Genomic DNA, 57,671 nt, shown 5'->3' on the forward strand with positions numbered 1-57,671 from the left:
GCACCGGCGTGGCCTTTCATTTCCCGCACTTCGCCATCCTCACCTCGACGGCGATCCTCGCGGGGCAAGGGGCCCGCGGTGGCCAGGGCGGATCCGGGTTGCCCATGCCGCCGGCGCCCAAGGACTCGGCCCCATGACCGATACGCCGGAACGCCTCACCACCGCCCTTGGCCGCAGCTACCGCCTCGAGCGTGAGCTCGGCGCCGGCGGTATGGCCACCGTGTACCTCGCGCACGACATCAAGCACGAGCGCGATGTCGCCATCAAGGTGCTGCGTGCCGACGTCGCCCAATCGCTCGGCGCCGAGCGATTCCTGCGCGAGATCCGCATGGCTGCCCGGCTCAGTCATCCGCACATCCTGCCACTGTTCGACTCGGGGCAGGTGGAGGACACCCTGTACTACGTGATGCCGGTGGTGCGCGGGGAGTCGCTGCGCGACCGCTTGGATCGTGAACGCATGCTGCCCGTGGAGGACGCCGTGCGCATCGCCGCCGAAGTCGCTGGCGCGCTGGAGCACGCGCACCGGAGCGGGGTGGTGCACCGCGACATCAAGCCCGACAACATCTTGCTGCAAGACGGGCATGCGCTCGTCGCCGACTTCGGCATCGGCAAGGCGCTTGGCGCCGTCGATCCCGCGACGGCCACACAAACCGGCATGAGTGTCGGGACCCCCGCCTACATGAGTCCCGAGCAGGCGTCAGGCGAAGCCGTCGACGGCCGCAGCGATCTGTATTCGCTGGGGTGCGTGCTGTACGAGATGCTGGTGGGCGAGCAGCCGTTCACCGGGGCCACGGTGCAGGCGGTGATCGCCAAGCGCTTCGTGCAAACGCCGGCCGACGTGACCGGGCTGCGTGAAGGAATTTCGCGGACGGTGGCGAACGCGGTGCAGAAGGCGTTGGCGAGGGCGCCCATGGATCGCTACGCCACCGCCGCCCTGTTCGTCACGGCGCTGCAGGAAGTGGACAGCGTGACCGCCAAACCCGCACCGCCGGCGCAGTCGCTGGCCGTGATGGCGTTCGTCAATCGCAGCGGCGACGCCGACAATCAGTTCTTCTCCGATGGCCTCAGTGAAGATCTCATCAACGCACTCACCGCGCTGCCCGGGCTGCACGTGGCATCGCGGACCTCGGCCTTCCGCTTTCGCGGCAGCGAGTTGGACATCCGCGAGATCGGCGACCAGCTCAACGTCGCCTGCGTGCTGGAAGGGAGCGTGCGACGCGTGGGCTCCAAACTCCGCGTCACCGCGCAACTGGTGAGTGTAGAGACCGGCTTTCAGCTCTGGTCGGAGCGGTACGATCGCGAGATGGCCGACGTGTTCGAGATCCAGGACGAGATCGTCGCGTCGATCGTGAGTGCGTTGATGCCGACGCTGCTGGCCGGGGGCGTGGTGCCGCCAGCAGTACCCGCGGTGCGTCGCTCGACCGAAAACCTCGAGGCCTACGAGTTGTACCTCAAGGGGCGGCACTACTGGCACCAGCGGTCGCCGGCCACGGTGCGCATCGCGATCCAGCAGTTCGAGCAGGCCATCGCCCTCGATGCCGACTATGCCTTGGCGTACTGCGGCCTCGCCGACTGCTATGGCATCCTGCGCGTGTACGGATGGGTGGCACCCCACGCCATCCGGGACAAGGCGAAGGCTGCCGTGGATCGCGCAATGACCATCGATGCGTCGCTGGCCGAGGCGAACTTCTCGAAGGCGTTCTACACGTTCTACTTCGAACGGAAGTGGCGCGAGGCGCGGCCCTATTTCGCCCGATCCATCGAGATCAATCCGCGCGCGTCGTTGCATCTGATGTACTTCGCGCTGTTCGCGTCGATGGAGTACCGCGCCGACGAGGTCGAGCAGTTGCTCGCGCGCAGCGTGGCGCTTGATCCGTTGTCGCCCTTCCTGCATGGCCTCCGGTCCACGGCCTACTACACGATGGGCATGCACGAGCCAGCGCTGGCGGCGGCGCAACGGGCGATCGAGTTGCAGCCCGACTACCTGCTCGGGGTCTGGACGCACGGGCTCGCGTTGTGCGCGCTCGGGCGGTATACCGAGGGTATCGCGCAGCTCGAGCGTGCGGTGGCGATGTCACGGGCGCCGTTCTTCGTGTGCGTACTGGGACTGGGGTTGGGGCTGGCTGGTCGCGCGGAAGACGCGCGGCTCTTGCTCGCCGAGCTCGACGATCGGGCCTCGCGCGGCGAGTACGTGCCCCCGTTCACACGGCTGGCCCTCCATGTGGGGCTCGGCGACCTGGTGCACGTCCGCCGCGAGCTCGCCGCCGCGCTGGAGGAGGTCACGCCGCCGTTCAGCTTTCGGGTCACGAGTGGGGTGTTCCTCGACCGCTATCGCAGCGACCCCGAGGTCGCGCGGCTGCTCGATGCCTGGTTTGCCGGGGAGCGCATGGACCGGGAGAGTTGAGGGGCGTCGACGTCGGGGGACATGCACCGTTCGACGCGCGACGCGCGACGGGAGGAGTGAGTGAACTCTCAGACGTCGATGCTGCTCCCGAAAGATATAATTCACAACGGTTTAGCTTCTGTGCGCGAATTGGCAATCGAATTGACACACAGCGTGTGTACACGTATTATGTGTAATGAAGAACATCACCCTCGCGCTCGATGAGGAAACGCTCGCGGCCGGCCGCGCCTACGCGGAGCGTCATCACACCACGCTGAATGCGCTGGTGCGCGATCTGCTGGCACGCACCGTTCATGTGGATCGCGCGGCCGCCGTTGAGGAGCTGTTTCGGTTGATGGACCAGGCGCCGGGCCGCTCGGGCGGCACACGGTGGACGCGAGACGAGCTGTATGAGCGGCGGTAAGGTCTTTTTCGATACGAACGTGTTGGTGTACGCGCAGGATCTTGATGCGCCGCACAAGCGTGAACGCAGTCGCCAGCTGATGGCGGAGGTGGCGGCGGCGGGCGGCGGTGTGATCTCGACCCAGGTGCTGCAGGAGTACTACGTCACCGCCACGCGCAAACTGGGTGTCACACCGCTGGCCGCGAAGTCTGTCGTGCAATCGTTCCGCATGTTCGAGATTGTGCAGCTCTCGCCCGATCTGATCGAGCAGGCCATCGATCGGTCGGTGCTGAGCCAGCTCTCGTTTTGGGATGCCCTCATCGTGGCCGCATCGGCCGCCAGCGGGTGCACGACGATCTACAGTGAAGACTTGAATGCTGGACAGGTGATTGGCGGTGTGAGGGTGGTGAATCCGTTCGGATAAGCGACGTGCTGGCCGCGTCGTGCGCCCACGGGTATCTTCGCCACGCGCCGGTTGGCGCGTGCCAATCGGCGCCACTTCTACAATGCCGTCGTTCGTGACTCCCCCTTCCGACCGCCTCACCGCCGCCCTTAGCCGCAGCTACCGCATTGACCGCGAGCTCGGCGCCGGCGGCATGGCCACCGTGTATCTCGCGCACGACCTCAAGCACGAGCGCGACGTGGCCATCAAGGTGCTGCACCCCGATCTCGGGGCGGCGCTCGGCGCCGAGCGGTTCCTGAGCGAAATCAAGACCACCGCCAAGCTGCAGCATCCGCACATTCTGCCGCTGCTGGATTCCGGCGCGGCGGATGGGTTGCTGTACTACGTGATGCCGCTGGTGAAGGGCGAAACGCTGCGCACGCGCCTCGAGCGCGAGTCGCAGCTGCCGGTGGCCGACGCGCTGCTCATTGCCCGCGAAGTGGCCGACGCGCTCAGCGAGGCGCACGGACAGGGGATCGTGCACCGCGACATCAAGCCCGAGAACATTCTCCTGCAGGGCGGCCACGCCCTCGTGGCCGACTTCGGCATCGCGCTGGCGGTGCAGCAGGCGGGCGGGCAGCGCATGACGCAAACCGGCCTCTCGTTGGGCACGCCGCAGTACATGGCCCCCGAGCAGGCCATGGGCGACAGGGCGGTGGATCACCGCGCCGACCAGTATGCGCTGGCCGCCGTGACCTACGAGATGCTCACCAGCGAACCGCCGCACACGGGTACCAACCCGCAGGCGATCGTGGCCAAGCTGCTCACCGAGGCGGTGCGCCCGGCGACCGTGCTGCGCCCGTCGGTGCCGGCGCATGTAGACGCGGCCATCCGCCGCGCACTGGAGAAGCTGCCGGCCGACCGCTTCGCGTCCACGAAGGGCTTTGCCGATGCCCTCGAACGGCCGGGGCTCACGGGCGACACCGGGTTCGCCGCCGCCGCGCGGCCGCAGCCGCGGTGGCGGAGGCTGCTCTCCTCTCCGCTGTGGGCCGCGGCCGGCGTCGCGGCGCTGGCGGCGGCAGTCGGCATCACACAGCGAACGGCCGCCCCCACGCTGCCCGTGGTCCGCTTCTCGCTGCCGCTGGCCGACGCCCAGGCCGGGAGCATCCTTGGCACCGGCGAGATGCTCGCCATCGCCCCCGACGGCAGCGCCATCGCCTACATCGCCGCCACGGCCAGCAACGGCTTGCTGTATGTGCGCCGGCTCGACGAGCTCACCCCGCGGGCGCTGCCGGGCACCGAGGGCTCGCGCGCGCCCTTCTTCTCCCCCGACGGCAAGTGGGTCGCCTTTGTGGCGCGCGGCAAGCTGCGGAAGGTGTCGGTGGAGGGGGGCCCCGTGACCGAGCTCACCGATGGCAGCATCCTCCCCGACAACACGGGCGGCGTGTGGACCCCCGCCGGCGACGTCATCTTCTCGCGCACCAACGATACCAAGTTCGCCGAAGCGATCCTGCTGCGCGTCCCGGCAACCGGCGGCCCGATCAGCCCCTTCGGGCGTCGTGACAGCACGCTGGGGGAGGTGTCGAGTCCGATCATGGCGCCCGATGGCAAGACGATGGTCGGTATCTGGGTCCAGTCGCGCATCAAGGCGGGGTCGGTCACCCCGCTCTGTCTGCTCGGCCCCGATGGCGAGCTCACGCGCCTCGAGGTCGGGGCCGAGCGACCACTCGGCTTCGTGGATGATCGGCTCATCTACCTGCGCAACGACGGCACCATCATGGCCGTCCCCATCGACCTGAGCGCGCGCAAGCTCACCGGGCCGCCCACCGCACTCCTCGAGGCGGTGAGCAGTCCGGTCATGTCCGCCTCCGGTACGCTCATGTACTCGCCGGGGCAGCCGGCCACGACGGCTGTGCTCGTCGACGAGGCCGGCGCCGCCACGCCTCTGGTTGGCGAGCCGCGCCAGTTCGGCAACCCGCGTTATTCCCCCGATGGCCGGCGGGTGGCCTTCGATATCGGCAGCCCGCAGGGGCGTGACATCTGGATCTTCGAGATCGCCTCGGCCACCCTCACCCGGCTCACCTCCGCCGGCAGCAACGTGCGGCCGGAGTGGAGCCCCGACGGTCAGCGCGTGCTCTATCGGCAGGTCACGCCGCGCAAAGGCATCTGGTGGCAGCCCGCCAATGGCAGTGGCGCGCCAGAGTTGCTCGTGGAGGTGCCGGGCGGACCGAACGAAGGGGTGATCTCCCCCGACGGGCGCACGCTCATGTATCGCACCGACGAGGGGACCGGCGACCAGCACATCATCACCATGCCGATGGACAAGTCGGCGCCGCCCACGCCGCTGGTCACAAGGGCGGTCAACTGGGCCCCCCGGTTCTCCCCGAACGGCCAGTGGATTGCCTACAGCTCCGACGAGTCGGGAACGGCGGAGATCTACGTGCGCCCCTTCCCCGGCCCGGGCGGGCGCATTCAGGTCTCGAACGAGGGCGGAAGCGAACCGGTGTGGTCGCGTGACGGGCGCACGTTGTACTACCGGCAGGGCGATGCCCTGATCGCCGCGGCGGTATCGGCGACACCGACCTTTACCGTGCAGTCACGCCGGCAGCTGTTCGTGGGCCCCTATGAGGCCTCGGGCCCCCACGCCACCTACGACGTAGCGCCCGATGGCAAGCACCTGCTCATGCTCAAGGCCAGGGAGGATCGGGCGCCGGTCGTGATGGTGCTGAACTGGGCGGCCGAAGTGCGGGCCCGGCTCCAGGCGCCGTGAGGCACCCGCCATACCTGAGATTTTCGCTCGTACACCGTGTGGGATGGCGTGTGCTTTGTGCTCGAACGCACCCGCTGATCTTCGGTAGGCGCATCCGCTCGCGACCCCTGGCGATTGCCGCAAGCACGCCTTTGGAGCGCTCTATATGTGCCAGCTATACGCCAGCAAAACGCCAGCATTAGGCTACGGCTTGTAGTGAGCCCCCCGTGTACACCGCCACGCCGGCGGTGCGACCACGGTAACGGTTCTGTGCGCTTGACGGAAAGCCTATATGCCTCCACTTTGGAGGAAAAAGGAGGCGTTTCGTGGCTATTCTCAACATCAAGAATCTTCCCGACGCCCTGTACGAGCGACTCAAGGCTCGCGCCGAGCAGCAGCATCGGTCGGTGGCGCAGGAAGTCACGCACATCCTCGATCAGGTGCTGGGGGGCGCTGAGCCGCTCTCCATTCTCGACCTGCAGGGTCTTGGCAAGTCGGCGTGGGCCGGAACCGATGCGGTCGCGCACGTGGACGCCGAGCGCCGCGCGTGGGATTGACCGAGGCGGCGGGGTCGGGCCCGATCGCCGTCGATACGGCGCTCTTCATCTACTTCATCGAGGAGCACCCGCGATTTCTTGCGCCGGTCCGTGCACTCTTCGCCAGGGCAGATGCGGGCGATCAGGAGATTGTCACCTCGGCGTTGACCCTGCTCGAAGTGCTGGTGGTGCCGTATCGCGCCGGCGACCGGGCGCTCGCCGCGAGGTATGACGCGCTGCTGACCCGATCGCGCGGGGTGAAGGTGGTGGACCTGACGCGGGATCAGTTGCGGACCGCAGCGCGGCTCCGGGCGCAGTACCCCACCCTCCGCACCCCTGATGCCATGCAGCTGGCGGCGGCCATTGGCGCGGGGTGCACCACGTTTGTCACCAACGACCGGCGTCTGCCGTCACCGGACGGAGTGCGCGTGCTGCAACTCTCGGAGTGCGAATGACGACCATGTCGCGTCTCACCACCGCCCTGCATAACCGCTACCGTGTTGAGCGTGAACTCGGGCAGGGCGGCATGGCTACCGTGTACCTCGCGCACGACCTGCGCCATGAGCGCGATGTGGCCATCAAGGTGCTGCATCCGGATCTTGGCGCCGCCCTCGGCGCCGAGCGGTTCCTGAGCGAAATCAAGACCACCGCCAGGCTGCAGCACCCGCACATTCTGCCGCTGCTCGACAGTGGTGCCGCGGATGGCCTGCTGTACTACGTCATGCCCTACGTGCGCGGCGAAACGCTGCGCGCGCGGCTCGAGCGGGAAACCCAGCTGCCGATTGCCGACGCTGTGCGCATCGCCACCGAGGTGGCCGAGGCGCTGCAGGCGGCGCATGCCCTCGGCATCGTGCACCGCGACATCAAGCCCGAGAATATCCTGCTGCAGGACGGGCACGCCCTGGTGGCCGATTTCGGCATCGCGCTCGCGGTGCAGCAGGCGGGCGGGCAGCGCATCACGCAGACGGGGCTGTCGCTGGGCACCCCCGCCTACATGAGCCCCGAGCAGGCCGGCGCCGAGAAGACGCTGGATGGCCGCAGCGACCAATACGCGCTGGCAGCGGTGCTGTACGAGATGCTCGCTGGGGCGCCGCCCTTCACCGGCCCGTCCGTGGCGGCGGTGATGGCGCGACTCATGACCGAGCGTCCGAGGCCGGTGCATGAGCAGCGTGCGTCGGTGCCGCCCGCCGTCTCCGCTGCGGTGGGCCGCGCGCTGGAAAAGCTCCCGGCCGACCGGTTCGCCAGCTGCGCCGAGTTCGCGCGGGCACTGGGGGACTCCCACACCGCGCGGGCTGATGCGGTTGGCGCACCGGCGAGCGCTCGCAGCCGGTGGCGGCCAGCCGTGGGCATCGCCGCCGCCGCCCTGCTGGCCGCCGGCGCCTGGTGGATGGGGCAGCAGAGGCGCCGCGACGACGATCGCGTGGCGGTGCAGGGGGCCCTGTTGGTGCCCCCGCGCCTGAGCTTCGCCCGCTCGCTGGGCGACCGGGCCATCGGTGTCACCGACGATGGGCGCGAGGTGATCTACAGCGCCCGCGCCGGGAACGATGACCCGGTCTCGCGCCTCTACATCCAGCGCATCGATGAGGACAGCGCCACGCTCATCCCCGGCTCGGAAGACCTGACGGCGCCTACGCCGTCCCCCGACGGTCGCTGGCTGGCGGCCAACAATGCGAGTGGCCGGCTGGTGGTCATCCCCTTGCGCGGCGGCGCCGCCGACCTGCGCCCTTTGGTGGACGGGACCTTCAACTTCCTGGCGTGGGCCGACGACGGTACGCTGGTGCTTTCCCGAGGGGACTTCCTTAGTGTCGAGCGGCTCGACCCCGCGACGCGCACCCTCACCACGCTGGTCAGGGTGCCCGATCCGGGGGTCTGGGTGCAGGCGGTGCTGGCGGGTGGAGACCGCGCGCTGGTCGTGCGGGGGGGGAACTCAGCCAAGACCGGGACGCTGGCCGTGCTCGACCTGGCCACCGGGACCCTGGCGACCGTCCTCGACGCACAGGTCGCGGCGGCGCGCCTCACCCCCGGGTTTCTCGCCGTGCAAGTCGCCGGTGGCGATGTGCAGCTGGTGCCGTTCGACGAGCGGCGCGGCACGGTGACCGGGGCGCCCGTCACCGTGGCGCGCGGCGTCTTCCAGGTGGGCGGCAACGGCTCCACGCAACTCGCGGCGGCGCGTCGCCATCCCATGATCGTCTATGGCGGCCGCGATCTGACCCGCCTCGTGCTGGTGGATAACGACGGGGGCGCCACGCCGGTGACCACCCGCTCCGGAGAGTGGCACCGGCCCACCTTCTCCCCCGACGGCCGTCGCCTGCTGGCCGACCTCTCCGGCGAAGACGGTCGCAACGTCTGGGCCATCGACCTCGCGAGCGGGGTCCCCACCCGTGCAACGACCGCCCGCAACGGCCACGATGCCATCTGGGCCCCCGACGGACGGAGCTTCGTGTTCCTGTCCGACGAGTCGGGGCCGCTTGGCCTGCGCCGAGGCACCCTCGACGCCGCCGCGCGCCCCGAGTCGCTGTACACCGGTCCGCTCGCCGGGGCACCGACCGGCTGGCACCCGGGAAGCGGTGATCTTCTCGTGTCGGCCGTCCCCGCCGGGCGCAGCAACATGGACGTGCTGCGCATCGGCGCGGCGGGGCGCGGCCCGGTCTCCACTCTGTACGGCGAGGCCACCTCCGACGAGATCTCCGGCGCCATTTCCCCGGATGGTCGTTGGCTGGCCTACGGGTCCGATGTCGGCGGTCGCTCGCGCGTCTACGTCCGCCCAGCCAATGGCGCCGGGCCCGCCGTGACCGTCACCCCCGATGGCGGCAGTGAGCCACTCTGGTCGCGCGACGGCCGTACGCTGTACTTCCGGATGATCGACGGACGCGGCGAGCGCATGGGCGTCGCGCGGGTCGAGCCCGGGGCGGAGCTGCGCATTACCCCCGCGACCACGCGCTTTCCAATCGATCGCTACTCTCCCGCCACCCCGCACACGAACTTCGACGTGGCCCCCGACGGCAGCCGCTTCGTGTTCGTCGAGGCTGGCGAAATCAGCCGGATCGTGCTGGTGCACGAGTTGGAGGCGCTCTATCGCCAGCGCCAGGGGGCGCGATGAGCGGGGCGCCCATCAGCAGCTGCGACGCGATCTCCATCACTACCGCGACGCGGCCGGTCTGGAGGTGGCTCTGGTGTCGACCGACGGCCGCAGCGTGACGCTCATCGAGGCGAAGTCGGGGGCCACCATCGCCAGTGATTACACCGATGGGGTCGATCGGCTTGCGCGCGTCCTGCGTGCCCGCGCCCACGACCGCCCGATCGCCACGCGGGTCATCCATGGCGGCATGACGCGACAGACACGCGGCCCCACCCAACTCGTGCCCTGGTACGAGATCGATCAGCACACCTGGATCGACACGGACGCCCCCGCATGACCGCAGCACACGCCCGCCTCGCCGCCGCGATGCATGCACGCAGGCGGCGCCGGCGCCGGAGCGCGACACCGGCGAGCCCCGCAAGGCCGGCGGGCATGAGCGCGAAGGTATTCGGTGCGGGCACGACATCCGGTACCGTGACCGAGCTGGTGATGCGCACGGCGAGTCCATGTGGAACGAGCACTGCAGGCCCAGCCTGAGTTGGTCGCCGGCGTCGAGCGAGCACGTCGTGCGCAGGAGGTACGGAACCGCCGGCGCGAACGTACAGACCCCTGCCGCCGCCAGAGCAGGAACGTCGTATCACGTCACTACCGCGCCCCCGTTCCCCTGGCTTCCACGAACGCATAGTTTCCCGATTCACCCGGCGCGGCCTCCAGCCGCGCCGTCTGCTTTTCCCACCGGGGAGCCGCCCGAGCGCTCCCCAGCCTGGGTCGCATATCCATGCACGCACCGTCCGGGGCCGCGCGCCCGCACCGCGACTTTCTGAACATCGCCGACTTCACGCCGGCGGAGACGTTCGCCCTGCTCGACCTCGCCGAGCGCATGCGAGCCGGGACGTACGACGCCAGGCCACTCGCCGGGAAGGCGCTGGCCATGCTGTTCATGAAGTCCTCCACCCGCACGCGCATGTCGTTCGAGGTGGGCGCCATTCAGCTGGGCGGCACGGCGCACTTCCTTTCTCCGCGCGACGTGCAGATCGGCCGGGGGGAGCCCATCGCCGACACCGCGCGGGTGCTGTCACGCTATGTGCAGGGCATCATGATCCGCACCTTCGCGCATCAGGATGTCGTCGAACTCGCCGAGTACGCGAGCGTGCCGGTCATCAATGGCCTCACCGATCTGTCGCACCCCTGTCAGATCCTCGCCGATGTCCTCACGGTGCAGCAGCATCTGGGCGACATCCGCGGCAAGACCGTGGCGTGGATCGGCGACGGCAACAACATGGCCAACTCCTGGATCGAGGCGGCTGCGCATCTTGGCTTCGCGTTGCGCGTGGCGTGTCCCGAGGGGTATGAGCCCGATGCCCAGTTCCTCGCCCAGGCCGAGGCCACGGGCGGCGATGTGCGACTGCTGCGCGATCCGCGCGAGGCAGTGGAGGCCGCCGATGTCGTGACCACCGATGTCTGGGCCTCCATGGGGCAGGAGGAGGAACAGGGCAGGCGGGCGATGGCATTCGCACTATATCAGGTGGATGCCGACCTCATGGCCCGCGCCCGACGTCACGCGATCTTCCTGCACTGTCTGCCGGCGCACCGCGGCGAAGAAGTCACCGCCGACGTGATCGACGGCCCCCAGAGCGTGGTGTGGGACGAAGCCGAAAACCGTCTGCACATCCAGAAGGCCATCATGGCCGCGCTCATGGGCAACGTGCCCCTCTGAACTTTCGTCTCTCCCTTATGCCCATCGCTGCCGGTCAGCCCGCCCCCGACTTCACGCTCCCCACCGACTCCGGCGAGTCGCTCACGCTCTCCTCGCTGCGCGGCCAGTGGGTGGTGCTGTACGCCTATCCCAAGGACGACACCTCCGGCTGCACCACCGAGGCGTGCGAGTTCCGCGATCTCTTCCCGAAGTTCAAGAAGGGCAAGCACCAGGCTGTCGTGCTTGGCATCAGCCCCGATTCCGTCAAGAGCCACCAGAAGTTCAAGACCAAGTACGCGCTCCCCTTCACGCTGCTCGCCGATGAGGACAAGGTCGCACTGCAGGCCTATGACATCTGGAAGGAGAAGAGCATGTACGGACGCAAGTACATGGGCGTCGAGCGCACCACCTTCGTCATCAACCCCGAGGGCGTCATTGCCCACGTGTTCGAAAAGGTGAAGCCCGCCGGCCACGCCGAAGCGGTCATGGCCGTCATCGGCTGATCTGCGGCCTCGGGGCTGCCGCAATGGCTGGCACACGACTGCCAGAACGGGCATCTTTCCGGGGTGCGGCCAATCACGGCCGCACCCCGCTTCTTTCCAGCCCATGACTGCCATCGATTCCGGCGCGCTCAAGCGCACGCCGCTTCACGATATTCACGGTGCCCTCGGCGCCAAGCTCGTCCCCTTCGCGGGCTACGAAATGCCGGTGCAGTACCCCACCGGCATTACCGTCGAACACAAGGCCGTGCGAGAGACCTGCGGCATGTTCGATGTGTCGCACATGGGCGAGGTGCTCGTGCAGGGGCCCGACGCCATCCGCTTCGTGAACAGCGTGACCAGCAACGACGTGGCCGCGCTGGCGGTGGGGCAGGTGCAGTACAGCACGCTCCTGCGCGCCGATGGTACCATTGTCGACGACCTGCTCGTGTACCGCTTCGCCGATCACCTCATGCTGGTCATCAACGCCAGCAATCGCGACAAGGATCTGGCGCATCTGCGCGCGCATCAGGCGGCGTTCGACTGCACGCTCACCGACGTCAGCGACGACACCGCGCTGCTGGCGGTGCAGGGGCCGCAGGCGCCCGCCATTGTGGCGTCGCTCGCCAGTGTACCGCTGGATGGCATCAAGTACTACTGGTTCACCGAAGGCCGCATTGCCGGCGTGCCCGCCATCATTTCGCGCACCGGCTACACCGGCGAGCTGGGTTTCGAGCTGTACTTCGACCAGGCGCAGGCGGCGCACGTGTGGAACGCCGTGATGAACGCCGGCGCCGTGACCCCCGCGGGGCTGGGCTGTCGCGACTCGCTGCGGCTGGAAGCGGGCATGGCGCTGTACGGCCATGAACTCGACGACCACACCACGCCGCTGGAAGCGGGGCTCAACTGGCTCGTCAAGCTCGGCAAGAGCGAGCCGTTCCTCGGCAAGGATGTGCTCGTGCGCCAGCACCAGGAAGGCACTGACCGCAAGCTGGTGGGCTTCACGTTCGACGAGCGCGCCATTCCGCGTCACGGCTACGGCGTGTACTACGGCGGCGTGAAGGTGGGCGACGTGTGCAGCGGCACCATGAGTCCCACCCTCGGCATCCCGGTGGGCACCTGCTACCTCCCCACCGCGGCGGCGGTGGAGGGCACCACCTTCGACGTGGAGATTCGTGGCAAGATGATCCCCGCTCGCGTGGTGAAGCTCCCGTTCTACAAGCGTCCGGGGAAGGCGTGAGCACCCGCGCGCGCCCCACGGGGCGGCGCACCGGCAGCGACGACGGCAGCGCGCCGGTCGTCGCCATTCTCATGACCGATGTGGAGCTGGCCGTGCGGCTCAACGCAGCGCTCGAGGCGCTGGGAATGGCCACGGTCACCATCTCCCCCATGGACGACGTGCGCGGCGACCTGCGCCGCGCACGTCCCACCGTGCTGGTGCTCACCGGCGCACTGCTGGACACGGCCACCGTGGCGCTGGTGCGCCAGCTGCTGTGGGATAACGTGGCGGTGATCGGCTTCACCGATGTGAGCGACCCGCTGCTGCTGGAGCGGCTGCGTGACATCGGCTACGTCGAAACGTGGCCCAAGCCGGTGCCGATCGACGACGTGGTGGACAGCATCCGCCGCCGTCTGGAGCGGTTGCGCCTGGCCAGCGACACGGGGCTGGTCGGCGAGTCGGCGGCCATTCGCGAGGTGCTGGTGAAGGTGGAGCAGATCGCGCCGGTCACCAGTACGGTGCTCATCGAAGGGGAAAGCGGCACGGGCAAGGAGCTCGTGGCGCGTGCGGTGCACCGGCTCAGTCCTCGGCGCGGCAAACCGTTCATTGCCGTGAATGTGGGCGCGTTGCCCGAAACGCTGCTGGAAAGCGAACTGTTCGGCCACGAAAAGGGCGCGTTCACCGGTGCCGCCGAGCGACGGTTGGGGCGCTTCGAACTGGCTGATGCGGGCACACTGTTTCTCGACGAGATTGGCGAGATCCCCTCGGCCACCCAGGTGAAGCTGCTGCGGGTGCTGGAGGAGCGCGAAGTCACACGGGTGGGCGGCAGTCAGAGCATTCCGGTGGATGTGCGAGTGGTGGCCGCCACCAACCGGCCGCTGCGTGAGCACGTGGAGGAGGGGGGCTTCCGTGCCGACCTGTTCTATCGCCTGAACGTGCTGAGTGTGTACCTGCCGCCGCTGCGCGAGCGACGTGAGGACATTCCGCTGCTGGTGCGCACTTTCGTAACCGAGTTCAGCGCGTTGCACGATCGCGAGTTCCCTGGCATTTCGGGTGAAGCGCTGGAGATGCTCGTGGAGTATCCGTGGCCCGGCAATGTGCGGGAGCTGCGCAATCTGGTGGAGAGCATGGTGGTGCTCGCGCACGGGCGTGTGATTGGCGCCGATGACATCCCGCGTGCCATTCGGGAGCGCGGCGGGCGCCGCTTGCTTCCCGTGCCGGTTGGTCCGCTGGTGCAGGGTAGCGAGCGGGCGCAGGGGCGCGAGCTCGAGTTCATTGTGCGGTCGTTGGTGGAGCTCAAGCTGCAAGTTGAAGAGCTGCGACGTCGCATCGATATCGAGCAACGGCCGGTGGCGCCTGCCGGGTGGGTGGGCGATGCGCGTCCATCAGCGCCAATGGCCGGGCTCACGGAGATTCTTCCCGGCAACGGCTACGGCCTCGTGCGCGGCATCGAGCCACGTGACGAAACGCCTCCGGCGACGGTCATCACGCTGGGTCCGGGGATGACGATGGCGGAAATCGAGCGGGTCGCCATCCAGGCGGCGCTGCGTGACACGGGCGGAAATCGCCGCAAGGCAGCGGATCTGCTGGGTATTGGCGAGCGCACCCTGTACCGCAAACTGCGGGAGTACGAAGGAGAGGAGGGCGTCGAGGGGTTCCTCCCCGAAGACGAAGGTTGAGGTGTGGCGGGTTACCTTCATGCGGGACAAGACGTTGGGCGCTCTGAAGCCTTGCCGGAAAGCAATCCCGACCACATATTGGCCCCGATGACAGCCGGACCCATTCCACCGGTTTGCCCTCGCACCGGAGCCTGATCTGTCTATTCCAGTCAATTTCGGCATAAGCACCCCGTCGGCGGCCCCTGGTGCCATTGCCGGCAGTGTGCTGCCGCTCCGTCGCGCCGAGGAGCTCATTGCGACCCTGCCGGGGGTCATTTCCGTGCGTATCGTGCCTGGCGAGTCGGGTGCTGTGGAGGAGATCCACGTGCTGACCACCGATCAGGTGCCGCCGAAGAACACGGTGCGCAACATCGAGAGCGCACTGATGGCGCAGTTGGGGCTGCGGGTGAACCACCGCAAGGTGTCGGTGGCGACCACGCTCGATGCACCGCGGGCCATGGACGCGGCGCCGGAGCCTTCGGCGGTTGCGGGGTTGAGCGCCATTCCCGGCGGCGCGCCGGCGGCGGCCACCCCCCCCGCGCCCATGCCGTTCGTGGCTGGAAGCCCCACCCCAGGCGGGTCGGCTGCCGCGGGAACGCCGGCGCCACCGCCGGATTTCGTCCCTGTCGAATTCGCGTCCGGTACCTTTGGGCGGGCTCGATCGTCCCTAGGGGTGGCGGCGGCTCCCGACCTGTCGGCTGGTCGTCGGCTGCTGATCTTCGAGGATGTCGAGGTGCGGCGTTCGCGTTCGCGCGGGGTGCTGTGTCGAGTGACGTTGTCGCGGGACGGGCAGGAGTACTTCGGTGAGGCCGAGGGGCAGGATTCTGAGCGATCGCGCATCGAGTTGGCGGCGCGCGCGACGTTGCTGGCCATCGGCACGGCGATGAAGTCCACGGCGGGCGGCGAACGGAGTCTGTCGCTGGAGGGCGCCAAGTTCATCGACGCCTTCGATCGTGAGTTCGTGTTCGTGAGCGTGTCGGCGCGCGTCGGTCGCGAGCCGGTCTGTCTCACGGGTAGCTGCGAGATCCGGGAGAGCGCGGAAACGAGTGCGGTGTTGAGCGTACTCGACGCGACCAACCGGTGGGTGCACCTCGATCGGTAGAGCGCGGACGCACGCGTTCACACACATAACCCTCATTCGTCATCGACACGACGACATCACAAACGTCCCCGTCAGCCGTCTAGAGCGGAGCTGAGCGGGCAGGCCAAGCGGTAGGAGCGGAGCCAACTTTGATCGAGCACGTGCGGTCCCGAGCGGGGCACACGTGACTGACCCGAAGGGAGGTGACGTTCGATGGAATTCATGGCCCAGCTCGTGAATGCGGTCCTGGCGATCTTCTTCGCCGACATGAAGACGTGGGGCTGATTTAATCAGCCGGCTGGCGGGACATTTTTCTCATGAAGACAAGCGTAATCGCCTACGTTTACTCGATCGTTGTCGCCGCGGCGGCAGCGCTTGTCTTGTCGTATTGGTACGATCCGAGTTTTGCCATCGCACTATTTGCTGTCCCAGGATTGCTTGCGTTCGTCGCCTTTTTCGGTGCGATCTCTAGCTACAGGATTCAGGGTAGCACTTTTGGTGAAATCTCATTCATCCCGTACTTGACGGCGGTTGTCCTTTATCCGTCATGGTCGACTCTAGGCGCAATCGGCGTTGGTGCGTTACTAGCTGAGGTTGCGAAGCCCAAGACGGGTATCAAACGGGCGTTCAATGTAGCCCAGACAGTTCTTGCCGGCGCCGCTGCCCTTTTCGCGTATGTACTGCTCGGCGGCGTAGCCTTGCAGGTCGAAAAGGCGTTTCAGCCGCTTCCTCATTCCGCAGCAGTGGTCTCATTCCTGCTCGTCAACACCTTCGCGGTCGCGACTGCGATTGGTCTTGCTGAAGGCAAGAGTATCGTAAAGACGTGGGCAAAGGGAAACGTTGCGGGGCTAGCTTACGACGTGGTTGCCGTACTCGCTGTCTACGCATTTGCACGTGCCGCCGTCGATTGGGGCCTTTGGGGTATCTTGGGCTTCTGTGCAATCCTGGTGGTGCTACGATTTACCTACCAGTCGAAGCACCAGCTTGAGACTACCAACAAGGAACTGCTGGAGCTCTTCGTCCACACCGTCGAATTTCGGGACCCTTACACCTCGGGTCATTCACAGCGGGTGCGTCGATTCTCGCGGATCATTGCGCAGGTGATCGGCCTTTCACCAAAGGAAGTCGAACAGGTATCCAAGGCTGCACTCCTCCACGATGTTGGCAAGATTCACGAGATCTTCGCGCCAGTCCTCATGAAGCCAGGACGGCTTACTCCGGAAGAACGAGCCATCATGGAACTGCACCCAATCAAGAGTGCTGAACTCGTGGCAAAGATCTCCGAGCTCCAGGACATTGTGCCCGCCGTTCGCCACCATCATGAGAACTGGGACGGTACGGGATATCCGGACCGACTGCAGGGCAAGGAAATTCCGCTCGCGTCTCGAATCATCATGTTCGCAGACACGATCGATGCCATGACAACCGACCGGCCATACCGCAAAGCGCTCGGCGAAGCGGATGTGCGAGCCGAGCTTGTGAATTTCAGGGGAAGGCAATTCGACCCGGATATTTGCGACGCCCTCCTCGGTTCAGATAAGTTCTCGCGTATCTTCGATAAGAATGATGATGGCGGTGTCTATTCGCTAACTCAGATGTTCGATTCCATCCGTAGGCGCCGCCCCAAGACGCCGGCCGTCGCTTAGCGACCTGTCCTCGCAAGCTTAAGCTTGTGGAGTACGGGTCGGAGGAACGCATTTGGAGCTGAACGTTCTCTCCGCGTCTTTTGCATGTATTCACCGAGAATGCTCGCTGCATCTTCGTGGCGATTCAGTCTGATCAGCGACTCTCCGATTCTCGACGCCAGGAAGTCAGAGGCGCAGTACCCAGCCGACTGAAAGAAGCGAGAAACTGCGGTCGTAACTTGTGCTGAACTTGGACGCCACTTCCTGTCAATCAGCCCTACGCCAAGCTCCAGGCCTGCGGAATATGCCAATGTCCGTAGTGGGCGAGTGCGCGAGAGCGTTTGCATTACCCTTTCGCACTGCAGCGCGGCCTCCTCGCGATCCTCTTCCGCGATAGCCATGAGACACAGATGCGCGTGGATGTAGTTGTTCGCGGCATCGTCAGCGTTCGCTTCGCCGAGCCGGCGGAGCTCTGTCGTCCAGCGCTTAGCACCCTGTACATCACCAGTCTCGAGCGCCAACTGCGCCAACTGCCAGATTGGATACTCTGCCAAGCGAGGTGAGCCTATCTCCAAGGCGACCTCTCTCGCGCGATGCAGTGCGCTAACGGCCGCATTTGTATTTCCAATGATGCGGTAGACAAAACCAGCTCTTCCGCATTCGACGACGCGTTGCGCCGTGGACCGGGAATCGCTGTTTCTCCGGATAAGCTCGTCGGCAATGCCTACTGCGATGTCGACGGATCCGAATACGGTATGGTAGGTAAGCCCTAGCTTCTGCGTCTTTTCACTAGATCGGACATAATCGTCTGACAACTGAAGGCCAAGGTAGCAGTCTTCTGCCACCTTAGGATCGCACGTGTTAGATGCAATCAAGAGGCCGACATCGGCAGCGCGAATACGATAATCGAGTGACGTAGACTGGCTCTTGGCTACGTTCGCCGCAAAATCAGAAAGCGTGCGAGGGTCGGTCGTCGGTGACGAACGGTATGCTGCCTCCGCGAACGAGAGGCATAAGTCCAGTTCAGTCTCCGGCAATGAATCGATATCGGCAGGTAGTCGCAGCCCCTTGGGGAGCAAAGAGAGGGCACGACTGGATGCTCCATTCTGCGACTCTTGGTTCACCTGAAGCCGCGCAATGCGCTGCTCGGTACGAGTCTTGGGCACCTCCTCATGGAGTATCTCTATCGCTCCGAGCACCGTTGAAGGTCGATCACCCTTAATCAATGCCTCGTCGTGGTTGACGAAGAAGCGGTATAGAACCTCTGGGCGTCCGCTCATTGACGTATGGGTGAGTGCCTCAAGAAGTACGGTAAGGTCCGCGCTTCTCGAGTACTCCGATTCAAGCGCGTCTGCGATAGACGCACGTAGCGCTGCTTCCACCAGCGGCGACATACGTCGAAGGGACACCTGGCGAACCATGTCGTGTGTAATCACGACGGAGGCTAGACCCGTCATCAAGCACCCAGAAAGCTCAAGCTGCTCGATCGAGTGTATGAGCTCATGTACTGGAAGCTCAAGAACAAGCTTGATGCGTTCGAGTGTCGCGAGAGAGGCTAGTAGGCAGACTGTGTGGAGTGTATGCTGCGCGCGCGCATCTAATCGATCGATCCTCTGATCCAACAGTGCGCTCAGTGACGGTGGGACACCACCCGATGTTCCGGTTACGTGCCAGTGCTCAAGAAGCGCCCGCAACATCAGCGGATTCCCCTCGCACCCGCGGATGATCCACCGCTCCACTTCCTCCGGCACCGATACGCCATGTTCGTCCGCCGCGCCGCGCACCAGCGACAGGAGCGCGTCTTCCGCCAACGGCAGCAGGCGACGGTAGGTGAGAGGCGTCGGCAAGCGCGCCGGTCGCTCTTCGCGAATCGTCGCGAAACGCGAGGTCAGCACGATGTACACCCGCATCTCGTTCACCCGCTGGATCACGTCCGCCAGCACCTCCCACGACGCGTCGTCCAGCCAGTTCACATCCTCCGCCAGCAGGAAGATCGGCCGCTCTTCCGACACCGCAGCAAACAGATCCACCACCGCGTGACGGATCGACTGCGCCCGCATCGTACGAATCGCCAACTCCACCCGCTCCGTCACCGAGAGCTCGTGGTTCGACACGGCGTCGGCCTCCGCCGCCTCCTCCTCGCCCACAGCCATGGGGTTGGGCCCCAGCAGCTTGCGCAGCACCGTGAGGCTCTCCGGCGCGCAACCGATGGCCCCCGGGGCACTCAACAGGTCAGGGAGCGCTTCGATCAGCGCCCCCAGCGGCCGCGTCGTAATGCTCTCCCGGCACTCCATCACCACCTCACGGTACCCCTCCACCTGGGCCACCTTGAGGATCTCCAGCATCAGCCGAGTCTTGCCCATCCCCGGCGGACCATGCAGCAGGACGGCGCTGCCGTCGTGCCAGCGCGCGCGCCGCAGCGACATCGTGAGTTCGCTCAACTCCACGTCACGGCCGTGGAAATGCTTGTCCGTCACCAGCGCCACCGAGCGCCGACGCGCGGGCGCCTCCACGAAGCGCCGCCGCAGCAGCGTGGCCGGCAGGCGGATGTCGCCGGCGCCCGGGCCAAGCTCCTGCAGATACCGATCGAGGATGGCCACGGCCTCCGCCTTCGACCCCGACAGCGCCGCGCACTCCGCGAGCGCCAGCGTGGCATCCTCATTCAGCGGATCCAGCTGCAGCAGCCACGCGGCCACCATCTGCGTTCCCTTCCAGTCGGCGCGCTCCCGGCGCTGACGCAGGACGTCCACCAGCACCCGCCGCATCGCCCCGTGCAGCGTCTCGCGCGTTACGTCGAGCCACTCCTGCAGCGGGGCCGTCGGCGGCGTCACACCGGGCAGGAAGCTGCCATACGGTTCCGTCCCGCGCGTGACATCGCGATCGAAGCTGTCGGCGCTCGGCGCCAACGCGAAGTTCCGCTGCACCTGCGTGGTATCGAGGTGCACCACATCCCCTCGCAACGCCGTGCGTACCCCCATCGTGCGCAGCTTATACAACGCCTGCCGCAAGTTCCCGCGCTGACGCGACTCCTCCTGGTCGGGCCAGAACTCCCGCACCAGCGTGTCGCGCGCCACCGCCATGCCAGGGGTGTACGCCATGCGCAGCACCAGCAGGAAGAGCAACGCGTTGTGCATCCCCAGTGCCTGCTCACCCAGCAGCACGCGAGACGCCCCCAAGGTCTGCAGCTGAATGGAGACGGCGTGCAGCGCGTCCTCCTCGGTATCGGGCACGGCGCTCACGATGTCCGTCAGGTCCGGCAGGGTGGAAGGCAGTGACATGGCTACGGCTCAGCGGCCGACGAGAGAGACAGGATGCAGCACGGTGGGATGAGCCGCAACTTCGAGCGTTGCTGTCAGCGCCGCGTCATCTGGAATGGTCGCGTGGTCACGCAGGGCGTCGTTACCGATGATGCCTGAGCACGCGCGCAGCCGTCCGCCGTGCCAGCCGTGAGGCGTGATCCGCCACGACACGACGGGCGACACTCGCCATGAGTGCCGCCCGCGTGATAGTCTCCCGCCACTTCCACTGCCAACCGTACACCGCGTGCCGGGCGGCGGCGCCGAGGTTACGGCAGTTCGATGAGGGACTCGGTGGGAATGCCGTCGGCCTCGGCCTGGAAATTCACCACCAGGCGGTGCCGCAGGACACTCTTGGCCACGCTCTTCACATCGGCAATATCCGGCATCGCGCGGCCGTCCATCGCCGCGCGCGCCTTGGCCCCCAGCACGAGATACTGGGACGCGCGCGGACCGGCCCCCCAGCTCACATACTTCTTTACCTTCGCCGTGGCTTCCGGCGTGTCGGGGCGCGTACTGCGCACGAGCGCCACCGCATAGCTCACCAGGCTCGGCGGCGCCGGCAGCCGCCGCACGAGACGCTGCAGCCGAAGCAGCTCCTCGCCGCCCAACACCGGCGTGATGGTGCCCTGGCTGTCCCCCGTGGTGGAGCGCACGATCTGCTCCTCTTCCTCACGCGTCGGATAGCCGATGTTCAGCTCGAACATGAATCGGTCGAGCTGCGCTTCCGGCAGCGGGTACGTGCCTTCCTGCTCCACCGGATTCTGCGTGGCGAGCACGAAGAACGGGCGCGGCAGTTCGTACGTGCGCCCCGCCACGGTGACGGTACGCTCCTGCATGGCCTGCAACAGCGCGGCCTGCGTTTTTGGCGGGGCGCGATTGATTTCGTCGGCCAGCACCATGTTGCCGAACACCGGACCGGGCGCAAAGCGGAACGCCCGCTTCCCCGTACCCGGCTCCTCTTCCATCAGCTCGGTGCCGGTGATGTCACTCGGCATGAGATCGGGGGTGAACTGCACGCGCGAGAAGCTGAGGTCGAGTGCCTGCGCCACCGTTTGCACGAGCAGCGTCTTGGCGAGCCCGGGCACACCCACGAGCACCGCGTGACCGCCGGCGAGCAAGGCGGTCACGAGGTCATCCACCACGTGCGACTGGCCAACGATCCGTTGAGCGATCTGTGCCGTTAACTGCCGGCGCGCCTGCGCGAGCCGGTCGAGGAGCTGCAGATCCTGGCTGTCCGGCGCTGCGGTCTCGGAGGTCGAGGTCACGGGGGTGGGTTGGAGGGTCTCGCGTGGCCACTGTCGCAAACAGTAACGGACGCCGCGGGGCGTCCGTTGTGGTGACCGGGAATCTAGCCGCCCGGCGGCGGATCTGCGGCACGCCCTTCAGCGCAGCGCGAATTCCACCTGCTGCCGTACCGGATAGTTTTCGCTGTGCAACTGCGCGACCAGCGTGTAGCGCCCGGAACCCGGTGCCTGCCACCGTTCGTCGTACACCGTGCGGTCGCGGGCGTCGAGCAGCCGGTTCTGCATGCCCTGCGTGAACAGGCGCCCTTCGCTCCAACGCCACACTTCGCGTCCCGTGCTGTCGAGGACCACGAAATCGTGTGTGCGCCCGTCGGGGAAGGTGAGCTCCACCCGCTTGGGCGAATCGTTCGCCACTTCGATGGCGAAGCGAACCGTCCCGTTGGCCGTATCCACCATGACGTGGGAGGTCACGCCGTGGTCGGCGCCGGCCTTGGGGCGCGCGCCGGCCAACGGGCTCGGGGTGCGGGGACCGCACGCAAAGACGAGCCCGGCAGCAGCCAGCAGTGGAACGGTGATGCGTGCAAGCATCAGTGAACGGGGCGAAATGTCGGGGGAGCGACGCCACAATGCCAATCCGTAGGTCCTGCATACGGTTGGACGATTCGGCATCACATTTCGATACTCCGCCACGTTATTAACCACCCTTCAGACTGTCAAGAGCGAATTGACACGCCACGGACCTGCTAAGTAACGGTGGTCATTGGCCTTCGGTTCGGTTTGCCGGTTTTCGGTGTATGTTCGTTTTCGGTCAAAAGGTTCGCTTGCGAAAAATTTCACAAGCGTCTAGGTTCCGCCGTCGAATGGCAGAGATCCCGGAAAAGCCGACGCGTGATTCCAGGCCAGCGGACAGAGACGTGTCCCCCTGGGCGTTGGCGGGGTTGGGCACGCAGTTCTTCGGGGCCATCCTGCTCTTCGTCTGGATCGGCGGGTGGCTCGATCGCCGGTTCGACAGTACGCCGCTCTTTCTGCTGGGCGGTGTGCTGCTGGGAGGAGGAGGCAGCTTCTATCTGAGCTATCGGCGACTCACGTCGCCGAAACGTTCGAACTCACGGGACAACGACTCGCCGCCATCATGACGGAGCACGCCATGCCGCCGGCCACCGCCGCTGTACCCATGAGGATGGGCCGGGCACTGCTCGGGTTCACTGCCGCACAGGGCGCCATCATTGTCGTCGCGATGCTGGTAATGCAGCGGTTCATCTGGACCGATGCGGCGGCGGCCGGTGCAGTGCGGGCGAGCGCGTGGGTGGCGTTCTCCGTGCAGAGCTTCACGTTCGTCATCGCGCGGCTGGTGGCGCGCGAGCAGGTCATCGCAGGATGGGGACTCGGCGTGCTGATGCGCTTTGCCTCGCTCCTCCTGTGGGCGTTTCTCGGCATCAAGGCGCTCGGGCTCGTGTCGGGTCCGGCGCTCATCTCACTCGTGGTGTTCTACTTCGTCTCGACCCTGGTCGAGCCGCTCTTCCTGAACTGAACTCTCCGGATGCAGCACATGCTCCGTTCGTTGTCGCGTGTCATTCGTGTCTTCACGCTCGCTGCGGCTACCGTCGCGGCCGCGCCGTTCGTGGCGAGCGCGCAGGAGCATGGCGCCGAGTCTGCCGCGCATACCGCCGCCCCGGCGGGTGAGAAGCCGGTGGATTTCATCACGCCGCACATCACCGACAGTCGCCATCTCGAGATCCCCGCACTCAATTCGCATCTGGCGGCGGAAGTCGAGCTGCCGACGTGGGAGCCAATCCACATCGGCGGCATGTCCATCGATCTCTCGCCCACCAAGCACGTGGTCTTCATGCTGCTGGCGGCGGTCATCGTCTCGCTCCTGCTCATCGTGGCAGGCAACGCCTCCAGGAAGCAGCACGCAACCCACGGACACTCGAAGGGCTTCGCGGGCGCGATTGAAGCCATGGCGCTCTACCTCCGCAACGAGGTGGTGCTGCCGAACGTGGGGCACCATGGTGAAGGCTTCGTGCCCTTCGCCCTCACGCTCTTCTTCTTCATCCTCGTCTGCAACCTGCTGGGCATGCTGCCGTGGGGAGCCACGGCCACCGGCAACATCGCGGTGACGGCGACGCTCGCCATCATCACCGCCGTCATCGTGGAAGTGGCTGGCATCCGCGCCAATGGGCTCGGATATCTCAACACCATCTTCTACTGGAACAAGGATCTGCCGCTCCCCATGCGCATCCTCATGTTCTTCGTCATGACGCCGGTCGAAATCGTGGGTAAGCTCTCCAAGCCGTTCGCCCTCACGATCCGTCTGTTCGCCAACATGACGGCCGGTCACATCGTGCTGCTGGCGCTCATCGGCATCATCTTCACGTTCAAGAGCTGGGCGCTGGCGCCAGTCCCGGTGCTCATGGCCACCGCCATCAGCATGCTCGAACTGTTCGTCGCATTCCTGCAGGCATTCATCTTCACGCTGCTGGCCTCCGTGTTCATCGGCCAGATTCGGGAAGCGCACCACTAAACAACAGTCGAGAGTTTCGAGTCGCGGGTTCCGGGTACTCACAACCCGTTACCCGGACCCGTAACTCGCGACTGATCCGTTCAGCGATTTTCAGTGATCCGACCGCCCCACTCCCGGGCCGAGGATCGCGTAGCCGGTTGAGCGACCGGCGATACCCGTTGAGCCCTTGGGCTCGCCGACGGGGCATGCGGACCTGAGTGTCCGTCGGGAGCGCAGCAACCACACGACTTTCTTCTTGGAGTTATACGATGGAAATCATGGGTTTCCTCCAGGCCGCCGCTCCGGTGGTGCAGGATCCGAAGGGTCTCGCGATGATCGGTGCCGGCATCGCCGCCGGCGGCGCGGTCATCGGTGCCGGCATGGGCATCGGCCGCATCGGCGGCTCGGCCGTGGAAGGCATGGCGCGTCAGCCCGAAGCCGCTGGCAAGATCCAGACGGCCGCCCTCATCCTGGCCGCTCTCGTCGAAGGCGCCGCGCTGTTCGGCGTCGTCGTGGGCTTCCTCATTCAGGGCAAGATCACGTTCTGATGTGTCCGCGTGCGGGGCGTCCTCCCGGGCGCCCCGCCGCACTCTCTCTCTTCGTGGACTTCTCCATGTTCGCTCTTTCTGCCCGCCGCGTCGGTGCACTCGCCGCCGCCCTGATGATCTCCGCCACGCCGGCGCTGGCGTCCGAGTCCGCCGAGGGCGGCCCGCCGAATCTGCTCGATCCGAACGTCGGCGTGATGGCGTGGACGCTCATCATCTTCGTGCTGTTGCTCTTCGTGTTGTCCAAGTTCGCCTTCAAGCCGCTCTTCGCCGCCGTCGAGGCGCGCGAAAAGGCACTCGAAGACGCCATCGAGGGCGCGAAGCGTGATCGTGCCGCCACGGAAGAGGCGCTGGCGCAGCAGCGGGCGCAGCTCGAGGCCGCCCGTAGCGAGGCGCAGCAGATCATCGCCGACAGCCGGGGTACCGCCGAAAAGATGCGTGCCGACCTGCTCGCGCAGACGAAGCAGCAGCAGGAGGAGATGATCGAGCAGGCGCGTCGCGCCATCGAGGGCGAAAAGGCCGCGGCGATCGCCGACCTGCGCAAGGAAGCGGTCGATCTCGCCATCGCCGGCGCCTCGCGCGTCATCGAGCAGAACCTCGACTCCGCCGGGAACCGCAAGATCGTCGAGAGCTTCCTGGCCTCGCTCGATCAGCAGGCGGCCCGCTGATGCCCGCCGGCGTACAGGGCGAGTCGGTTGCCCGCAACTACGCCGAGGCGCTGCTGACGCTGGCGCGCAAGGCCGAGGATCCGGCGGGGTGGGGCGTGATGCTGCGGCAGGTTGCCACGGCCATGACCACCGACATCACCCTGTCGCGCTTCCTCGAGTCCCCGCGCATCGCCGCCGACGCCAAGTCGGCGCTGCTCAGCAAGGCCCTCGGCGATCGGGTGCCCCGGCATTTCCTCCGCTTCCTGCAGCAACTCGTGCGCAACCGACGGCAGATGCTCGTACCCGTCATTGCCGATGAGTACGACACGCTGCTTGACGCGTCCCAGGGCATCGTGCACGCCAAGGTGACGCTCGCGCGCCCGGCCGGGCACGACGAAACGGCCATGATTGGTCAGCGGCTCTCCAAGGTGGTCGGACGCACGGTGGTACCCCACGTGACCGTCGATCCCACCATTCTTGGCGGTGTGGTCGTTCGCATGGGCGACACCGTCATGGACGGCTCGGTGAGCCGCAGGCTGGCCACGCTGCGCGCACGCATGGGTACCGGGCGCCGCTGAGCGGCGCTCGGCGGCCTCCATTATCGCCCCCCCCGGAAACGCTGATGAGTGGTTATGTCGATGTCCGGCACGTGCCGAAACCGTGGGGGCACGAAACGATCTGGGCCCATACCGATCGCTATGTCGGCAAGATCCTGCACATCAAGGCCGGGCACGCGCTCTCCGTACAGTACCATGAGCGCAAGGACGAAACGGTCTACCTGCTGCAGGGCGAGATGAAGTACTGGGTGCAGCGGCCGGGCGAGCCGGAGCTGCAGGATCAGGCCCTCGTGGCCGGACAGTCATTTCACATCACCCCGGGCACCATCCACTACATGGAAGCCGTCACGGATTGTGATGTGCTCGAGGCCAGTACGCCCGAACTCGACGACGTGGTCCGCATCAAGGATCGCTACGGCCGGGAAGGCACCAGCGCCCCCTGAGGCGCGCGTGAACCGGTGCCTGCCTGCACGGGGCCGGGGCGTACAAAGTCGGTACGGCGATACCCTTCCCCCGGGGTGTCGCCGTTCTGCATCTTGGGGCACTGCCTCGGCACCGCCCACGCGGCATGGCGCGCACGGCGGCGCGTGGCGCCGACTCCCACCCACAGACTGCCGTCATGAAAGTGATCATCCCGCTCGCCGGCAAAGGCACCCGATTGCGGCCCCATACGCATGTCGTTCCCAAGCCCATGCTCAAGGTGGCCGGACGCCCCGTCATGAGCTACGTGATGGACGACGTGATGCAGCTCGGCAATGTCGAACAGGTGGTGTACATCACCGGGCACCTCAAGGAAAAGGTCGAGGCCTTTGCTGCGGCCGCCTATGACGTCCCGTCGGTGTTCATCGAGCAGGATGTGCAGGACGGCACCGCCGGCGCGGTCGCGCGCGCGAGGGCGCTCATCGATTCGCCGGTGCTCATCATCTTCGTCGATACCATCTTCGACGCCGATCTCAGCCTGCTCAAGCATTGCACGGACGACGGGATCATCTGGACCAAGGAAGTCGAGGATTATCAGCGCTTCGGCGTCGTGGTGACCGATGCGAATGGCCACATGACCCGCATCGTCGAGAAGCCGAAGGAGCCCATCAGCAAGCGTGCCAACATCGGACTCTACTACATCCGCAACTGGCAGCTCCTGCTCGAAGGCATCGCCCACGTCCTCACCACGCCGCCCAACAAGGGGGAGTGGTATCTCACCGACGCCTTCCAGTACATGATCGATCAGGGTGCGAAGATCCGCGTGGTCGATGTGGACGGTTGGTACGATGCCGGACAGCTCGAGACGTTCCTCGACACGAACCGCGTCATGCTCGAGAAGGGACGCGCCCGTCGTCCCGCTGCGCTGGGCGAGGGCGCCACGATTGTGGAACCCGTGTACATCGAGGATGGCTGCACCATCGAACACGCGACCATTGGCCCCAACGTCTCGCTGGGCAAGGGCAGCGTCGTGCGCCAAAGCACGGTGCGCGATACGGTCGCTGGTGATCAGGTCACCATCACCAACGCGTCCCTCCACGACTGCTTCCTGGGGGATCATGTCCGGGTGGAAGGCGTGGCCGGGAGCCTCAACATCGGTGATCACTCGGAGATCCGGGGCGAAGGATGAGCGAATCGCGTACTCCCCTGTCGCGGCGTGACCTGCTGGCTGGTGCCGCGGCCGCGGCCGCCGCCGCGGTCACGGCCGCCCCGGCGCAGCTGCTTGCCAGTACCGATGCGTGGCGCGCCGACCTCATCCCGCCGTCTCCCGCCGGGAACGGCACCATGCTCGGGATCCCCTTCGAGAAATACGACAAGGTCCGTGTGGCCATCGTGGGCACCGGGCTGCGCGGGCGCAGCGTGCTGGGAGAACTGCTCGCGATCGACGGCGTGGAAATCACCGCGGTGGCCGACATCGTCGCCGAGAAGGCGCAGTTGGCCGTCGCCATGTGCACGAAGGCCGGTCGGCCGGCGCCGGCGGTGTTCACCAACGGCGAGCGCGACTTCGAGCGACTCGTGCAGCGGGCCGACATCGATTTCGTCTACACGGCGACGCCGTGGCCGTGGCACACGCCGGTCATGCGCGCCGCGCTGCAGGCAGGCAAGCACTGCGGCAGCGAAGTCCCCATTGCGCTCACCACCGAACAGGCCTGGGAGCTGGTCGAGCTGTCGGAGAAGACGCGGCGGCATTGTCTCATGATGGAGAACTGCTGCTACGGGGAGAGCGAGCTCACCGTGCTGCGCATGGTGCGCGAAGGGGTCTTCGGCACCCTGCTGCACGCCGAGGCCGCGTACAATCACGACCTGCGCGACATCCTCTTCGAAAATCGGGACGAGGGATTGTGGCGGCGTCAGCCGCACACCGAACGCGACACCAATCTCTATCCCACGCACGGGCTCGGCCCCGTGGCGCAGTATCTGGGCATTCACCGCGGTGACCGCTTCGAGTACGTGGTCTCCATGTCGTCGCCGGAAGCGGGGCTTACCGAATGGCGCGAACGGCATGAGCCACGCGACAGCCCCAAGTGGCGGGAGTCGTACAAGACGGGCGACGTGAACACCTCGCTCATCAAGACGGCCAAGGGACGTACCATCCTGCTGCAGCACAACGTGACGAGCCCGCGCCCCTACTCACGACTCAACAACCTGCAGGGCTCGAAGGCCGCCTTCAACGACTATCCCCCGCGCCTGTACATCGACGGCCAGCCCGGAGGCCATCGGTGGACGCCCTTTGCCGAGTTCCGGCAGAAGTACCAGCATCCGCTCTGGACCGCGATGGGGGAGCTTGCGCGCAAGAACGGGGGGCACGGCGGCATGGACTTCATCATGGCCTATCGGCTGGTCCAGTGCATGCGCGAAGGATTGGCGCCGGATTTCGACGTGTACGACGCCGCGGCGTGGAGTGTGCCGTATGCGCTGTGCGAACAGTCCATCCGGAAGGGGAGTGCGCCGGTGAAGTTCCCCGACTTCACGCGCGGCGCCTGGCGGACGAGCACGGCGCCGCAGGGCCCGGCGATCGTCGCCGGCTGAGTCCTGCGCGTTCTCACCCGCTGCGTTCCGCACCATGATTCGTACCGCCGTCATCATGGCCAGAGGGCTTGGCTCCCGCATGCGCCGCGCCGACGCCACCGCCACGCTAAGCGCGAGCCAATCGGCGGCGGCCGAATCCGGCGTGAAGGGGATGATCCCCATCAGGCGCCCGTTCCTCGAGTACGTCATCTCGGCTCTCGCGGATGCGGGGATCACCGACGTCGTGCTGGTCATTGGCCCCGAGCATGATGGCATGCGTCGCTACTTCGTGGAGGAGGCGCCGCCGGTCCGCACGCGGATCCGCTTTGCCGTTCAACCCGAGCCCATCGGCACCGCGAACGCCGTGACGAGCGCCGCCGATGTCATCGGCGCGGAGCCATTCCTCGTGCTCAATGCCGACAACTACTACCCGGTCGAGGCATTCCGCCTGCTCGCTGCCGAGGCAACCGCTGGCGTGGTGGCGTTCGATCGTGACGTGCTGGTCAGCGCGGGCAATATCGATGCGGAGCGCGTGCGCGCCTTTGCCGTGCTCGAGGTGGGAGACGACGGCTACCTGCACGGCATCGTGGAAAAGCCGGGCGACACACTCGACCTTGGCTCGGAGGCGGCGCGCTGGGTCGGCATGAACCTGTGGGCCGTCACCCCCGCCATCGTGAACGCGTGCCGGCAGGTCCCGCGCTCGGTGCGCGGCGAATACGAGTTGCCGGAGGCCGTCGCCATGGCCGTGCGGGACGGGGTGCCGGTGCGGGCCGTACGCCTCGCGGCTCCCGTGCTCGACCTGTCGCGTCGCGGCGACATTGCCTCGGTTGCGGCGCGGCTGCAGGACATCGAGCCCCGGCCCTGACGTGAACGATCTGTTCGCAGGCAGGTCCCTGGCTGACGCCGCGTTTCCTGTCGCCGCCGCCGAGGCGTATCGTACGCTGCTGCGCGATGCCCACCGGGCCCTCGACGAGGCGGGGGTCTCGCGCGACGGCCGACGCACCTGGATCATCCCCGGTCGCATTGAAGTGCTGGGCAAGCATGTGGACTATGCCGGCGGCCGCTCGCTGCTGTGCACCGTCGAGCGCGGCATCGTGCTGGTGGCGCGCCCGCGCGACGACCGGCACGTCGTGCTGCGCGACGCGCGCCGTCGCGAGGCGATCTCGCTGTCGCTCGACACGCAGGCGCGCGTGGCGGCACCGTGGGCGATCTATCCGCGCACGGTGCTCAATCGGCTCCAGCGCAACTTCGGCGACCGCCTGCGGGGCGCCGACGTCTCCTTGGCCAGCAACCTGCCTCCAGCGGCCGGTGTCTCCAGCTCCAGCGCGTTGACCGTTGGCCTGACGCTGGCGTTCGCCGCGCTCTGCGATCTGCCCTCACACCCGCTATGGCGCGAGGCCATCAGGGACCGCGCGGCGCTTGCCGGCTACGTGGGGGCGCTGGAGAACGGCATGGACTATGGCGTGCTGTCCGGCGAGAAGGGCGTGGGGACCATGGGCGGCGCGCAGGATCAGACGGCCATTCTCTGCTGCGAGCGTGCACGGCTGGACGTCTTCTCGTGGGCACCGGTGCGTTTCGAGCAATCGGTCGGGTGGCCCGACTCACACACCTTCGTGATTGGCGTGAGTGGCGTCGTGGCGGCCAAGACCGGAGCGGCCAAGGAGCGCTACAATCGCGCGGCGCGAACGGCGCACCGACTCGTGGACGCGTGGAACGCGACCGGACAGGCGCCGGTACGTACCCTGCGCGAAGCGTTCCTGGCGGCGGCGGGAGACGCGCCGCTCGACGAGGTGCCACCGACGCTGATTGCGGCGGCCGAAGCCGCTGCCACTGCGGAGTTCTCGGCGGGCCACCTCACGGCACGGCTCGGGCAGTTCTTCGACGAAACGTTCGTCATTGTGCCGCAGGCGACCGAGGCACTCGCCGCCGGGCAGCTGACGCAGTTCGGGCGCCTCGTGGACAAATCGCAGGCGGGCGCCGAGCGCGCGCTCGAGAACCAGATCGCCGAAACCGTGCACCTGCAGCGGTACGCCCGTGATCTCGGCGCCACGGCCGCCAGTGCATTTGGTGCCGGTTTCGGTGGGGCCGTATGGGCCATGGTGCCGACCACCGACGTCGAGCGCTTCGCCGGCCGGTGGCGCGACAAGTATCTGCGTGTACACCCCAACGCCGGGCGCCGATCGATTTTCTTCGCCACGTTACCCAGCCCACCAGCGTTCGAACTGGTGAACGGCTAGGCGCTCGCGGGGGCCGTTCAGCGCCGGGCGCGTGGGCAGCGTTTCTGGCCGTGCTGGGCCCAGGGCTGCTGGCTGGACTGTCGGACGACGACCCGGCCGGCATCACCACCTACTCCATACTCGGCACCGAGTACGGATATCGCCTCCTGTGGATCATCCCGGCGTCCACGGTGTTGCTCATCCAGTTCCACCTCATCGCGGTCCGCCTGGGGGCCGTGAGCGGCAAGGGCTTCGTGGCGCTCGTGCGAAGCCGCTGGGGGCGCGGGTGGGGTTACGCGGCCGTACTCGGCCTGCTGTTCGCCAACTTCGGCACCATTTGCGCGGAGTACGCCGGCATCGCCGCCGCCGGCGCCATGGTGGGGGTTCCCGCCTGGCTCAGCGCACCGATTGCCGGGACGCTCATTGCCCTCATGGTGGTGGTAGGATCATTCCATCGCATCGAACGCGTGTTGCTGCTGGTGTCTTCCACCCTCGTGCTGTACATCGTGGACGGCGTGCTGGCTGCCCCGGACTGGCGGGCCGCGGCAAGTGGCGCGGTGACCCCGCGTCTGCCCCTCGAACCGGCCGGCTGGGTGGCGCTCGCAGCCGCGCTTGGCACTACCCTCGCCCCGTGGGGATTGGCATTCATTCAGTCGTACGCGGTGGACAAGAAGATCACGGTGGCCACCTTGCGCTGGGCGCGTGTGGACGTCGTGATCGGCTCGGTACTCACCGGCGTGGTGGGGCTCGCCATTGCCGTGGCGTGTGCAGCCACGCTGTACCCGGTGCGGGCGCACGTGGAGACCGCTGCCGATGCGGCCATGGCCCTGCGGCCACTGGCCGGCTCGTTCGCCACGACCCTGTTCGGCGCGGCGCTGCTGGGCGCCTCGCTGCTCGCGGCGGCCATCGTACCCATTTCCACGGCGTACTCCATCGCCGAAGCGACGGGAGAACCGGCGTCACTGGGGCTGGATTCGCGGCACTTCCACTGGTTCTACGCGGCGTTCGTTGGGCTTACCGTAGCGGCGGTGAGTGTCGTGGCACTTCCCCGCCTGCCGCTCATTCCCCTCATCTACTCCAGTCAGGTGGTGAATGCCGTGCTGCTGCCACTGCAACTGCTGGCGCTCAACCTGCTCGACGCGGACGTGGCCGTGGTGGGCGACGCGCGACCCGCGCGATGGGTGCGCATGCTGAGCTGGATGAGCCTCGGACTGGTGCTCGCGTGTCTCGCCGGCATGGTGTGGGCCTGGCGCTGAACTCAGCCGCGGCGCGACGACCGCGTCGTCCCTCAGCTGGCCGCGAGCTGCACGACCAGCCGTATCAGGCGATCAAGACCTCGCACGGCGTGCGTGTCGTCGTACCACTCGTCGCGTGTGTGTGCCCCGCCGCCGGCACCGCCGGCTCCCAGGGCGATGGCGGGAATGCCGCGCGAGAGCGCGATGTTGGCGTCGGAGCTGGCGACCGCTGAACGGGGGCAGCGCCCCACCGCTTCGGTGGCCCGTACGGCCGCCTGCACCAGCGGATGCGACGCATCGAGGACGCCGGCCGGCCGGTCGCCCAGCACGGTGAACTCGGCGCGCAGTGACGGCGGCGTGAGTCGTGCTACCAGACGACGCAGTTCCTGCCGCACCCACTCGAGGCGCACCGCCGACGTGCCGCGCACGTCGATTTCCACCCACGCCTGCTGCGGAACGGCGGTGAGCGACTCGCCTCCCTGCATGCGAGTCACGTGCACGACGACATCACGTCGGTGGGCATCCCCGAGGCGCGCGGCGGCCGCAATGAATTCGCCGAGGGCGTGGATGGGATTGGCCGCGTGGGCGTGTACCCAACTGTGCCCACCCGCTCCGCGCAGCGTGACGCGCAGGCGATGCGAGCCGACCGCGTGGTGCACGATGGACTCGTCCCCAGGGCCATCCACGGCAATCACGGCATGCGGTGACACTCCCTGCCGCGCGGCCTCGTTGAACCAGGCGCGCGCGCCGCGCAGGTTGCCGTCTCCCTCCTCGCCCACGGTGGCCACCAGGTGGACCGGGCGCATCAGGCGTGCCGCAAACTGCGGGGCACGCAGCAGCCGCGCCAGCGTGAGCAGTGCGGCCAGCCCGCGTCCGTTGTCGCCAATGCCGGGGGCTCGGACAACGGGGCCGTCGCGGTGCACCGGCACCATGCCAACTGGTGCTCCGGCTTCGTAAACGGCATCGAGATGCGCCATGCATACCAGCGGCGGCACCGTCCCCTTGCCGTGCACATCGCAGACATTCCCGACCGCATCGAGGCGCACGGTCGAGGAGCCTGCCTGCCGCAGCGCCAGTTGCACGAGACGCGCCCGGGCACTTTCGTTGCCGGTGGGAGCGGCAGTCTGCGTCAACAGGATCTGCTGGTCGAGTGTCCAGCTCCGGTGCGCCACCGCAGCGTCGGTGAGCGCTGAGCCCCACGCATCACCGGCAGCCGATATCCCATCGGCGCCTCGAGGTCTCCGTGCCATCAGCTGTCCATCACCACGATCCTGCGGATGCCGCGTGGCGACCACGCGGCAACGTGCTTGCGCTGGCCGTCGTGAGCTTCCTCACCGACGCCTCGAGCGAAATCATCGCCCCGCTCCTGCCGCTCTTTCTGGTGGGCACGCTGGGCTCGTCGGTGCGCATGGTGGGCGTGATCGAGGGCGCCGCGGAGGCGGTGGCGGCGCTGCTCAAGGTGGCCAGCGGATGGTGGTCGGACAGGGTCGCCCGGCGCAAGCCGCTCATTGTGGCCGGGTATGCGCTCGCCTCACTGGCGCGGCCGCTGGTGGCGGTCGCCCAGACGGGAGGGCAGGTGCTGGCCATTCGGCTCACCGACCGGGTGGGGAAGGGTATACGCGGTGCGCCGCGCGATGCGCTGCTGGCCGCATCGGTACCTGCAATCCAACGGGGGCGCGCCTTCGGTTTCCATCGTGCCGCGGACCATGCCGGCGCCGTGGTGGGCCCGCTGGTGGCCCTGACCTGTCTCCAATGGGCGGGGATGCCCGTACGTGACGTGTTCTGGGTGGCCGCCGTGCCGGGCGCACTGGCCGTGATGGTAGCCGCGATCTGGGTCCGCGAACGCCCCGTCGCGCCCCAGCCCCGCCCTGTGGCGCCGCGCTCCGCGGCCGCACCGCTGCCGCGCGACTTCTGGCGCGGCATTGCCCCCATCGTGCTCTTCACCCTGGGCAACTCCACCGACGCGTTCCTCCTGCTGCGCGCCTCGCAGCTCGGGGTATCCACCGCCCTCATCCCGCTGCTGTGGGTCGTGCTGCATCTGGTGAAGAGCGCCGCCTCCACCCCTGGCGGGGCACTCTCCGATCGAATCGGCAGACGACCGCTGCTCGTTGCCGGGTGGATGCTCTATGCCGCGGTCTATGCCGGCTTTGCACTCGCCACTGCCGAGTGGCACGCGTGGGCGCTCTTTGCCACGTACGGCGTGGTGTTCGGACTCACCGAGGGCACCGAGAAGGCGCTGGTCGCCGACCTCGTACCGGCGGCGCAGCGGGGCACCGCGTTCGGCTGGTATCACGGCGTGGTGGGGGTGGCGGCGTTGCCGGCCAGCGTGCTCTTCGGCGCGGTGTGGGATGGCTGGTCGGCCAGCACCGCCTTCGGCATGGGCGCCACCGTGGCGCTGGCGGCCGCGGCGTGGATGGCCGCGACCGGCGGTACCACGCCTCAGCAGCAGCGAGAGCCGGTGGCCTTGTAGCGCGCCGTGAGGCGCTCGCGCTCGAACGTGGCACGGTCGAGCGGCGTGCACCCCGGATAGCGGTGCCGCATGTGCACGAGGTAGGTGTCGTAGTCGGGCACGCCGATCATGCGCCGCACCACCGCCGCGGCCCGCCGCCAGGCGGCGAGCCAACGACGGAACGGCGATGCCGACGGCGATGCACTTGGCGATGGCGCCGTGCCGACGGGGGCGGCGGGCATCAGCGCCGACTCCACGTCGTGTGCATCACGCGCCCGTGAGCTGGGTGCGCACGAACGGCGTCTCGCTCGACACCATGGCCTTGCGGCCGCTCGTCACGGCCAGCCACTCCTTGATGGACGCACCCAGAATGACGATCACCGACACCAGGAAGAAGGCGGCGACACCCGCGTCGAGCTGATCGTTGAAGATCATGCGTTGCGCCGCTTCCACGGTCTTGATGTTGGCCGGCAACGTGCCCGAGGCGATCTGCTGCTTGAGCAGCGCGGCGTGCGAGAGGAAGCCCAGCTTGGGATCGCTGGAGAAGATCTTGGTGAGCCCCGCCGTCATCGTCACGATCACCAGCCACACCATGGGCAGCAGCGTCACGAACGCGTAGCGCGCCTTCCCCATCTTGATGATGACCGTGGTGCCCACGCACAGCGCCACCGTGGCCAGCAGCTGGTTGGAAATGCCGAAGAGCGGCCAGAGCGAGTTGATGCCACCGAGGGGGTCGGTCACGCCCTGATACAGGAAGTAGCCCCACATGCACACGAAGAGCGCGCTGGCGAAGATGCCGGCGGGATACGACGAGACCTTGCCGAGCGGCTTCCAGATGTTGCCCAGCATGTCCTGCAGCATGAACCGACCCACGCGCGTGCCGGCGTCGAGCGTGGTAAGGATGAACAGCGCCTCGAACATGATGGCGAAGTGGTACCAGAGCGCCATCGTGGCTTCACCGCCCAGCGCCTGCGAGAACAGGTGGGCCATGCCCACCGCCAACGACGGCGCCCCACCCGTACGCGACAGCAGCGAGTTCTCGCCGACGGCCTTCGCCAGGGCATCGAGCTCCGCGGCCGTGATGGGCTTGAACAGGGCCCAGTTGTTGATCGTATCGGCCGCGGCCATGGCGGTGGTGCCGATCACCCCCGCTGGCGAGTTGATCGCGAAGTAGATACCCGGAGTGAGCACGCAGGCGGCAATGAGCGCCATCGTGGCCACGAGCGACTCCGTGAGCATGGAGCCGTATCCAATGAGGCGGGCGTCCGACTCGCGCTTGAGAATCTTGGGGGTGGTGCCGCTGGAGATGAGGGCATGGAACCCCGAGATCGCACCGCAGGCAATGGTGACGAACACGAACGGGAAGAGCTTGCCGGAAAACACCGGGCCGGTGCCGTCCACGAACTTGGTGACCGCCGGCATCTCGAGCGGCGGCAACACCCACAGAATGCCGATCGCCAGGGCCACCACCACGCCCACCTTCACGAACGCGGAGAGATAGTCGCGCGGCGCCAGCAGCAGCCACACCGGCAACACCGAGGCCGCGAAGCCATAGATCATGATGGCGATCGACAGCGTCGTGCCGTCGAGCGTGAAGACGGGCGCCCACACCGCCGACTCCGATACCCACTTGCCGGCCCACAGTGACACGCCGAGCAGCACGAGGCCGATGGCCGTGGTCTCGAGCACCGCGCCCGGGCGCACGTAGCGCATGTACAGCCCCATGAGCAGCGCGATGGGAATGGTGAGGCCAATCGTGACGGTGCCCCAGGGGCTGTCGCGCAGCGCATTCACCACCACCAGCGCCAGTACCGAAATGAGGATGATCATGATGCCCAGCACGGCGATGAGCGCCGTGGTACCGGCCACCGTGCCGATCTCCTCCTTCGCCATCTGTCCCAGCGACTTGCCGTCGCGCCGTACCGAGGCCGCCAGGATCACGAAGTCCTGCACGGCCCCTCCCAGCACCACACCCACCAGAATCCAGATCGCCCCCGGAAGGAAGCCGAACTGGGCGGCCAGGGTGGGCCCCACCAGCGGGCCGGGGCCGGCAATGGCGGCGAAGTGGTGCCCGAACACCACCCACTTGTTGGTGGGCACGTAGTCGCGCCCGTCCTCGAGCCGCTCGGCGGGGGTGGCCCGCTCAGGGTCGAGGTTGAAGATGTCGTGCGCAATGATGCGGCTGTAGAACCGGTACCCGATGAGGTACGTGCACACGGCAGCGGTCAGCAGCCACGCCGCGCTGACCTGCTCGCCACGGTTCACGGCCACGAAGGCCAGGGAACCCGCGCCGAGGGCGGCCAGGGCCAGCCAGGGGAGGACTTTCAGCAGTCGAGTCACGCGGAGGGGGGAAAGGTGGGAACCGACGTGCCCATATGCAGCGTGGGGCGGCGGCTTGTCAATGAACGCGCATCCTCGGGGGGGCGTTGTCCGGCGGTCGGACCCACTGTTCCTATCTCCCCGTCCCCCGGAGTGGCTATGCTTCGGGATGCCCACACCTGTCACCCTCATCCCCGGCGACGGCATCGGCCCCTCCATTGCCGACGCCACCGTCCGCATCCTCGGCGCCGCCGGATGCGACATCGCCTGGGACCGGCAGGTGGCCGGCATGGCGGGGGTGGCCCGCTGGAACGACCCCATTCCCGACGCCACGCTCGATTCCATCAAGCAGACCCGGGTGGCGCTCAAGGGGCCGCTCGAAACGCCGGTCGGCGAGGGGTTCCGCTCCATCAACGTGGCGCTGCGCAAGACGTTCGACCTCTACGCCAACGTGCGTCCGGCGCGCACCATCGTGCCCGGCCGCTTCGAGAACATCGACATCACGCTGGTGCGCGAGAACACCGAGGGGCTGTACATCGGCGTCGAGCACTATGTGCGCATTGGCGACGACCCGCGGGCGGCGGCCGAGTCGGTGGCCATCATTACCCGGCAGGGGAGCGAGCGCATCGTGCGCTATGCCTTCGAGTACGCCCTCGCCAACGACCGTCGCAAGGTCACGCTGGTGCACAAGGCCAACATCCTCAAGTACTCGCAGGGGCTCTTCCTCGACGTGGGGCGCATGGTGGCCCGTGAGTACGAAGGACGGGTGCAGTTCGAGGAGCGCATCATCGATGCCATGGCCATGCACCTCGTGATGCGCCCGGAGCAGTTCGACGTGGTGGTCACGACGAACCTCTTCGGGGATATCCTCTCCGACGAAATCTCGGGGCTCGTGGGAGGACTCGGGCTGGCACCCGGCGCCAACATCGGGCGCAACACGGCCATCTTCGAGGCGGTGCACGGCACGGCCCCCGATATTGCCGGCAGGAACATCGCCAACCCGGGCGCGCTCGTTCTGGCAGCCTGCATGATGCTCGATCACATCGGCGACAGCGGCAACGCCACGCGCATCCGCGACGCCTTCGAGCGCACCATCCGGGAGGGGCGTGTGCTCACGCGCGATCTGGGCGGCACCGCGGGCACGGACGCGTTCACCGATGCCGTGATTGCGAAGCTTGGCTGAGCCCGCGCCCTCCGCGCCGGCGGCCGTGCGGGTGCTGCACCTGTCGGACATCCACTGCGGACGCCCGTTTGTTTCGGCCCACGTCGACGCTGCATTGGCGCTCGCCCGCGCGCAGCGCTGGAACGCCATCGTGCTGTCGGGGGACTTCTCGCAGCGCGCCCGGGTGCACGAGTTCGAGCAGGCGCGCGAGATCGTGGCGCAGTTTCGCGCCGTGGCGCCGGTCATCACGGTGCCCGGCAATCACGATACGGCCTGGTGGCACGCGCCCTTCGGCTTCGGCGAGTATGCGCGGCTGCACGAGCGCTATCGCCAGTACATCTGCCAGGACACCCAGCCCACCATCCATGCGCCGGGGGTGACCATGGTGGGGCTCAACTCGGCGTGGGGCACCCACCCCGAGTCGCTCACCTGGTATCCGCGTGACTGGCGCGTGAAGGGTGGGCTCACCGAGGCCCAGCTGCAGCAGGCGCACGAGCGGCTGGCTGCGGCCCCCGCGGGCGCCCTGCGCGTGTTGGTGGTGCATCACAACGTGGTGCGAGGCCGTCTTTCCAACCGGTGGGGGCTCAAGCAGCCGCAGCGGGTGCTGCAGGCGCTTGCCGCTATGCCCGTGGACGTCGTGTGTACCGGACACGATCACGAGGAGCGCGTGGAGCTGGTGGGTGGCCGCGTGCTGGTAAGTGCGGCGAACACGCTGAGCAGTCGCATGCGCGGCAGGCGCCCCAGTGCACTCAACGTGATCGAGGCTGACACGGGGCGAGTGATGGTGCAGGCGTGGACGTTCGACGGTGGTGCGTTCGTGCCGGGCCCCATGCAGCTCGTGGCAGACCGCACCGACAGTTCACCACGCTACCGCTCCCCCGCGCCCACCTGACGCGGCGGCTCGCCACTGAAGAGCGCCTGCTGCGCCAACTGCCGTTCGATCTGCTGCAGCAGGGTTTGCAGTTCATCGACCATCTTCTTCAGCGCATCACGGAATAGCCAGCGGTACCAGACGATCTCGAGAGCGCCCGCGATCACGGCGGCCCCGGCCGCCCCCAATGCCGGGGCCACACTCAGTGGGGACACCCCCATGACCTTGCCCAAGCCCATCGCCGTGGCCACGAGCGCCGTGCCGCTGGCGAGCCCCATGAGCATCAGGTCGAGCTTGGCGTTGCGCGTGAGCCCGGGACGCAGATCGCCGGTGATGACCACTTCGCACGCGGGGTTCGCCGCAGAGCCGCGCGGCTGCAGGGTGACGTTGAGATCGAACAGCTCGATCTGCTCGAGGCGGTAGCGGAGTTGCTTCTCCTTGGAGAAGGCCACCAGCGGGTTGCCGTAGGCCTCCATGAGTCGCGGGACCCTGAAGCGCATGATGCCGCCGTCGAGCGGATGCCCGTTCACGGTGTCCTGCAGCGTGAAGTCGTTGGGGGCGGTCGTGAAGAGCGCGCCGAGCGCCTGCAACGTGGCCTTGGGACTGGCCTTGATGACCCGTGACACCGACACGGCGCGGTCGGCGGTGCCCATGAGCAGCGTGAGTCGACGGTCCTCGCTCTCGCTGAGCACACGCGCAGGAGCTGCGCTGGCGCCGCGCGCACGCAGTTCGGCCAACGCGATGGCCACGTACTGGCGCGAAATCCCGGCTTCCACCGCCGCCGCTTCCACGTCGCGCACCCGGAACTGTCCCGTATCGAGCGCCTCCTGCGTGTCACCCGTGACACGGGCATGCGCGCCGCTGCTGGTGGATCGCAGGGCGGCTGAACGCTCCATGCGGTGCGCGGCCTCCGCTTGCAGTTGCGCCGCGCGCTGCCACACCACGCGCGCATCGTCTTCGTTCAGCACGCCACCCGGTGCCGCATCGGCCGCGGCCCGTTCGCTCGCCTCGGCGTCGAGGAGGGCCGCGTCGAGCGCCGCCGCCACGGCGTCGGCGGTCTGGTAGCGCCCGGCCGGGTCCTTGGCCAGGCACCTCTCGATCACCGCCACCACGCTGGCCGGCACATGACCGGCGAGTGTGCCCAGCGAGGGCGTGGGGCGCGTCACGTGCGCCACCAGCACGGTCTGCGGCGCGCCATCGAAGGGCGGTACACCACTCAGGGCATGGAAGCCCACGCACCCCAACGCATAAATGTCGCTGCGGCCATCCAGCGCATCACCTGACGCCTGCTCGGGGCTCATGTAGTGCACCGAGCCCAGCACGTTGCCCATCATGGTCAGCCCGTGGGCATCGCCCGCGTCACGCGCGATGCCAAAGTCGGTCACCACGGCGCGCCCGGACTCGCGGTCGAGCAGGATGTTGTCGGGCTTGATGTCGCGGTGCACCACGCCGCGCGCATGCGCGTACGCCAGCCCCCACGACACCTCGCGCAGGATGCGCACCACGTCGGACACGGGGAGAGCGCCGCGGTCGCGGAGGCGATCGCCAAGCGACTCGCCGTTGATGTAGCGCATGCTGAACCACACCACACCGTCGGTCTCATCGGCGCGGTAGACGTCGATGATGTGCGGATGCTCCAGCCGCGCACTGGTGCGGGCCTCCCGCAGGAAGCGTTCTCGCGCCGCGGGGCTAGCCTCTTCGGCCAGCAGCACCTTGAGCGCCGCCAGGCGATCGAGGAATCGATCGCGGACGAGCCACACGGCCCCCATGCCGCCCGTGCCGAGGAGGCGCACGGTTTCGAAGGTCGCGGTCAGGGCGGGGGGAAGCGGAGTCGGGGAGGGCGGCATGTTGCAGGAACGGTAGGTGGGGACGGCGCCTCGTGGCAAAGGCTACACGTCGGTGGTCTCATCGGCGAGGTCGCGTGCCCCGCCGGCCACGTCCCCCATGGGGCGGGTCATGTCGCTGGCCGGGGCGCAGGCGTTGCCCGAACGCGGGGGGACCTCCAAGTTGCTACCGTGTCCCTTTTCGACGATCTGCAGCTCGGGTTCTTCTCCGAGGCGCCCACACCACCGGCGCCGGCGGTGTCGTCGACGCCCGCGGCGGCAGGCGAGGGGCGGCAGGTGCGCGGCCGCAGTGCCGTGCGCGCGCGCACGGCGGTGCTCTTCTCCCGTTTGCAGGAGATGGGGCTGCGCGGGGTGGAGCAGCTCGTGCTGATGCGCACGCGTACCGTCATGGTGTCGCTCATTGGCCGCACGCTGCGCGTGAACGAAGGCTATGCGGAGGCCCCGGAGGCGGTGTTGCGCGCCATTGTGGCCTTTGCCACGGCCCGCACCAAGGCCGAGCGGCTGGCCGCGCGCGAAGTCATTCTGGCACACGAGGTGGAGCGTGCCCCGGTGGCGCGGCGACAGGAGCCGGCGCGTCCGGGCGATGCCGCCCTCATCACGCAGCTCGCCGAGGCGCACCGCCAGCTCAACGCACAGTGGTTCGGCGGCGTGCTCGCGAGCATTCCGCTGCGCCTCTCCGGCCGCATGGCCACCCGCCTGGGGCACTACGACCCGGGCTCGCGGCATCTGCGGGCGGAGATCGTCATGTCGCGCACGCACATTGTGCGGCACGGGTGGCGCGAAGCCCTGCATACCCTGCTGCACGAAATGGTACACCAGTGGCAGCACGAGACCGGACGCCCCGTCGATCATGGGCCGGAGTTCCGCCAGAAGGCGCGCGAGGTGGGCATTACTCCCGCCGCGCGACGCGACGTAACGCCGCTCGAACGGCGGCGGCAGCGGCAGGCGCACGGGCGCTGAGTGTTGCGGCCGCGCCGACGATCGCCGTTCCGCGCGCCATCGGCAAACGACACGGGGCGCCGGTGACATGCACCGGCGCCCCGCGTTCCCAACCGTACTGAGGTCGGTTGCCGTTATGGCGACACGGTGCCGGTTCGCGAGGCGGAGCGGAACGTGCCGCCTTCGCCGAATCCGAGCGCGTTGTTTCCCGGGGCAAACAGGCCACCGAGAGCGGTGAGCGACCAGCTCGTGCTGGCGTTGGCGAGCGCCCACGCGCTGTTGAAGCCGCTCACCCCGGCGAAATTCGGCACCGCGAGCGTCCAGGTTGCGCCGCTGCCGAAATAACTTCGCGACATGGTGACCGTCCACGTGTTCGACGTCTGCGCCTGCTGGAAGAAGGAGGCGCCAACGGCATCCGGGTACTCGGTCTGCCAGGTGCCCGTCACCGAGAAGCGCGGGTACGGGCTCGAACCCAGCGAGGTGGGCGCCGTGCTGGACAGCGCCGGACCCAGCGTGAGGGTACGGTTGGTGAGCTCACGGTTGTATTGCGCGACGGTTCGCACGCTCGCGCCATTGCCGCCGATGGCAGTCACCAGCACCTGATGCAGGTCCCCGCTCACCGTGTTGGCCAGCGGCACCCCGTACGCCTTCTGGGTCGCGCCGGTGAACAGCGGATTGAAGAACGTGAACGAACCCGCGAAGCCGTTCTGCGTCACGAACGACGACGCGAGCGTCACTTGTTCACCGGTGGCATTGGCCACCGTGTAGTCGGCCGACGCCACCGCGAACGACTCGCTCCCCGTGAAGTCGAGCACCGGGATGGTGCTGCCGGCCGCGTAGTTCTGGTTGCGACGGATGACGCCGCGGTCGGGCGCCGGGAAGAACGTGGGCGGACTTGACACGCTGCGCACGCCGACGATGTCCGTCGGCCCGTCATCGACACCGCTGACGGTGAACGTCGTCGCCGGGCCGCTCACCGTTGCCGTCGCACCGCCCACGCCGATGAACGCCTGCGCACCCGCCGGCACGTTCGCCACCGAGCCGTTGAGCGTCTTGGTGCTGCGGTTGGAGACACATTCATTCGCTGCCTGCTGGCCCAGCTCGGCCGACGAGAAATACAGCACCGACAGGTCCGTCCCGCCGCCCGTCCGCGGAATGGCGTACGCCACGCCGCCCACACTGCCGCTGATGTTGAACGAGTACACACGCGTGGTAGTGCCGCTTGGCGTGACGGCGTTCCATGCCCCACCGGTCCCGCTTTGCACGGCAAACCATACCGGGAAGCGGTCCGTCTCGCAGAAGGTCCAGCTGATGCTCCCGCCGGTGGGGGCACCGGCCACCGATCCGCCAAGGCTCGTGGTCACATTGGCCAGCCCCGTCGCCGTACCGGTGAGGGTGGCCGTAAAGGCGCCTGTGCTGGCGTTGCTCGCGGCGTTGAAGGTGATTGAGGCGTTGCTTCCGGTGGTGCTGGCGGGGTTCACCGTGGCGGTCACTCCGCTCGGGAGCCCACTCACAGCCAGCGCCACGCTGCCGGCGAAGCCGCCGGTGCGATTGATCGTCACCGTGCTCGTGGCCGTACCGCCCTGCGTGAGGTTCACCGCGGTGGCGGTGAGCGAGTAGCCCTGCGCCGCGCTCACCGTGAGCGATAGCGGCGCGGTGGTGGCGCTTACCCCCGTGCCGGACGCGCTGACCGTCAGTGGATAGCTACCGACCGGCACCGCGCTCCCTACGGTAAGGGTGAGCGTCGATGCCAGCGTGCTCCCGGTCAGCGTCGCTGGCGCAAACGCCGCCGTAACGCCCGACGGCAGCCCCTGTACGGCCAGTGCTACCTCGCCGGCAAAGCCACCCAAGCGCGTGAGCGTGACCCCAGTGCTTACCGGTGATCCGGCCGCGGTGCTGAGCGAGCCGCTCGCCAGCGCCAGGCCAATGGCCGGCGCGGCCGCCACCGTCACGCCAATGGTGGTGCTCTGCGCCTGCACGCCAGTGCCGGTGCCATTCACGGTGAGCGTGTACGCACCCGGCGCCACGGCTGCCGTCGTGGTGACCGACACCGACGCGGTCGTCACGCTGGTACCAAGGCTGGCTGGGGTGATCGTGGCGGTCATGCCCGTCGGTGCCCCGCTGATCGCCAGCGCTACCTCACCCGCAAAGCCGCCGGTGCGCGCCGCGGTAATGGTGCTCGTGGCGCTCTGGCCGGCCACGAGGCTGAGCGCGGCCGGTGCGGCGCTCAAGCCGAACGCCGGCGTGGCCGCTGCCGCCACCGTAAGCGTGACCGTGGCGGTGGCGTTGCTCACTCCCGTGCCCGACGCGGTGACCGTTATGGGGTAGTTGCCCGGCGTGGTGGTCCCCGAAACGGCCAGCGCCAGCGTACTGGCGCTGCTGCCCGCCGCCACCGATGCCGGAGCGAAGGTGGCGGTCACTCCGGTCGGCACGCCCGTTGCCGTCAGGGTTATCGCATCGGCAAAGCCGTTCGTGCGCGAGACCGTGATGCCCACGTTGCCGCTGGTGCCCTGCGTCACCGTGAGGGCGCTGGCCGCCGTGGTCACGCCAATGGTGGGCGCGGGGACGGTGAGCGCGAAGGCGGCACTGGCGGTGGAGACGCCGCTCCCCGAGGCCGAGATGTTGACCGTCGCGTTCCCGGCCGCGGCCGTGCTGCCCACCGAAATGGTGGCGGTGGCACTGGTGGTGGTGCCACTCAGCGTGGCGGGCGCGAAGCTGACCTGCACCCCCGCCGGCAACGCGTCGGCAGCCAGCGTGACCGTGCCGGCGTAGCCACCACCGCGGGTGAGCGACACGGTGGTGGCGGTGGTGGCGCCGCGCGCCGCCGTGCCGGCGCCTGGCGCCAGCGCCACCGCAATGGTTGGCGTGGGGGGCGGGGTAACGGGGCCCGTGTCGTCTCCGCCACCACCCGAACAGGCGGCACAGACCAGGGAGAGCAGCGCAAGGGAGCGGCGCATGGGAGGCTCGGCGCAGGGGAGGGAATGGGACGACCGGCAATAGACCACCACCGGTCCCGAATATCATGACGACGACGCGCAGTGCAACCAGCCTCGACCATGCCCCGGTGCCTCCCTTCCCGTGCGCCTTGCTACATTACGGGGTCGACCTTTTCCCTCTCTCCCGCAGCGCCCCATGGCCCTCGATACCCTGCTGGCGAGCGCGATCCCTGCGCTCCCGTCCGTGGAACTCACCGCTCACCCGGGCGACCTGTTCAACATCGACGCGGCGCTCACCGAAGAAGAGCGCGCCATTCGCGACACGATTCGCGCCTTCGTCAACGAGAAGATCCTGCCCATCATCGGCAGCTGCTACGTCGACGGGCGCTTCCCCGATGAACTCATCCCGGAACTCGCCGAACTGGGCGTGCTGGGCGCGAACCTCCCCGAGGAGTACGGCTGCGCCGGCCTGTCGAGCGTGGCCTACGGGCTCATTATGCAGGAGCTCGAGCGCGGTGACAGCGGCATCCGCTCGTTCGCCTCGGTGCAGGGCGCCCTGGTCATGTATCCGATCTTCGCGTTCGGCAGTGAAGAGCAGAAGCGCCACTATCTGCCGAAGCTGGCCAAGGCCGAGATGATCGGCTGCTTCGGCCTTACCGAGGCGGACTACGGATCGAACCCCTCCGGGATGATCACGCGGGCGCGTCAGCAGGCCGACGGCAGCTGGATCATCAACGGCGGCAAGATGTGGATCACCAACGGTTCCAGGGCGCACATCGCGATCGTCTGGGCCAAGACCGGCGACAGCACCGACGACAGCAGCATCCGCGGCTTCGTCGTCGATACCTCGTTGCCCGGCTTCCACGCCAAGGACCAGCACGGCAAGCTGTCGCTCCGGGCCAGTCACACCTCGGAATTGGTGCTCACCGATGTGCACGTTCCCGCCGACGCCATCCTCCCGCTGTCGAAGGGCTTAAAGAGCCCGCTCATGTGCCTCACCCAGGCGCGCTACGGCATTTCCTGGGGCGTGCTCGGTGCGGCCATGGCGTGTTTCGAGGAAGCGGTCAGCTACGGCAAGACGCGCGTCATGTTCGACAAGCCCATCGGCGGCTTCCAGATTCAGCAGGTGCGCCTCGCCGACATGCTCACGGAAATCGTGAAGGGGCAGCTGGTCTCGCTGCACCTGGGCCGTCTCAAGGATGCCGGCAACTTCACCCCCACACAGGTGTCGCTGGCCAAGCGCAACAACGTGGACATTGCCACGAACATCGCGCGTGAGACGCGGCGTCTGCTCGGCGGCAATGGTATCCTGGCCGAGTATGGCGCCATGCGCCACATGGCCAACCTGGAGAGCGTGTACACGTACGAGGGCACGCATGATGTGCACTCGCTCATCCTCGGTCAGGCCATCACGGGGCTGAACGCGTTCAAGTAGACGCGCGCCAGCAAAAACAGGAAGCAGGAAGCAGGAAGCAGGAAGCAGGAAGCAGGAAGCAGGAAGCAGGGGGCGGACGAAGAGCGATCTTCGCCGTCCCCTTCGCGTTGTCCCCAACTGCTCTGCCCCCTGCTCCCTGCTCCCTGCTCCCTGCCCCCTGCACCCTGCTCCCGCAGTCCGCCGTGCTCAACCGCACTCCGCGGTGACCGGGCGCTTGTCTCCGTTGTTTGGGCGCATAGGTTCCGCCGCAACAGTGGTTTCCTCCCCAATCCCCTGGAGATGACGCACATGCTGCACTCCGCCGCCCGCTTGGTCGCGGTCCGGTCGCGCACCGTCGGTGTGGCGCTCGGGCTCGTGGCAGCGAGTCTGGCCCCACGCGCCCCCCTGCATGCGCAGGGCACTGGCACCATCGCCGGTACGGTCGTGAACGACAAGAACGGATCGCCCATTGGCGACGCCCAGATCGTGGTCGAAGGGCGCAACGTGGGCACCACCTCCGACAACGCCGGCCGCTTCCGGTTGGCCGGGCTCACCGGCACCGGACAGGTCCAGATCACCGTGCGTCGCATTGGCTTCCTGCCGCGCACCCTGGGGGCCACCATCGGTGACGCCAATGTGCGCATTGCGCTCTCCGAGCGCGCCATGGAGCTCACGTCCGTGGTCGTGACGGGTACGGCCGGGGTGGCCGAGAAGCGCGCCATCGGTAACGCCGTCAGCACCGTGAATGCGGCCGAGGTGGTGGCCACGCAGCCGGTGAACTCCTTTCAGGAGCTGCTGAACGGGCGCGCGGCGGGCGTGAGCATCGTGGCCAGCTCGGGGCAGGTGGGCACCGGCTCGCGCATCCGCGTGCGCGGCGCGTCCTCGCTGTCGCTCTCCAACGACCCGCTCATCTACGTGGATGGCGTGCGCGTCGACAACACGCAGGCCTCTGGCCCATCGAATCAGGGGTTCGGCTCCGCGTCGATCTCGCGCTGGAACGACTTCAACCCCGATGACATCGAGAGCATCGAAGTCATCAAGGGCCCGGCTGCCGCTACGCTGTACGGCACCGAGGCGTCGAACGGCGTCATCCAGATCATCACCAAGAAGGGTGCCGCCGGCCGGCCGGTGTGGAGCCTCACCGCCCGCGGTGGCTCCAGCTGGGTGCCCAACTGGCTCAACCGCTTCGACGACAACTACGGCACCGTCCCGCGCGCCGGCAGCGCCACGGCGCTCGACACGGTGAGCATTTCCACGCGCCAGCTCAACGACTCGCTGAATGCGCGCTTCGGCAACGATGTGTTCACCAGCGGGCAGCTGCAGGACATCCAGATGTCGGTGTCCGGCGGCACCAGCGCCGTGCGCTACTACGTGGGTGGCGGCTACGAGGAGAACCAGGGTGCCGAACGCGTCAATCGTCTCCGTCGCACCAATCTGCGCGTCAACCTGCAGGCGAACCCCTCGCCCAGCGTCGACGTGCAGACGAGCCTCGGCTACACCACGGGGCGCACCTATCTGCCCTTCGAATCCGGTGGCGGCGGGGCCGTCTGGGGGACGCTCTTCTCGTCGCCCAGCTTCCTGTACGGCGGCGTGGGCGTGAACTCGCGCACCCCCGGCAATCCGCAGCTGGGCTTCCGCTCCGGGCCGCCCAACGCCTACTACGAAGCGTACGACGTCTTCCAGGACGCCGACCGCTTCACGGGCAGCTTCCAGTTCACCAATCGCCCGGCCAAGTGGCTCAACCACCGGCTCATCGTGGGCATTGACCGCCTCGCCGAGAACAACGAAGACCGGACGCCGCGCAACGACATCATCGCCGCCACGTACGCGGCGTTCGCCGGGTCGGGGCTGCCGACCGCCGGCGCGATCTCGGCCAGCACGCGCGACGTCACGCTCACGTCGTACGACTACGTCGCCAATGCCGAATTCCAGCCGTCGTCGGCGATCAAGAGCGTCACGTCGGTTGGTGGGCAGATCTATCTGCGCCAGACGCGCTTCCGGTCCATCAGCGGCGCGACGTTCCCCGCCGTGGGGCTCACCTCCATCTCGTCGGCGGCCATCCGCAACGTGGGCGGCGACGAGCTCACGCAGAACAACACCGTGGGCGCGTTCATCCAGCAGCAGTTCGTCTGGAACGATCGCCTCTTCCTCACGGCCGCGGTGCGTACCGACGACAACTCGGCCTTCGGCACCAACTTCGATGCCGTGACGTATCCCAAGCTCAGCGCCTCGTGGGTGGTGAGCGAGGAGCCGTCGCTCCCCATTCCGGCCTTCATGAACCAGCTGCGCCTGCGCGCGGCCTACGGCGCCTCGGGGCTCCAGCCCGGCGCCTTCGACGCCATCCGCACCTACACCGCGGCGGGTGGCTTCCTCACGCCGTCCTCCGCCGGTAATGTCGACCTCGGCCCCGAGCGCAGCACCGAGCTCGAGCTGGGCTTCGACGCGGGCATGTGGAACGACCGCGTGGGCATGGAGGTCACGTACTTCGGTGGCTCCACGCGTGACGCCATCCTGTCGCGCCAGGCCCCGCCGTCGAACGGCTTCCCCGGCTTCCAGCTGTTCAACGCCGGCAAGGTGGATCGGCAGGGGGTCGAGTGGGTCGTGCGCGGCACGCCGCTGCGCCGCGACAATCTGTCGCTCGATCTCACGCTGAGCGGCTCCACCACCGCGTACAACATCGCGTCACTGGGGGGCTCCACGCAGTTCGTGTCGCTGTCGAGTAACATCGGGCACCGCGTGGGCTATGCGCCCGGTGCGTGGTGGGATCGCCGCATCGTGAGCGCCGACTACGACGCCACCACCCGCCGCGCCACGAACGTGCTCTGCGACAATGGCGCCGGCGGCACCATTGCCTGTGCCCAGGCACCGCGCGTCTTCCTCGGCAACTCGGTGCCCATGCAGGAAGGCTCGTTCTCGGCCGGCCTCACCATGTTCAAGAACCTCCGCGTGAACGCCTTCGTCGACTGGCGCGGTGGCTACAAGAAGCTCGACGGCAACTACCGCGTGCGCTGCGGCGCGTTCGTGCTGTGTCGGGAGCTGTACTACCCCGACGAAGTGCAGGACCGGGCGCAGCTGGCCGCCGTCCAGGCCGGTACCGCGTTCACGCATCACCTCATTCACGACGCCAGCTTCGCGCGCTTCCGCGAGCTCTCGGCCACCTACACCCTGCCCGGCAACTTCGCGCGCCGCGTGGGGGCCACGCGCGCGTCCATCACCGTGGCCGGCCGCAACCTCGGCCTCTGGACGAACTTCCCGGGTATCGAACCCGAGGCGTCGTTCAACGGCGGCACCCGTGGTGGTGCCTTCGGCCAGTGGGAGCAGAACGTGCTGCCGCAGCTCCGGCAGTTCGTGACCACCGTCAACTTCAACTTCTGACCATCATGCGAAACACGATGAAGGTCCTGACGGCGGTCGCGTCGCTCGGCCTCACCGCGGCCTGCGGCAATTTCGATCGCCTGCTCACGGTCCAGACCCCCAGCCGTCTGGCCGAAGAAGCGTTTCTGGTGCCGGCCAACGCGGCGCTCATTTCGGCCAGCGCCGTGGCCGACTACGAATGCGCTCTGGGCGGCTACGTGGTGGCCAGCGGTCTTGCCGCCGGTGAGCTCGTGGACGCCACGCAGACGGCGGCGCGGTGGAACTACGACCGCCGCAACGTCGAGGCCGTGGACGCGCTCTACTCCACCAGCGGCTGCGAGGGCATTGGGGTGTACACGCCCATCAATACGGCCCGGTACACCAACGACCAGGCGGTGTCGCGGCTCGAGGGGTGGAGCGACGCCCAGGTACCCAACCGGCAGCGGCTCATTGCCCTGAACTCGGCCATGGCGGGCTTCAGCCTCCTGCTGCTGGGTGAAGGCTTCTGTGAGGGGGTCATTGGTCTGGGCAGTGCGCTCACGCCCACGCAGCTGTTCGACTCGGCGGAGGTGCGCTTCACGAAGGCCATTGCCGCCGCCACCACGGCCGGCGATGCCACCGTGCTCAACCTGGCCTACGTGGGGCGGGCGCGCGCGCGCATCAACAAGGGGGCGAAGCCCGGCGCGGCCGACGATGCCGCCCGCGTGCCGGTGGGCTTCGTGTACAACGCCACCGCCGACGCCACCATCGGCCGCCGCAACAATCGCATCTTCCAGCAGGTGAACCAGTCGAACGCCACCAGCGTGGCGCCGGCGTATCGCACGTTGAATGATCCCCGCGTGTCGGTCACGGATCTTGGCCGCACGGCACCGGATCAGATCAACCGGTTGTGGAACCAGAACAAGTACGCGAGCCTCGTGGCGACGTATCCCATTGCCACGGGTATCGAGGCGCAGCTCATCCTTGCCGAAGCGCGGGGCGGGGCCGCCGGGGTGACCGTGCTCAACACCCTGCGCGCCCGTGCGGGCGTGGCGTTGCCGCCCCTCACGGCCCAGGAAACGGCCAACGTGGACGCCGCCGTGGCTGAAGAGCGCCGCCGCGAGCTGTTCCTGCAGGGGAACCGCTGGTTCGACGTGAAGCGCTTCAACCTGCCGCAGGTACCCGCTGCCGGAACGCTGTACGCCAAGGGTGGGGTGTATGGTGATCAGCGCTGCTGGCCGCTGCCGGACGCGGAGAAGCTGGCGAACCCCAACTTCGGGCGCTGAAACGGGAAACCCGCACGGGAGCCGGTCGCTACGCCGGTTCCCGCGGGACGGACGGGTCGGACTTGCCTGCGGGCGGGTCCGACCCGCGCTGTTTTCGGACGGCAGGGGCGCATTGCCCCCCTCTGTCCCCGTCCCTTAGCTTGCACTCACGTAGTCTCCCAATCCTACCTGACATTCGAACGGAGCGACCGCGGTGAAGATCGCCGTGTGCATCAAGCGTGTCCCCGTGATGGAAACCAAGTTCGCGATCGCGGCCGATGGCACGCGCGTGGACGAGGCGGGGCTCAAGTACGACGTGAACGACTTCGACCTCTGGGCCATCGAGGCGGGGCTGCAGCTCAAGGAAAAGAACAACAACACCGGCGAAGTGGTCGCCATCTGCCTCGGCCCCGATGCGGCGCAGGAGCAGATCCGCAAGGCGCTGGCCATGGGCGCCGATCGTGGGGTGCTGTTGCAGGCGGCGTCCGTGCCGGCCGACGGTCTGGCGGTCGCGCGCGCGCTGGCGGCCGAGCTCAAGGAGGGTAGCTACGACCTCGTGCTCATGGGCCGCATTGCCATCGACTCCATGAACCAGATGACGGGGCCCATGGTGGCCGAGCTGCTCGACCTGCCGTGCGTGACCAACGTGTGCAAGCTGGAGATCAGCGGGGGCACCGGCCGCGCCGAGCGTCAGCTGGAAGGCGCCAGCGAGGTGGTGGAGTTCCCGCTCCCGGCGCTGCTCACCATCGACGACGGGCTCAACAAGGAGCGCCTGCCCAGCCTCAAGGGCATCATGGCGGCCAAGAAGAAGCCGCTCGATGTGAAGCCGGCGCAGCTGGGTGACATCAAGGTGTCGGTCACGAAAATGGTGCTCCCCCCCGAGCGTGCCGCTGGCCGTATTCTCGGCGACAGCGCGGCGGCGGTGCCCGAACTCGTCCGTCTCCTCCAGACCGAAGCGAAGGTGCTCTGAGCCATGGCCAACGTTCTCGTTTTTGCTGAAGTCCGCGCCGGTGACCTGCGCAAGGTGGCGCTGGAGGCCGTGACGGCCGGGCGTCAGCTCGCCGATCTGTCCGGCGGCGGCAGTGTGCACGCCGTGCTGGTGGGCGACGCGGGTATCGCGTCCAAGGCCGGTGCGCTCGCCGAGTACGGCGCCGACCGTGTGCTCGTGCTCGAACATGCCGGGTTTGCGCAGTACAACCCCGAGGCGCTGGCGGCCACGTTGGCGCAGCAGCTGTCGGGTGGCACGTACGCCTTTGCCGTCTTCAGCGCCACGGCGCAGGGTCGTGACCTTTCCCCGCGCGTGGCGGCCAAGTTGGGGAGTGGTCTCGCCCCCGATCTCACGGGGTTCACGGTGGAAGGCGGCAACGTGTTGGGGCAGCACTTCAACATGAACGGCAAGACCATCGCCACCCTCACCCTCACGGGGACGCCGGCCGTGCTGTCGGTACGTCCGGCGGCGTTTCAGCCGGTGGTCAACGCCAAGCCGCTGGCCACGGAGTCCGTCACGAGCGCCACGGATCCGTCAGCCTCGCGAGTGAAGGTGGTGGAGCTCAAGCAGGGTAACACCGGCAAGATCGATCTCAACGATGCGCCCGTCATCGTGGCCGGCGGTCGCGGGCTCAAGGCGCCCGAAAACTTCGCGCTGTGCGACGAGCTCGCCGATGCCTTCGGCAACGCTGCGGTCGGTGCCACGCGCGCGGTGACCGACGAAGGGTGGCGTCCGCATTCGGACCAGATTGGCCAGACAGGCCGGAATGTGAGTCCGAACCTGTACATCGCCGTGGGCATCTCGGGCGCCATCCAGCACCTTGCCGGCATGCGCACCTCCAAGACGATCGTGGCGATCAACAAGGACAAGGACGCCCCGATCTTCAAGGTGGCCGACTACGGCATCGTGGGCGACGTCTTCGAGGTCATGCCGGCGCTCATCGCGGCAGTGAAGGCGGCGCGCGCGCAGGGCTGACGTCCCCTTGGCACGCTCAGTCAGACAGGACGGGCCCCATCGCCATCAAGGCGGTGGGGCCCGCTGCGTTCCCCGTGCCTCCTCCCCTCCGTGCCTCCCCGCCGCGCTTGTCGCGGCCCATTCCACGGTCTAGCTTCGCGCCATGACCCTGCAGAACTACCTTTTCGCGGTGATCCTTGCCGGCGCCCTCTGGATGTTCAGCCAGCAGGCCCAGCGGCTCGTTCGATGGCTCAAACTGGCCAAGCCCGAGGATCGCACCGATCACCCGGATGTCCGCACGAAGAACTTCCTGCTGATCGGACTGGCGCAGACCAAGATCCTGCGCGACCCGCTGGGCGGCATGATGCACGCCCTGGTGTTCTGGGGCTTCTGCGTGCTGGGGCTGGGCACCATCGAGATCATGATCCAGGGGCTGTATACGCCCTTCACGTGGAACGTGCTCCTCCCCGACGTGCTCTACACGGCCTTCGTGGCGTCGCAGGAGCTGTTCGCGGTGTTCGTGCTGATCCCCGTGTTCTACCTGCTTTACCGGCGCCTCGTCATTCGCCCGCGCCGGTTCACGGTCGATGCGGTGCACAGCGGCGAGGCCGTGCTCATCCTCAGCGTGATCGCCGGGTTGATGATCACCCTGCTGCTGCTGTACATCGGCGAGCAGATGCAGCCCGGCGCCTCGCAGGCGGGGCACGTCGTTACCAGGGGCTTCCTGCCGCTCTTTGCCGGCATGATGAGCGTGGAGGCGGCACACACCATGGCGCGGGTCTCCTGGTGGCTGCACGCCCTCGGCATTCTCTGGTTCCTCAATCACCTCCCCAAGTCGAAGCACCTGCACGTCCTCACGTCGCTCATCAACGTGTGGTTCTCCAACACCGATGGGCCGGGACGGGTGGGCGCCATGCGCCCCATGGACCTCGAGGCGGAGGACGCCGAACAGTTCGGGGCCAGCGATGTGGAGCACCTGAGCTGGAAGAACCTGCTCGACGGCTACAGCTGCACCGAGTGCGGGCGCTGCACCGCAGCCTGCCCGGCCAACATCACCGGCAAGGTGCTGTCGCCCCGCATGATCGTGGTGAAGACGCGGGCACGACTCACCGAAAAAGCCACCGTGCTCGATGCCGTGGCGGCCGGGGGGGGCACCGCCACGGCCGAACAGCAGGTCGTGCTCGACAGGAAGCTGCTCGACAGCTGGATCACCGAGGAGGAGCTGTGGGCGTGCACCAGCTGTCGCGCCTGCGTGCAGGAGTGCCCGGTGAGCATCGACCAGCTCGACATCATCAACGAGCTGCGTCGCGATCTCATGCTCATGGAGTCGCGCTTTCCCGACGAACTGCAGCCTGCGCTCACGAGCCTCGAACGCAACGGCAGCCCGTGGGCCTTCAGCGCCGCCGATCGCGAACAGTGGGCCGAGGGGATGAACATTCCCACCATGGCCGAAATGGCGGCCAGCGGCGAGAAGCCCGATCTGCTCTTCTGGGTGGGCTGTGCCGGGTCGTTCGACGATCGCAGCAAGAAGATCACGGTGGCGTTCGCGCGCATTCTGCAGGCGGCCAACGTGAAGTTTGCCATTCTTGGCCAGGAAGAAACCTGCCATGGCGACCCCGCCCGTCGCATGGGCAATGAGTACCTGTACCAGATGATGGCCAAGGGCGTGATCGAGACGCTCAACGGGTACGAGATCAAGACCGTGGTGACCTTCTGTCCGCACTGCTTCCATCAGATGGGGAAGGAGTTCCCCGATCTTGGCGGGCATTACGAGGTCATTCACCACACCGAGTACATCGAGCGGCTGCTCAACGAGGGGCGCGTGCCGCTCGACACCGAGCATGGGCAGCGGCTCAAGGTGGCGTACCACGATTCCTGCTACCTGGGGCGCTACAACGAGGTGTACGATGCGCCGCGCAACACGCTCAAGAAGGCGCTGCCTATCATGGAGCTGGTGGAGCCGGCGCGCACGAAGAGCCGCGGGCTCTGCTGCGGGGCCGGTGGCGGCCGCATGTGGATGGAAGAGAACGTGGGCAAGCGGGTGAACGTCGAGCGCAGCGAAGAACTGCTGGCCACCGGCGCCGATCAGATTGCCGTGGCGTGCCCCTTCTGCATGACGATGATCACCGACGGGGTCACCGGGGCCGGCAGCGAGGTGCCGGTGCTGGACATCTCCGAAGTGGTGGCGGCGCGGTTGCGCTGACGGGGCCCGTCAGCGCACCGCGTGCCGCAGATGCAGCAGCTGCACCACCTGCTTTACGGCCCCGCTCTCGTAGGGCGTGTGCGAGCGGTGCACCAACTCGAGGCCCACGGCCGGCAGCTGTTCGAGGAACGCCGGTAGGGCGAGGCGCCCGGGGTCGGCAATGATCGCCTCGCCCTGTGGGGCGAGGGCGCGCGCCACGCAGGCGCCCACCAGCGAGGCGTACTCCTTCTCGTACAACACGTCGGCCGCGATGACCACGTCGAACGTGCCGAGGTCGTCGGGCCAGGCACGCCAGTTTACCAGCCGCGCCTGCGGCTCCCGACCGAGATTGCGCGCGGCATTGCCCCGCGCCATGTGGATGGCGTCCTCGTAGTAATCGGTGGCCGTGACCGAGAAGCCGGCGGCCATGGCTGCCGTGGTGTCGAGGCCCAGACCGCACCCCAACTCCAGCAGCGTGCGCCCCTCTCCGTGCATGGTCAGCAGGGCGCCCGCCAGCACGCGCGCCGATGGCCAGAGGTCGGCCCAGTACGGGAGCCGCTCATCCATGACGTAGTCGGCTTCGCTGATCAGGTGATCGGCGTTGGCCGGTTTGAACAGGGTGAAGGTCCGGGCCAGCGCACCCGATCCCACGGGCACCGTCTCGAAGTCCGTCGTCCACTTCTGCGTGAAGGCTGCGTCGAGCGCCGCGCCGTGCAGAGCGCGCAGGGGACTTGCGGTGTCGCTCACGACCCGGTGTGCGGCAGAGCCGCGGCCATGGGCAGCAGCGGGGGGGCGTCGGGAAGCAGGATGGCGTGCATCATGGCGCCGGCATCCACGCGTGTCATCACCTCGGGCACCTCCAGCAACGCGTCGGCGAGCGCCATGGTGCGCAACAGATTCGAACCCTGCGCCCCCGACAGCCGGGCCTCCAGCAGCCCATCGCTGCCAACGCCGAGCGTCACGCGCAGAAAGTAGCGCAGCGCGGCCGGCGTGTCGGCGCTGTCCATCATGCGCACCGGGATACGTGCGTGGTGTACGCCGGCGTGCCCACCCAGCGCCCGAATGAGCGGCCACGCGAACAGGGCCGCCGTCACCAGCGTCGATACCGGATTGCCCGGCAGCCCCAGCCACGGCACATCGCGCACCATACCGGTGCCAATTGGGCCGCCAGGGCGAATGCGGGCCCGCCAGAACCCTTGGGTGCCCCCCAGCGCCGCGAGTGCATCCCGCGTGTAATCGTGCGCTCCTACCGAGACGCCGCCGGTGGTCACCAGCAGGTCGCATCCGGCGTCGAGCGCACGCGCGAGCGCTGTCGTAAGGGCGTCGAGCGAATCCGAGACCAGCGGGGCCATGGTCACCTGCGCGCCTGCTCCGCGCAGCAGCGCCGGCAGCGCATAACTGCTCGACGATACCAGGCGGTGCCCCGCCAGCACCTCGTCGAAGCGATCGAGCAGCACCAGCTCATCGCCGCTCGACACGATCGTGACCCGCGGCTGCCGAAACACCGGGACCTCGGCGGCGCCAATGGACGCGAGGGCGCCCAGGTGCGCAGCCCGCAACGACGTGCCACGCCCGAACAGCACCGCGTTGGCGGCGATGTCCTCGCCGCGCGGGCGCACATTGCCGCGCCCCTGCACATCGCGATCGCTCGTGATGTGCACCGTGTCTTCACCCCGATCCGAATCCTCGAGGCGAACGACCGCGTCGGCGCCGGGCGGGAGCGGCGCGCCCGTCATGATCCGCACGGCCGTTCCCTGCTGCACCCATGGCAGCGCCGTCGGATCGCTGCCGGCGACGCTGGTGCCGATCACCGGCAGGACACGCGGTGACGCGGCCGTGGCGCCCAGCACATCGGCCCCCTGCACGGCGTAGCCGTCCATGCCGGCATTGTCCCAGGCGGGGAGCGCCAAACGACTCGTGATGTTCTGCGCCAGCACGCGCCCCAACGCATCTGCCAGGCCGACGCGTTCCGTGGAGATGGCACGTCCGGCCACCGGTGCCAGCACGGCCGCCAGCGCGTCGGCAAAGGAGAGTCCCGACGCCGGCCCCATCCCTGCGCCTGCGGTCACGAACCGCTTCCCGCCACGAGTGTGCCGCCCGCGAGCATGGCCGCGAGCAGATCCTGTACGCGCTCCACCTCGCGGGTGGGCACCGTGAAGTTGTTCATCATCATGGAGAAGAGCAGCACCCGCCCGTTGGCGGTGGTTACGTAGCCACTGAGCGCACGCGCCTTGTCGAGCGTGCCGGTCTTGGCGCGCACATTGCCCTCGGCCGGTGTGCCACGCATGCGGCTCCGAATGGTGCCATCCACGCCGGCAATCGGGAGCGCCTGGCGAAAGAGCATGTCGTGCGGCGAGCGGCGCATGGCGTCGAGCACCTTCACAATCGCGCGCGGCGTCACGTAGTCGTGGCGCGAGAGACCGCTGCCATCACGATACGCGGCATCGTTCGCCGTCACCCCCCAGGCGGCCAGCGCGCGTGCGCCAACGGC

General features: G+C 67.7%; 47 protein-coding genes (1 of these 47 running past the window's edge). 36 read left to right on the forward strand and 11 right to left on the reverse strand.

Going from position 1 to position 57,671, the window contains the following annotated elements:
• Window positions 1-133: 133 nt before the first annotated feature.
• From O9271_RS01260 to O9271_RS01325, 14 genes are all read left to right on the forward strand, one after another.
• Window positions 134-2,404, forward strand: coding sequence for a protein kinase (locus tag O9271_RS01260; RefSeq protein WP_298265422.1), 2,271 nt, complete (start codon window positions 134-136; stop codon window positions 2,402-2,404).
• A 175-nt stretch (window positions 2,405-2,579) separates the two neighbouring features.
• The gene (locus O9271_RS01265) at window positions 2,580-2,807 is read left to right on the forward strand and encodes a hypothetical protein (protein ID WP_298265424.1); all 228 of its coding nucleotides are present in this window, start codon (window positions 2,580-2,582) and stop codon (window positions 2,805-2,807) included.
• Entirely contained in the window at window positions 2,794-3,210 is a 417-nt protein-coding gene (locus O9271_RS01270; RefSeq protein WP_298265426.1) for a PIN domain-containing protein, read from the forward strand. Before O9271_RS01265 ends, O9271_RS01270 begins: the two co-directional genes overlap by 14 nt.
• Window positions 3,211-3,304: 94 nt before the next feature.
• Entirely contained in the window at window positions 3,305-5,938 is a 2,634-nt protein-coding gene (locus O9271_RS01275; RefSeq protein WP_298265428.1) for a protein kinase, read from the forward strand.
• Window positions 5,939-6,243: 305 nt separating this feature from the next.
• Window positions 6,244-6,474 (forward strand): Arc family DNA-binding protein, encoded by a 231-nt coding sequence (locus O9271_RS01280; protein ID WP_298265430.1) that lies wholly within the window; start codon window positions 6,244-6,246, stop codon window positions 6,472-6,474.
• Window positions 6,465-6,908, forward strand: a complete 444-nt coding sequence (locus tag O9271_RS01285; protein WP_298265432.1) for a PIN domain-containing protein — start codon at window positions 6,465-6,467, stop codon at window positions 6,906-6,908. The genes O9271_RS01280 and O9271_RS01285 overlap by 10 nt, the downstream gene beginning before the upstream one ends.
• The gene (locus O9271_RS01290) at window positions 6,905-9,553 is read left to right on the forward strand and encodes a protein kinase (RefSeq protein ID WP_298265434.1); all 2,649 of its coding nucleotides are present in this window, start codon (window positions 6,905-6,907) and stop codon (window positions 9,551-9,553) included. Before O9271_RS01285 ends, O9271_RS01290 begins: the two co-directional genes overlap by 4 nt.
• A 73-nt stretch (window positions 9,554-9,626) precedes the next feature.
• Window positions 9,627-9,869 carry a hypothetical protein gene (locus O9271_RS01295; protein ID WP_298265436.1) on the forward strand — a complete coding sequence of 81 codons (243 nt, stop codon included), beginning with the start codon at window positions 9,627-9,629 and terminating at the stop codon, window positions 9,867-9,869.
• 441 nt (window positions 9,870-10,310) lie between these two features.
• Window positions 10,311-11,249: an ornithine carbamoyltransferase gene (gene argF / locus O9271_RS01300; protein WP_298265438.1), complete on the forward strand. Its 939-nt coding sequence runs from the start codon at window positions 10,311-10,313 to the stop codon at window positions 11,247-11,249.
• Between the two features lie 17 nt (window positions 11,250-11,266).
• On the forward strand, window positions 11,267-11,731 hold the full coding sequence (gene bcp, locus O9271_RS01305; RefSeq protein ID WP_298265440.1) for a thioredoxin-dependent thiol peroxidase: 465 nt from the start codon (window positions 11,267-11,269) through the stop codon (window positions 11,729-11,731).
• Window positions 11,732-11,834: 103 nt separating this feature from the next.
• Window positions 11,835-12,947, forward strand: coding sequence for a glycine cleavage system aminomethyltransferase GcvT (gcvT, locus tag O9271_RS01310; protein WP_298265442.1), 1,113 nt, complete (start codon window positions 11,835-11,837; stop codon window positions 12,945-12,947).
• Window positions 12,944-14,605, forward strand: a complete 1,662-nt coding sequence (locus O9271_RS01315) for a sigma-54 dependent transcriptional regulator (protein ID WP_298265444.1) — start codon at window positions 12,944-12,946, stop codon at window positions 14,603-14,605. The genes gcvT and O9271_RS01315 overlap by 4 nt, the downstream gene beginning before the upstream one ends.
• A gap of 202 nt (window positions 14,606-14,807) precedes the next feature.
• On the forward strand, window positions 14,808-15,686 hold the full coding sequence (locus O9271_RS01320; RefSeq protein ID WP_298265446.1) for a hypothetical protein: 879 nt from the start codon (window positions 14,808-14,810) through the stop codon (window positions 15,684-15,686).
• Window positions 15,687-15,982: 296 nt separating this feature from the next.
• Entirely contained in the window at window positions 15,983-17,311 is a 1,329-nt protein-coding gene (locus O9271_RS01325) for an HD-GYP domain-containing protein (protein WP_298265448.1), read from the forward strand.
• On the opposite strand, the gene O9271_RS01330 is transcribed toward O9271_RS01325, so the two are convergent.
• The 3 genes from O9271_RS01330 to O9271_RS01340 all read right to left on the reverse strand — a co-directional run bounded on the left by O9271_RS01330 (window position 17,308) and on the right by O9271_RS01340 (window position 22,421).
• Window positions 17,308-20,568, reverse strand: coding sequence for an AAA family ATPase (locus tag O9271_RS01330; protein ID WP_298265450.1), 3,261 nt, complete (start codon window positions 20,566-20,568; stop codon window positions 17,308-17,310). The genes O9271_RS01325 and O9271_RS01330 overlap by 4 nt on opposite strands.
• A gap of 287 nt (window positions 20,569-20,855) precedes the next feature.
• Window positions 20,856-21,854, reverse strand: coding sequence for a MoxR family ATPase (locus O9271_RS01335; RefSeq protein WP_298265452.1), 999 nt, complete (start codon window positions 21,852-21,854; stop codon window positions 20,856-20,858).
• A 117-nt stretch (window positions 21,855-21,971) separates the two neighbouring features.
• Window positions 21,972-22,421: a BsuPI-related putative proteinase inhibitor gene (locus O9271_RS01340; RefSeq protein WP_298265454.1), complete on the reverse strand. Its 450-nt coding sequence runs from the start codon at window positions 22,419-22,421 to the stop codon at window positions 21,972-21,974.
• A gap of 326 nt (window positions 22,422-22,747) precedes the next feature.
• Here O9271_RS01340 and O9271_RS01345 point away from each other — a divergent pair, with 326 nt between their 5' ends.
• The 12 genes from O9271_RS01345 (at window position 22,748) to O9271_RS01400 (ending at window position 32,545) form a co-directional block, all read left to right on the forward strand.
• Complete coding sequence (locus O9271_RS01345) at window positions 22,748-22,969, forward strand: AtpZ/AtpI family protein (RefSeq protein ID WP_298265456.1); 222 nt, start codon at window positions 22,748-22,750, stop codon at window positions 22,967-22,969.
• Window positions 22,970-22,980: 11 nt separating this feature from the next.
• Window positions 22,981-23,364, forward strand: coding sequence for a hypothetical protein (locus O9271_RS01350; protein WP_298265458.1), 384 nt, complete (start codon window positions 22,981-22,983; stop codon window positions 23,362-23,364).
• 18 nt (window positions 23,365-23,382) lie between these two features.
• A complete protein-coding gene (atpB, locus tag O9271_RS01355) occupies window positions 23,383-24,357 on the forward strand; it encodes a F0F1 ATP synthase subunit A (protein WP_298265460.1) in 975 nt (324 codons plus the stop codon).
• A gap of 257 nt (window positions 24,358-24,614) precedes the next feature.
• Complete coding sequence (gene atpE / locus O9271_RS01360) at window positions 24,615-24,884, forward strand: ATP synthase F0 subunit C (protein WP_291269806.1); 270 nt, start codon at window positions 24,615-24,617, stop codon at window positions 24,882-24,884.
• Between the two features lie 65 nt (window positions 24,885-24,949).
• On the forward strand, window positions 24,950-25,549 hold the full coding sequence (atpF, locus tag O9271_RS01365; RefSeq protein WP_298265462.1) for a F0F1 ATP synthase subunit B: 600 nt from the start codon (window positions 24,950-24,952) through the stop codon (window positions 25,547-25,549).
• Window positions 25,549-26,106: a F0F1 ATP synthase subunit delta gene (locus O9271_RS01370; RefSeq protein ID WP_298265464.1), complete on the forward strand. Its 558-nt coding sequence runs from the start codon at window positions 25,549-25,551 to the stop codon at window positions 26,104-26,106. The genes atpF and O9271_RS01370 overlap by 1 nt, the downstream gene beginning before the upstream one ends.
• A gap of 44 nt (window positions 26,107-26,150) precedes the next feature.
• The gene (locus O9271_RS01375) at window positions 26,151-26,528 is read left to right on the forward strand and encodes a cupin domain-containing protein (protein WP_291262499.1); all 378 of its coding nucleotides are present in this window, start codon (window positions 26,151-26,153) and stop codon (window positions 26,526-26,528) included.
• A 176-nt stretch (window positions 26,529-26,704) separates the two neighbouring features.
• On the forward strand, window positions 26,705-27,694 hold the full coding sequence (locus tag O9271_RS01380) for a sugar phosphate nucleotidyltransferase (protein ID WP_298265466.1): 990 nt from the start codon (window positions 26,705-26,707) through the stop codon (window positions 27,692-27,694).
• Window positions 27,691-29,094, forward strand: coding sequence for a Gfo/Idh/MocA family oxidoreductase (locus O9271_RS01385; RefSeq protein ID WP_298265468.1), 1,404 nt, complete (start codon window positions 27,691-27,693; stop codon window positions 29,092-29,094). Before O9271_RS01380 ends, O9271_RS01385 begins: the two co-directional genes overlap by 4 nt.
• A 34-nt stretch (window positions 29,095-29,128) precedes the next feature.
• Window positions 29,129-29,938, forward strand: a complete 810-nt coding sequence (locus O9271_RS01390; protein WP_298265470.1) for a nucleotidyltransferase family protein — start codon at window positions 29,129-29,131, stop codon at window positions 29,936-29,938.
• A 1-nt stretch (window position 29,939) separates the two neighbouring features.
• Window positions 29,940-31,310, forward strand: coding sequence for a galactokinase family protein (locus O9271_RS01395; protein ID WP_298265472.1), 1,371 nt, complete (start codon window positions 29,940-29,942; stop codon window positions 31,308-31,310).
• A 50-nt stretch (window positions 31,311-31,360) separates the two neighbouring features.
• Window positions 31,361-32,545: a divalent metal cation transporter gene (locus tag O9271_RS01400; RefSeq protein ID WP_298265474.1), complete on the forward strand. Its 1,185-nt coding sequence runs from the start codon at window positions 31,361-31,363 to the stop codon at window positions 32,543-32,545.
• Between the two features lie 32 nt (window positions 32,546-32,577).
• Here the strand turns inward: O9271_RS01400 and O9271_RS01405 are convergent, their stop codons facing one another.
• Window positions 32,578-33,774 carry a M20/M25/M40 family metallo-hydrolase gene (locus tag O9271_RS01405; RefSeq protein WP_298265476.1) on the reverse strand — a complete coding sequence of 399 codons (1,197 nt, stop codon included), beginning with the start codon at window positions 33,772-33,774 and terminating at the stop codon, window positions 32,578-32,580.
• On the opposite strand from O9271_RS01405, the gene O9271_RS01410 reads away from it, so the two are divergent.
• Window positions 33,768-34,994, forward strand: coding sequence for an MFS transporter (locus O9271_RS01410; protein WP_298265478.1), 1,227 nt, complete (start codon window positions 33,768-33,770; stop codon window positions 34,992-34,994). The genes O9271_RS01405 and O9271_RS01410 overlap by 7 nt on opposite strands.
• Here O9271_RS01410 and O9271_RS01415 read toward each other — a convergent pair.
• Entirely contained in the window at window positions 34,964-35,215 is a 252-nt protein-coding gene (locus tag O9271_RS01415) for a YbdD/YjiX family protein (protein ID WP_298265480.1), read from the reverse strand. The genes O9271_RS01410 and O9271_RS01415 overlap by 31 nt on opposite strands.
• A gap of 25 nt (window positions 35,216-35,240) precedes the next feature.
• On the reverse strand, window positions 35,241-37,313 hold the full coding sequence (locus O9271_RS01420; RefSeq protein WP_298265482.1) for a carbon starvation CstA family protein: 2,073 nt from the start codon (window positions 37,311-37,313) through the stop codon (window positions 35,241-35,243).
• Window positions 37,314-37,461: 148 nt separating this feature from the next.
• Between O9271_RS01420 and O9271_RS01425 the strand changes: the two genes are divergently transcribed.
• Complete coding sequence (locus O9271_RS01425) at window positions 37,462-38,475, forward strand: isocitrate/isopropylmalate family dehydrogenase (RefSeq protein WP_298265484.1); 1,014 nt, start codon at window positions 37,462-37,464, stop codon at window positions 38,473-38,475.
• Window positions 38,468-39,346 carry a metallophosphoesterase gene (locus O9271_RS01430; protein ID WP_298265486.1) on the forward strand — a complete coding sequence of 293 codons (879 nt, stop codon included), beginning with the start codon at window positions 38,468-38,470 and terminating at the stop codon, window positions 39,344-39,346. Before O9271_RS01425 ends, O9271_RS01430 begins: the two co-directional genes overlap by 8 nt.
• Here O9271_RS01430 and O9271_RS01435 read toward each other — a convergent pair.
• Window positions 39,322-41,172, reverse strand: coding sequence for a serine/threonine-protein kinase (locus O9271_RS01435; protein ID WP_298265488.1), 1,851 nt, complete (start codon window positions 41,170-41,172; stop codon window positions 39,322-39,324). The two genes, O9271_RS01430 and O9271_RS01435, sit on opposite strands and share 25 nt — an antisense overlap.
• A 168-nt stretch (window positions 41,173-41,340) precedes the next feature.
• Here O9271_RS01435 and O9271_RS01440 point away from each other — a divergent pair, with 168 nt between their 5' ends.
• Window positions 41,341-42,129: a SprT-like domain-containing protein gene (locus O9271_RS01440; protein ID WP_298265490.1), complete on the forward strand. Its 789-nt coding sequence runs from the start codon at window positions 41,341-41,343 to the stop codon at window positions 42,127-42,129.
• Between the two features lie 113 nt (window positions 42,130-42,242).
• On the opposite strand, the gene O9271_RS01445 is transcribed toward O9271_RS01440, so the two are convergent.
• The gene (locus O9271_RS01445; RefSeq protein WP_298265492.1) at window positions 42,243-45,065 is read right to left on the reverse strand and encodes a hypothetical protein; all 2,823 of its coding nucleotides are present in this window, start codon (window positions 45,063-45,065) and stop codon (window positions 42,243-42,245) included.
• A gap of 175 nt (window positions 45,066-45,240) precedes the next feature.
• Here O9271_RS01445 and O9271_RS01450 point away from each other — a divergent pair, with 175 nt between their 5' ends.
• The 6 genes from O9271_RS01450 to O9271_RS01475 all read left to right on the forward strand — a co-directional run bounded on the left by O9271_RS01450 (window position 45,241) and on the right by O9271_RS01475 (window position 55,201).
• Entirely contained in the window at window positions 45,241-46,479 is a 1,239-nt protein-coding gene (locus tag O9271_RS01450) for an acyl-CoA dehydrogenase family protein (RefSeq protein ID WP_298265494.1), read from the forward strand.
• Between the two features lie 288 nt (window positions 46,480-46,767).
• Window positions 46,768-49,833, forward strand: a complete 3,066-nt coding sequence (locus tag O9271_RS01455) for a SusC/RagA family TonB-linked outer membrane protein (RefSeq protein WP_298265498.1) — start codon at window positions 46,768-46,770, stop codon at window positions 49,831-49,833.
• 5 nt (window positions 49,834-49,838) lie between these two features.
• A complete protein-coding gene (locus O9271_RS01460; RefSeq protein ID WP_298265502.1) occupies window positions 49,839-51,077 on the forward strand; it encodes a RagB/SusD family nutrient uptake outer membrane protein in 1,239 nt (412 codons plus the stop codon).
• A 193-nt stretch (window positions 51,078-51,270) separates the two neighbouring features.
• The gene (locus O9271_RS01465; protein ID WP_298265504.1) at window positions 51,271-52,026 is read left to right on the forward strand and encodes an electron transfer flavoprotein subunit beta/FixA family protein; all 756 of its coding nucleotides are present in this window, start codon (window positions 51,271-51,273) and stop codon (window positions 52,024-52,026) included.
• A 3-nt stretch (window positions 52,027-52,029) separates the two neighbouring features.
• On the forward strand, window positions 52,030-53,019 hold the full coding sequence (locus tag O9271_RS01470; protein ID WP_298265506.1) for an electron transfer flavoprotein subunit alpha/FixB family protein: 990 nt from the start codon (window positions 52,030-52,032) through the stop codon (window positions 53,017-53,019).
• 142 nt (window positions 53,020-53,161) lie between these two features.
• Window positions 53,162-55,201 (forward strand): (Fe-S)-binding protein, encoded by a 2,040-nt coding sequence (locus O9271_RS01475; protein ID WP_298265508.1) that lies wholly within the window; start codon window positions 53,162-53,164, stop codon window positions 55,199-55,201.
• 9 nt (window positions 55,202-55,210) lie between these two features.
• Here the strand turns inward: O9271_RS01475 and O9271_RS01480 are convergent, their stop codons facing one another.
• The 3 genes in view from O9271_RS01480 to dacB are tightly spaced (each overlapping or abutting the next) and all read right to left on the reverse strand, a layout consistent with a single transcriptional unit that may run on beyond the window.
• Window positions 55,211-55,927 carry a methyltransferase domain-containing protein gene (locus O9271_RS01480; protein ID WP_298265510.1) on the reverse strand — a complete coding sequence of 239 codons (717 nt, stop codon included), beginning with the start codon at window positions 55,925-55,927 and terminating at the stop codon, window positions 55,211-55,213.
• Window positions 55,924-57,249 (reverse strand): gephyrin-like molybdotransferase Glp, encoded by a 1,326-nt coding sequence (glp, locus tag O9271_RS01485; protein ID WP_298265512.1) that lies wholly within the window; start codon window positions 57,247-57,249, stop codon window positions 55,924-55,926. Before glp ends, O9271_RS01480 begins: the two co-directional genes overlap by 4 nt.
• Window positions 57,246-57,671: the final stretch of a D-alanyl-D-alanine carboxypeptidase/D-alanyl-D-alanine-endopeptidase gene (gene dacB / locus O9271_RS01490; RefSeq protein ID WP_298265514.1), read on the reverse strand. The gene runs 1,155 nt beyond the window's last position; 426 of the gene's 1,581 nt are visible here — the last part of the coding sequence; its start codon lies beyond the right edge, outside the window; the stop codon is at window positions 57,246-57,248. Before dacB ends, glp begins: the two co-directional genes overlap by 4 nt.

Source organism: Gemmatimonas sp., assembly GCF_027531815.1.
Taxonomy (GTDB): Bacteria; Gemmatimonadota; Gemmatimonadetes; order Gemmatimonadales; family Gemmatimonadaceae; genus Gemmatimonas.

Bases quoted from the DNA above. Each gene is read 5' to 3' on its own strand.
- O9271_RS01260 (WP_298265422.1), top strand. From the start codon at position 134: ATGACCGATACGCCGGAACGCCTCACCACCGCCCTTGGCCGCAGCTAC.
- O9271_RS01265 (WP_298265424.1), top strand. From the start codon at position 2,580: ATGAAGAACATCACCCTCGCGCTCGATGAGGAAACGCTCGCGGCCGGC.
- O9271_RS01270 (WP_298265426.1), top strand. From the start codon at position 2,794: ATGAGCGGCGGTAAGGTCTTTTTCGATACGAACGTGTTGGTGTACGCG.
- O9271_RS01290 (WP_298265434.1), top strand. From the start codon at position 6,905: ATGACGACCATGTCGCGTCTCACCACCGCCCTGCATAACCGCTACCGT.
- argF (WP_298265438.1), top strand. From the start codon at position 10,311: ATGCACGCACCGTCCGGGGCCGCGCGCCCGCACCGCGACTTTCTGAAC.
- bcp (WP_298265440.1), top strand. From the start codon at position 11,267: ATGCCCATCGCTGCCGGTCAGCCCGCCCCCGACTTCACGCTCCCCACC.
- gcvT (WP_298265442.1), top strand. From the start codon at position 11,835: ATGACTGCCATCGATTCCGGCGCGCTCAAGCGCACGCCGCTTCACGAT.
- O9271_RS01325 (WP_298265448.1), top strand. From the start codon at position 15,983: ATGAAGACAAGCGTAATCGCCTACGTTTACTCGATCGTTGTCGCCGCG.
- O9271_RS01330 (WP_298265450.1), bottom strand. From the start codon at position 20,568: ATGTCACTGCCTTCCACCCTGCCGGACCTGACGGACATCGTGAGCGCC.
- O9271_RS01340 (WP_298265454.1), bottom strand. From the start codon at position 22,421: ATGCTTGCACGCATCACCGTTCCACTGCTGGCTGCTGCCGGGCTCGTC.
- O9271_RS01350 (WP_298265458.1), top strand. From the start codon at position 22,981: ATGCCGCCGGCCACCGCCGCTGTACCCATGAGGATGGGCCGGGCACTG.
- atpB (WP_298265460.1), top strand. From the start codon at position 23,383: ATGCTCCGTTCGTTGTCGCGTGTCATTCGTGTCTTCACGCTCGCTGCG.
- atpE (WP_291269806.1), top strand. From the start codon at position 24,615: ATGGGTTTCCTCCAGGCCGCCGCTCCGGTGGTGCAGGATCCGAAGGGT.
- atpF (WP_298265462.1), top strand. From the start codon at position 24,950: ATGTTCGCTCTTTCTGCCCGCCGCGTCGGTGCACTCGCCGCCGCCCTG.
- O9271_RS01370 (WP_298265464.1), top strand. From the start codon at position 25,549: ATGCCCGCCGGCGTACAGGGCGAGTCGGTTGCCCGCAACTACGCCGAG.
- O9271_RS01375 (WP_291262499.1), top strand. From the start codon at position 26,151: ATGAGTGGTTATGTCGATGTCCGGCACGTGCCGAAACCGTGGGGGCAC.
- O9271_RS01380 (WP_298265466.1), top strand. From the start codon at position 26,705: ATGAAAGTGATCATCCCGCTCGCCGGCAAAGGCACCCGATTGCGGCCC.
- O9271_RS01385 (WP_298265468.1), top strand. From the start codon at position 27,691: ATGAGCGAATCGCGTACTCCCCTGTCGCGGCGTGACCTGCTGGCTGGT.
- O9271_RS01390 (WP_298265470.1), top strand. From the start codon at position 29,129: ATGATTCGTACCGCCGTCATCATGGCCAGAGGGCTTGGCTCCCGCATG.
- O9271_RS01405 (WP_298265476.1), bottom strand. From the start codon at position 33,774: ATGGCACGGAGACCTCGAGGCGCCGATGGGATATCGGCTGCCGGTGAT.
- O9271_RS01415 (WP_298265480.1), bottom strand. From the start codon at position 35,215: ATGCCCGCCGCCCCCGTCGGCACGGCGCCATCGCCAAGTGCATCGCCG.
- O9271_RS01425 (WP_298265484.1), top strand. From the start codon at position 37,462: ATGCCCACACCTGTCACCCTCATCCCCGGCGACGGCATCGGCCCCTCC.
- O9271_RS01435 (WP_298265488.1), bottom strand. From the start codon at position 41,172: ATGCCGCCCTCCCCGACTCCGCTTCCCCCCGCCCTGACCGCGACCTTC.
- O9271_RS01445 (WP_298265492.1), bottom strand. From the start codon at position 45,065: ATGCGCCGCTCCCTTGCGCTGCTCTCCCTGGTCTGTGCCGCCTGTTCG.
- O9271_RS01450 (WP_298265494.1), top strand. From the start codon at position 45,241: ATGGCCCTCGATACCCTGCTGGCGAGCGCGATCCCTGCGCTCCCGTCC.
- O9271_RS01455 (WP_298265498.1), top strand. From the start codon at position 46,768: ATGCTGCACTCCGCCGCCCGCTTGGTCGCGGTCCGGTCGCGCACCGTC.
- O9271_RS01460 (WP_298265502.1), top strand. From the start codon at position 49,839: ATGCGAAACACGATGAAGGTCCTGACGGCGGTCGCGTCGCTCGGCCTC.
- O9271_RS01470 (WP_298265506.1), top strand. From the start codon at position 52,030: ATGGCCAACGTTCTCGTTTTTGCTGAAGTCCGCGCCGGTGACCTGCGC.
- O9271_RS01475 (WP_298265508.1), top strand. From the start codon at position 53,162: ATGACCCTGCAGAACTACCTTTTCGCGGTGATCCTTGCCGGCGCCCTC.